General features: G+C 66.1%; 60 protein-coding genes and 1 pseudogene. 33 read left to right on the top strand and 28 right to left on the bottom strand.

From position 1 onward, the window contains the following. Positions 1-153: 153 nt before the first annotated feature. A complete protein-coding gene (locus CG716_RS21770; RefSeq protein ID WP_207760737.1) occupies positions 154-777 on the top strand; it encodes an FKBP-type peptidyl-prolyl cis-trans isomerase in 624 nt (207 codons plus the stop codon). A gap of 4 nt (positions 778-781) precedes the next feature. Here CG716_RS21770 and CG716_RS21765 read toward each other — a convergent pair whose 3' ends face one another. The 7 genes from CG716_RS21765 to CG716_RS21735 form a co-directional block, all read right to left on the bottom strand. Continuing rightward, positions 782-1,273 (bottom strand): hypothetical protein, encoded by a 492-nt coding sequence (locus tag CG716_RS21765; RefSeq protein WP_094483187.1) that lies wholly within the window; start codon positions 1,271-1,273, stop codon positions 782-784. A 139-nt stretch (positions 1,274-1,412) separates the two neighbouring features. Further along, a complete protein-coding gene (locus tag CG716_RS21760) occupies positions 1,413-1,880 on the bottom strand; it encodes a DUF5078 domain-containing protein (protein WP_094483186.1) in 468 nt (155 codons plus the stop codon). Between the two features lie 157 nt (positions 1,881-2,037). Continuing rightward, positions 2,038-2,298, bottom strand: a complete 261-nt coding sequence (locus CG716_RS21755; RefSeq protein ID WP_094483256.1) for a hypothetical protein — start codon at positions 2,296-2,298, stop codon at positions 2,038-2,040. Between the two features lie 116 nt (positions 2,299-2,414). Further along, a complete protein-coding gene (locus tag CG716_RS21750) occupies positions 2,415-3,020 on the bottom strand; it encodes a hypothetical protein (protein ID WP_094483185.1) in 606 nt (201 codons plus the stop codon). Between the two features lie 171 nt (positions 3,021-3,191). Then, a complete protein-coding gene (locus CG716_RS21745) occupies positions 3,192-3,476 on the bottom strand; it encodes a hypothetical protein (RefSeq protein WP_094483184.1) in 285 nt (94 codons plus the stop codon). A gap of 82 nt (positions 3,477-3,558) precedes the next feature. Further along, positions 3,559-3,984 carry a pyridoxamine 5'-phosphate oxidase family protein gene (locus tag CG716_RS21740; protein ID WP_094483183.1) on the bottom strand — a complete coding sequence of 142 codons (426 nt, stop codon included), beginning with the start codon at positions 3,982-3,984 and terminating at the stop codon, positions 3,559-3,561. A 44-nt stretch (positions 3,985-4,028) separates the two neighbouring features. Next, on the bottom strand, positions 4,029-4,634 hold the full coding sequence (locus tag CG716_RS21735; protein WP_094483182.1) for a peroxidase-related enzyme: 606 nt from the start codon (positions 4,632-4,634) through the stop codon (positions 4,029-4,031). 119 nt (positions 4,635-4,753) lie between these two features. Here CG716_RS21735 and CG716_RS21730 point away from each other — a divergent pair, with 119 nt between their 5' ends. From CG716_RS21730 to CG716_RS21695, 8 genes are all read left to right on the top strand, one after another. Next, positions 4,754-7,105 carry a Tex family protein gene (locus tag CG716_RS21730; RefSeq protein ID WP_094483181.1) on the top strand — a complete coding sequence of 784 codons (2,352 nt, stop codon included), beginning with the start codon at positions 4,754-4,756 and terminating at the stop codon, positions 7,103-7,105. Positions 7,106-7,419: 314 nt separating this feature from the next. After that, positions 7,420-8,526 (top strand): type III polyketide synthase, encoded by a 1,107-nt coding sequence (locus CG716_RS21725; RefSeq protein ID WP_094483180.1) that lies wholly within the window; start codon positions 7,420-7,422, stop codon positions 8,524-8,526. A gap of 10 nt (positions 8,527-8,536) precedes the next feature. Further along, positions 8,537-9,040, top strand: a complete 504-nt coding sequence (locus CG716_RS21720) for an isoprenylcysteine carboxyl methyltransferase family protein (RefSeq protein ID WP_207760736.1) — start codon at positions 8,537-8,539, stop codon at positions 9,038-9,040. Between the two features lie 172 nt (positions 9,041-9,212). Then, positions 9,213-10,052, top strand: coding sequence for an SH3-like domain-containing protein (locus tag CG716_RS21715; RefSeq protein WP_094483179.1), 840 nt, complete (start codon positions 9,213-9,215; stop codon positions 10,050-10,052). 26 nt (positions 10,053-10,078) lie between these two features. Further along, positions 10,079-10,801 carry a thiocyanate hydrolase subunit gamma gene (gene scnC, locus CG716_RS21710; protein WP_094483178.1) on the top strand — a complete coding sequence of 241 codons (723 nt, stop codon included), beginning with the start codon at positions 10,079-10,081 and terminating at the stop codon, positions 10,799-10,801. Between the two features lie 64 nt (positions 10,802-10,865). Then, entirely contained in the window at positions 10,866-11,147 is a 282-nt protein-coding gene (locus CG716_RS21705) for a thiocyanate hydrolase (protein ID WP_234817953.1), read from the top strand. Between the two features lie 161 nt (positions 11,148-11,308). After that, complete coding sequence (locus CG716_RS21700) at positions 11,309-12,136, top strand: acyl-CoA thioesterase domain-containing protein (RefSeq protein WP_094483254.1); 828 nt, start codon at positions 11,309-11,311, stop codon at positions 12,134-12,136. Between the two features lie 30 nt (positions 12,137-12,166). Beyond that, positions 12,167-12,940, top strand: a complete 774-nt coding sequence (locus CG716_RS21695; protein WP_094483176.1) for an enoyl-CoA hydratase/isomerase family protein — start codon at positions 12,167-12,169, stop codon at positions 12,938-12,940. Positions 12,941-12,944: 4 nt separating this feature from the next. Here the strand turns inward: CG716_RS21695 and CG716_RS21690 are convergent, their stop codons facing one another. Beyond that, positions 12,945-13,772, bottom strand: coding sequence for a transporter substrate-binding domain-containing protein (locus CG716_RS21690; RefSeq protein WP_207760735.1), 828 nt, complete (start codon positions 13,770-13,772; stop codon positions 12,945-12,947). A 52-nt stretch (positions 13,773-13,824) separates the two neighbouring features. Here CG716_RS21690 and CG716_RS21685 point away from each other — a divergent pair, with 52 nt between their 5' ends. The 3 genes from CG716_RS21685 (at position 13,825) to CG716_RS21675 (ending at position 16,016) form a co-directional block, all read left to right on the top strand. Next, positions 13,825-14,610 carry an acyl-CoA thioesterase gene (locus CG716_RS21685; RefSeq protein ID WP_094483175.1) on the top strand — a complete coding sequence of 262 codons (786 nt, stop codon included), beginning with the start codon at positions 13,825-13,827 and terminating at the stop codon, positions 14,608-14,610. Positions 14,611-14,783: 173 nt separating this feature from the next. Continuing rightward, positions 14,784-15,074 (top strand): DUF4193 domain-containing protein, encoded by a 291-nt coding sequence (locus CG716_RS21680; protein ID WP_094483252.1) that lies wholly within the window; start codon positions 14,784-14,786, stop codon positions 15,072-15,074. 30 nt (positions 15,075-15,104) lie between these two features. After that, positions 15,105-16,016: an alpha/beta hydrolase fold domain-containing protein gene (locus CG716_RS21675; RefSeq protein WP_094483174.1), complete on the top strand. Its 912-nt coding sequence runs from the start codon at positions 15,105-15,107 to the stop codon at positions 16,014-16,016. A 2-nt stretch (positions 16,017-16,018) separates the two neighbouring features. Here CG716_RS21675 and CG716_RS21670 read toward each other — a convergent pair. Continuing rightward, a pseudogene (locus tag CG716_RS21670) lies at positions 16,019-16,513 on the bottom strand (NlpC/P60 family protein); the annotation flags it as partial. Positions 16,514-16,731: 218 nt separating this feature from the next. After that, positions 16,732-17,511, bottom strand: a complete 780-nt coding sequence (locus CG716_RS21665) for a hypothetical protein (RefSeq protein ID WP_094483173.1) — start codon at positions 17,509-17,511, stop codon at positions 16,732-16,734. 83 nt (positions 17,512-17,594) lie between these two features. Between CG716_RS21665 and CG716_RS21660 the strand changes: the two genes are divergently transcribed. Further along, positions 17,595-18,416, top strand: a complete 822-nt coding sequence (locus CG716_RS21660; RefSeq protein WP_094483172.1) for a formate/nitrite transporter family protein — start codon at positions 17,595-17,597, stop codon at positions 18,414-18,416. Between the two features lie 39 nt (positions 18,417-18,455). On the opposite strand, the gene CG716_RS21655 is transcribed toward CG716_RS21660, so the two are convergent. Further along, the gene (locus CG716_RS21655; protein WP_094483171.1) at positions 18,456-20,051 is read right to left on the bottom strand and encodes a PucR family transcriptional regulator; all 1,596 of its coding nucleotides are present in this window, start codon (positions 20,049-20,051) and stop codon (positions 18,456-18,458) included. Between the two features lie 81 nt (positions 20,052-20,132). Here CG716_RS21655 and CG716_RS21650 point away from each other — a divergent pair, with 81 nt between their 5' ends. After that, positions 20,133-21,659 (top strand): CoA-acylating methylmalonate-semialdehyde dehydrogenase, encoded by a 1,527-nt coding sequence (locus CG716_RS21650; protein WP_094483250.1) that lies wholly within the window; start codon positions 20,133-20,135, stop codon positions 21,657-21,659. Positions 21,660-21,676: 17 nt separating this feature from the next. Continuing rightward, positions 21,677-23,062: an aspartate aminotransferase family protein gene (locus CG716_RS21645; protein WP_094483170.1), complete on the top strand. Its 1,386-nt coding sequence runs from the start codon at positions 21,677-21,679 to the stop codon at positions 23,060-23,062. Between the two features lie 6 nt (positions 23,063-23,068). On the opposite strand, the gene CG716_RS21640 is transcribed toward CG716_RS21645, so the two are convergent. Together CG716_RS21640 and CG716_RS21635 are read right to left on the bottom strand one after the other, a co-directional pair. Further along, complete coding sequence (locus tag CG716_RS21640; protein WP_094483169.1) at positions 23,069-23,416, bottom strand: hypothetical protein; 348 nt, start codon at positions 23,414-23,416, stop codon at positions 23,069-23,071. 65 nt (positions 23,417-23,481) lie between these two features. Beyond that, positions 23,482-24,675, bottom strand: coding sequence for an acyl-CoA dehydrogenase family protein (locus tag CG716_RS21635; protein WP_094483168.1), 1,194 nt, complete (start codon positions 24,673-24,675; stop codon positions 23,482-23,484). Positions 24,676-25,076: 401 nt separating this feature from the next. Between CG716_RS21635 and CG716_RS21630 the strand changes: the two genes are divergently transcribed. After that, on the top strand, positions 25,077-27,593 hold the full coding sequence (locus CG716_RS21630; protein ID WP_094483167.1) for a glycogen/starch/alpha-glucan phosphorylase: 2,517 nt from the start codon (positions 25,077-25,079) through the stop codon (positions 27,591-27,593). Between the two features lie 53 nt (positions 27,594-27,646). On the opposite strand, the gene CG716_RS21625 is transcribed toward CG716_RS21630, so the two are convergent. Both CG716_RS21625 and qcrB read right to left on the bottom strand, forming a co-directional pair. Further along, entirely contained in the window at positions 27,647-28,579 is a 933-nt protein-coding gene (locus CG716_RS21625; RefSeq protein WP_207760734.1) for a zinc-dependent alcohol dehydrogenase, read from the bottom strand. A gap of 72 nt (positions 28,580-28,651) precedes the next feature. Continuing rightward, positions 28,652-30,289 carry a cytochrome bc1 complex cytochrome b subunit gene (gene qcrB, locus CG716_RS21620; RefSeq protein ID WP_094483166.1) on the bottom strand — a complete coding sequence of 546 codons (1,638 nt, stop codon included), beginning with the start codon at positions 30,287-30,289 and terminating at the stop codon, positions 28,652-28,654. A 183-nt stretch (positions 30,290-30,472) separates the two neighbouring features. Between qcrB and CG716_RS21615 the strand changes: the two genes are divergently transcribed. Genes CG716_RS21615 through CG716_RS21605 form a run of 3 tightly spaced genes read left to right on the top strand, consistent with a single transcriptional unit; the run spans position 30,473 to position 32,666 of the window. Then, positions 30,473-31,480: a DUF3533 domain-containing protein gene (locus CG716_RS21615; protein WP_234817947.1), complete on the top strand. Its 1,008-nt coding sequence runs from the start codon at positions 30,473-30,475 to the stop codon at positions 31,478-31,480. 17 nt (positions 31,481-31,497) lie between these two features. Further along, positions 31,498-32,478: an MOSC domain-containing protein gene (locus tag CG716_RS21610; RefSeq protein ID WP_094483165.1), complete on the top strand. Its 981-nt coding sequence runs from the start codon at positions 31,498-31,500 to the stop codon at positions 32,476-32,478. Between the two features lie 2 nt (positions 32,479-32,480). Beyond that, positions 32,481-32,666, top strand: coding sequence for a hypothetical protein (locus tag CG716_RS21605; RefSeq protein WP_094483164.1), 186 nt, complete (start codon positions 32,481-32,483; stop codon positions 32,664-32,666). Here the strand turns inward: CG716_RS21605 and CG716_RS30290 are convergent. The 3 genes from CG716_RS30290 to CG716_RS21595 are packed head-to-tail and all read right to left on the bottom strand — an operon-like array spanning position 32,663 to position 34,729. Next, on the bottom strand, positions 32,663-32,806 hold the full coding sequence (locus tag CG716_RS30290) for a hypothetical protein (protein ID WP_165774234.1): 144 nt from the start codon (positions 32,804-32,806) through the stop codon (positions 32,663-32,665). The genes CG716_RS21605 and CG716_RS30290 overlap by 4 nt on opposite strands. Positions 32,807-32,847: 41 nt before the next feature. Beyond that, positions 32,848-33,825 carry an enolase C-terminal domain-like protein gene (locus tag CG716_RS21600; RefSeq protein WP_094483163.1) on the bottom strand — a complete coding sequence of 326 codons (978 nt, stop codon included), beginning with the start codon at positions 33,823-33,825 and terminating at the stop codon, positions 32,848-32,850. Between the two features lie 4 nt (positions 33,826-33,829). Beyond that, a complete protein-coding gene (locus CG716_RS21595) occupies positions 33,830-34,729 on the bottom strand; it encodes a mycobacterial-type methylenetetrahydrofolate reductase (RefSeq protein ID WP_094483162.1) in 900 nt (299 codons plus the stop codon). 204 nt (positions 34,730-34,933) lie between these two features. On the opposite strand from CG716_RS21595, the gene CG716_RS21590 reads away from it, so the two are divergent. The 3 genes from CG716_RS21590 to katG all read left to right on the top strand — a co-directional run bounded on the left by CG716_RS21590 (position 34,934) and on the right by katG (position 37,888). Further along, the gene (locus CG716_RS21590) at positions 34,934-35,176 is read left to right on the top strand and encodes a hypothetical protein (protein WP_110883960.1); all 243 of its coding nucleotides are present in this window, start codon (positions 34,934-34,936) and stop codon (positions 35,174-35,176) included. A gap of 65 nt (positions 35,177-35,241) precedes the next feature. Beyond that, complete coding sequence (locus CG716_RS21585; protein ID WP_094483160.1) at positions 35,242-35,664, top strand: Fur family transcriptional regulator; 423 nt, start codon at positions 35,242-35,244, stop codon at positions 35,662-35,664. Between the two features lie 34 nt (positions 35,665-35,698). After that, positions 35,699-37,888, top strand: coding sequence for a catalase/peroxidase HPI (katG, locus tag CG716_RS21580; RefSeq protein ID WP_094483159.1), 2,190 nt, complete (start codon positions 35,699-35,701; stop codon positions 37,886-37,888). Positions 37,889-37,954: 66 nt separating this feature from the next. On the opposite strand, the gene CG716_RS21575 is transcribed toward katG, so the two are convergent. The 3 genes from CG716_RS21575 to CG716_RS21565 form a co-directional block, all read right to left on the bottom strand. Next, entirely contained in the window at positions 37,955-38,257 is a 303-nt protein-coding gene (locus CG716_RS21575; protein WP_410431221.1) for a hypothetical protein, read from the bottom strand. A gap of 96 nt (positions 38,258-38,353) precedes the next feature. Continuing rightward, a complete protein-coding gene (locus CG716_RS21570) occupies positions 38,354-39,211 on the bottom strand; it encodes a cytochrome c biogenesis CcdA family protein (RefSeq protein WP_094483157.1) in 858 nt (285 codons plus the stop codon). A gap of 4 nt (positions 39,212-39,215) precedes the next feature. Then, on the bottom strand, positions 39,216-39,704 hold the full coding sequence (locus CG716_RS21565; RefSeq protein WP_094483156.1) for a protein disulfide oxidoreductase: 489 nt from the start codon (positions 39,702-39,704) through the stop codon (positions 39,216-39,218). Between the two features lie 112 nt (positions 39,705-39,816). Between CG716_RS21565 and CG716_RS21560 the strand changes: the two genes are divergently transcribed. From CG716_RS21560 to CG716_RS21550, 3 genes are read left to right on the top strand one after another with little or no spacing between them, the layout of a single operon-like run. Continuing rightward, positions 39,817-40,443 carry a TetR/AcrR family transcriptional regulator gene (locus CG716_RS21560; protein ID WP_234817946.1) on the top strand — a complete coding sequence of 209 codons (627 nt, stop codon included), beginning with the start codon at positions 39,817-39,819 and terminating at the stop codon, positions 40,441-40,443. A gap of 1 nt (position 40,444) precedes the next feature. After that, on the top strand, positions 40,445-41,545 hold the full coding sequence (locus CG716_RS21555) for a DUF1214 domain-containing protein (RefSeq protein WP_094483155.1): 1,101 nt from the start codon (positions 40,445-40,447) through the stop codon (positions 41,543-41,545). Then, positions 41,542-42,786, top strand: a complete 1,245-nt coding sequence (locus tag CG716_RS21550) for a sulfotransferase family protein (protein ID WP_094483154.1) — start codon at positions 41,542-41,544, stop codon at positions 42,784-42,786. The genes CG716_RS21555 and CG716_RS21550 overlap by 4 nt, the downstream gene beginning before the upstream one ends. A 99-nt stretch (positions 42,787-42,885) precedes the next feature. On the opposite strand, the gene mug is transcribed toward CG716_RS21550, so the two are convergent. Further along, positions 42,886-43,416 (bottom strand): G/U mismatch-specific DNA glycosylase, encoded by a 531-nt coding sequence (mug, locus tag CG716_RS21545; RefSeq protein WP_094483153.1) that lies wholly within the window; start codon positions 43,414-43,416, stop codon positions 42,886-42,888. 61 nt (positions 43,417-43,477) lie between these two features. Then, a complete protein-coding gene (locus tag CG716_RS21540) occupies positions 43,478-44,053 on the bottom strand; it encodes a restriction endonuclease (protein ID WP_234817945.1) in 576 nt (191 codons plus the stop codon). 111 nt (positions 44,054-44,164) lie between these two features. On the opposite strand from CG716_RS21540, the gene CG716_RS21535 reads away from it, so the two are divergent. The 3 genes from CG716_RS21535 (at position 44,165) to CG716_RS21525 (ending at position 46,366) form a co-directional block, all read left to right on the top strand. Continuing rightward, complete coding sequence (locus CG716_RS21535) at positions 44,165-45,127, top strand: LLM class flavin-dependent oxidoreductase (protein ID WP_094483152.1); 963 nt, start codon at positions 44,165-44,167, stop codon at positions 45,125-45,127. Positions 45,128-45,299: 172 nt separating this feature from the next. Beyond that, on the top strand, positions 45,300-45,731 hold the full coding sequence (locus CG716_RS21530) for an STAS domain-containing protein (RefSeq protein ID WP_094483151.1): 432 nt from the start codon (positions 45,300-45,302) through the stop codon (positions 45,729-45,731). Positions 45,732-45,781: 50 nt separating this feature from the next. Then, positions 45,782-46,366: an Rv1352/Rv1906c domain-containing protein gene (locus tag CG716_RS21525; RefSeq protein ID WP_234817944.1), complete on the top strand. Its 585-nt coding sequence runs from the start codon at positions 45,782-45,784 to the stop codon at positions 46,364-46,366. 54 nt (positions 46,367-46,420) lie between these two features. Here the strand turns inward: CG716_RS21525 and CG716_RS21520 are convergent, their stop codons facing one another. The 3 genes from CG716_RS21520 to CG716_RS21510 form a co-directional block, all read right to left on the bottom strand. Beyond that, positions 46,421-47,539 (bottom strand): YeiH family protein, encoded by a 1,119-nt coding sequence (locus CG716_RS21520; protein WP_094483150.1) that lies wholly within the window; start codon positions 47,537-47,539, stop codon positions 46,421-46,423. Positions 47,540-47,543: 4 nt separating this feature from the next. Further along, positions 47,544-47,696: a hypothetical protein gene (locus CG716_RS30285; protein ID WP_165774232.1), complete on the bottom strand. Its 153-nt coding sequence runs from the start codon at positions 47,694-47,696 to the stop codon at positions 47,544-47,546. Positions 47,697-47,794: 98 nt separating this feature from the next. After that, a complete protein-coding gene (locus CG716_RS21510; protein ID WP_234817943.1) occupies positions 47,795-48,583 on the bottom strand; it encodes a CDP-diacylglycerol diphosphatase in 789 nt (262 codons plus the stop codon). Positions 48,584-48,683: 100 nt separating this feature from the next. Here CG716_RS21510 and CG716_RS21505 point away from each other — a divergent pair, with 100 nt between their 5' ends. From CG716_RS21505 to CG716_RS21495, 3 genes are read left to right on the top strand one after another with little or no spacing between them, the layout of a single operon-like run. Then, positions 48,684-49,082 carry a TOBE domain-containing protein gene (locus CG716_RS21505; RefSeq protein WP_207760739.1) on the top strand — a complete coding sequence of 133 codons (399 nt, stop codon included), beginning with the start codon at positions 48,684-48,686 and terminating at the stop codon, positions 49,080-49,082. Beyond that, positions 49,079-49,849 carry a molybdate ABC transporter substrate-binding protein gene (gene modA, locus CG716_RS21500; protein ID WP_094483148.1) on the top strand — a complete coding sequence of 257 codons (771 nt, stop codon included), beginning with the start codon at positions 49,079-49,081 and terminating at the stop codon, positions 49,847-49,849. The genes CG716_RS21505 and modA overlap by 4 nt, the downstream gene beginning before the upstream one ends. 55 nt (positions 49,850-49,904) lie before the next feature. Continuing rightward, positions 49,905-51,095, top strand: a complete 1,191-nt coding sequence (locus tag CG716_RS21495) for an alkaline phosphatase family protein (protein WP_094483147.1) — start codon at positions 49,905-49,907, stop codon at positions 51,093-51,095. On the opposite strand, the gene CG716_RS21490 is transcribed toward CG716_RS21495, so the two are convergent. Further along, positions 51,086-51,724 (bottom strand): nitroreductase family protein, encoded by a 639-nt coding sequence (locus CG716_RS21490; RefSeq protein WP_094483244.1) that lies wholly within the window; start codon positions 51,722-51,724, stop codon positions 51,086-51,088. The genes CG716_RS21495 and CG716_RS21490 overlap by 10 nt on opposite strands. Positions 51,725-51,753: 29 nt before the next feature. After that, positions 51,754-53,061 carry a diguanylate cyclase domain-containing protein gene (locus tag CG716_RS21485; protein WP_272938282.1) on the bottom strand — a complete coding sequence of 436 codons (1,308 nt, stop codon included), beginning with the start codon at positions 53,059-53,061 and terminating at the stop codon, positions 51,754-51,756. Between the two features lie 60 nt (positions 53,062-53,121). On the opposite strand from CG716_RS21485, the gene yaaA reads away from it, so the two are divergent. Then, a complete protein-coding gene (gene yaaA, locus CG716_RS21480) occupies positions 53,122-53,868 on the top strand; it encodes a peroxide stress protein YaaA (RefSeq protein ID WP_094483145.1) in 747 nt (248 codons plus the stop codon). After that, positions 53,865-54,488, top strand: coding sequence for a class I SAM-dependent DNA methyltransferase (locus CG716_RS21475; RefSeq protein ID WP_234817942.1), 624 nt, complete (start codon positions 53,865-53,867; stop codon positions 54,486-54,488). Before yaaA ends, CG716_RS21475 begins: the two co-directional genes overlap by 4 nt. Positions 54,489-54,629 lie beyond the last annotated feature (141 nt).

The following is a 54,629-nucleotide window of genomic DNA, read 5'->3' as shown; positions in this document are numbered from 1 at the left end:
TTCATCGCGTTCAGTTTCTCTTTCTCGTCACGAGACACGTGTGCGCCGTGTGGCGCCTGAGGAAAGTTTGCCTTTGGCGTCTGAAGCTTTGCTGAGAAACAGTTCGGTGCAACCCAAGACTTTTGCTGGCGCGTTCGCCTGTAGCTTAAGGCGGTGAACTTCTCTCGCGTGTCTTCTGCCGTCGCCGCCGGCGCGTGTGCCACGGCATTCGCCATGACTCTGGCTGCGTGCGGCTCTGATACCGCTGCTCCGACGGCCGGCAAGAACTCCTCTGCCTCGGCCGTCGCGTCCTCGGTGACCCAGGCGGCCGGCCCTGATGCCACTTGCCCGACCGCGCCTCCGGCGAACCCGGGAACTCCCCAGTGGACCTTGCCCGGTGCGACCGGCAGCGTCGCGGTCACCGGATCCACCGATACGGCTGCGCCGGTCGTCACGGTCACCGCGCCGTTCAGCGTCACCGCGACTCAGGTGCACACGCTGCAGGCCGGTACAGGGCCCGTTGTCGCGCCGACGGCCTCGGTTTCGGTCTGCTACATGGGTGTGAACGGTCGCGACGGAACCGTGTTCGACAGCAGCTATCAGCGCGGCGAACCGGCTGACTTCTCGCTCGACGGTGTGGTGCCGGGCTTCCAGAAGGCCATCGCGGGCCAGACGGTGGGCTCGACGGTCGCGGTCGCCATGGTCTCCGCCGACGGCTACCCGCAAGGTCAGCCCCGGGCGGGGATTCTGCCCGGCGACACGCTGGTGTTCGCCATCAAGATCCTCAGCGCGAACTGACCGTCTAGGGCGCGCAGGTGGGCTGAAGGCCGTTCACCAGCGCGTAGATGGCGTCCTTCTTCTGGTCGGCGTAGTCGATGGCGGTCCAGGTCGACGGTTGCGGCCAGGCATTGGACACCGTCGGATAGCCCCCGTACGCGAAGCCGGATCCGTAGCTGGTGGAAACCACGAAGAGCGCCCCGACGGCGTCTCTCATGTCGTCGGTGGCTCGGTGAAGGTCGACCAGAGCCGGGGCCAGACCCGGGATGATGCCGGGCCCATTGACGTCCTCCATGTAATGGACGCCATGACTGATCATCGCGAGCTTCACGTTGGTGTCGCGCTGCTGCGCAGCCCCACTCGCGTAGGGCGAGCTGATGACGATTCGCACACCGCCGATGCCCGCGTTGATGTCGTCGTCGAGGCTTTCGCGAATCTGGCCGAGCACACCGCAGGGCACGCGCACCGTGTCGGCGGCAGCGGACGACGCGAGGCCGAAAGAGGCGCATGTCAGCACCGCTGCGAGGGCGTAACCGAGACGCGCTGAGTTAGCTACTGTCTGTCGAGTTTGCTTCATCGTCCACCTGCATATCCGGCATCTGTATTGATGCCTGTATATAGGTGGAATTGACGGCTGTGTTACTGCCGACCGAAAATTAGCTGGAAACCCAGTTCCACACCGACATGTCGCCGGGCGGGTAGTTCATGCAGACGTCGGTGGCTTTGGCGACGACGCCCTTGTTGTTGAAGAACAGCTTGGCCCAGTTGCCCCAGCGGGTCGCGACGAACTCGTAGTAGACGTTGGTCGCGGTGTCCTCGGAGTACTGACGGCGACCGGCCTCGTCGAGCGAGAAGAACCAATGAATGCGGTCGAAGGCGAGCTGCTGGACGTCTGCGGGCCGGTTGCTGCGGTCGATCATGTAGCGCTCGAAGTACACCGGGCTGGTGTCGCGCGCGGCGGCCATGTACTGCTCGACATCGCACTGGGTGATGATGATCCGGTGCGGGATCGGAAAGTCGTCGCTGGCGTCGGCGCCCGCGGGGCCGGCCGAGATGAGACCAGCGGCCGCCATCGCACTCAGCGCAATTCCAGCCAGCTTCGCGCGGCTCATCAATCCGGTCATCGTTCTCCTACCCCATAAATCGGTCGGGTGCCGCCGAAGAGGCGCGATCCCTAAACCATTAAGCGGACTAACTATATAGCGGTCCGCATCGCAGTATCCACCCTAGGTCGGCGTGCCACAGCTGTTGTGACGGTTGAGACTTTCGTGGCCGAAAGTGTCAGCCGCCATTGGTGACCGGGTTCGACGACAGCGTGATGAACTGATCGTTGATCCAGACCCCCCAGCGGCCACCCCACATATGAGTCCACACCACCGGACGGCCGTCCCACGCCTCGGCCGGCTTGCGCGGGGCCCAGTCGGGTGCGACCTCGCCGACGTTCTGGTCCGGCGGCGGCGGGTCCGCGCTGGCCGGCGCGACGCCGACCGCAAGTCCGATGGCGACCAGCAGCGCGGTCACAGCGGTTTTGATCAGGGGCATGAGCACGACTCCAACGTTCAGACGTCATCCGGATACTTAGCAAATATAACCAGAAGACGGCACGAGCAATCCGTTACCCCCGGCTGCGGCGCGAATCGAGCCTGCCGGCCGGCCGGCTAGGGCGTGGGCGCAGGTGCCGGTGTGGACGGTGCCGCCGGCCCGGATCCATTGAATTCGTAGCCGGGCGGTGGCGGCCCGCTAATCGAGTAGTAGCCGGGCGGCAGGGCGGGAGTCCCCGCCGGCGGCGGTTTACCCGGGCCGGAGTCGCTTGGGGGCGCCTCCGAACCGGGCGCGGTGTACGACTTGAATCCCGGCGGCAGCGCCGGCGCCGGGCCGGCTCCCGGGGGTGGCGCGACCGAGCCGCTGGCCGCTGCGTCGTCCTGGGGGCCGTAATAGGGGTCGCGGGCCTGATGCCAGAGATCTTTGAGACTGCCCAGGACGCCGCCGCCGTTTTGTGAGCCGTAGGTCGGGTTGGCGATCTCGGGGACTGAGGGCGGCGCACCTGGCGGCGGAGGTGCAGGTGCAGGCGCGGCAGCGGGGTCGACGGGCACCGACACCGGCTGGCCAGGTGCGGCTGCTGCCGGATCTCCTACGACCGGGGTGGGCGTTGGCGTCATCGGATCGGCCGTGGCGGTGGCTGCCCCGGCGAGTGCGGCGCCGACGGCCATGCCGGCGAAGAGGATTGCGCGGACGAATGGCGCGGTGCGGTGCCCGTCAGTCATGAATCCGGCAGTCCTTTCTGTTGCCCCGGGGTAGGGGCATCGTCGCACACATCGACGACTGGTGCGCAAGCGGCAAATGCCGCGTACTTCCGTCCTATCGCCCGCGCGCTGCACGGCGTTTCAGCGCTCCCCCGGTGCCCTGCGAAGGCCGCCGGCACCAGGGGACGCAGCTCAGACCTGGTTGGTTTCATTTAAGCCGGTGGCTGATCCCTTGAGGTGGCGGGTGAAAAAGCCGATCGACGTGATTGCGGCCACTACACCGATGACACCCCACAACACGATCGGGAACACCAGCGCGCCGAAAATGAAGTTGTAGGAGACCGCCAAGTACAGCGACCAGATCACGCGGTAGATGGACCAGAACGCCAACAGGCCGGTGCTGATGCCGATGGCCAGGCTGTACTGGCGATCGACGCGATCGATCTGCTGCGCGATGGGAGTCGGCACGATCTTCATTGGTTCTTCCTCTCGTTTCCCGCCGCCTTGGTGGCGCCGCTGCGGGCAAGTGAAGAACCGGGGATCGGCTACCGATCCCAACTCATTCGGAGAAGTCGGCGGTTAACCATCGATCGGGACGGATGGTGAAAAGCACGGTGTCCTGCCCTTCCATGCTCTGCACGAACTGCCGGCCGGCCTCCGCGCCCAGGTACCGCACCGCGATGGCCTCTCGTACCTCCAGCGGAGTGGGTGTCGTGACGTCGACGACGGTCCCCTCCACCACGACGTACTGGTACGGCGGCTCCTCGTGCTGGACGACCAGAGTCACCACCCCGGCCTGCTCAATCAGCCGCGCCTTTCGCCGCGACGCACCCGTGTTGACCCGGATGTTGCCGCCCGGTGCGTAGTCGTACCAGATCGGGACGCTGGCCGGCGGCCGGCCGTCGGTGGACGCGACGGACAGCACCGCGACGTGCTTGGCGCTCAGGAACTCCTGACGCTCGGATTCGGTCAGTTCTTTGGGCATACAGCGCCAAACCTGTCCCTGCGCAGCACTATTCCTGGCGGCGTCTAGTGCTGCGGCACCCCGGTGTATTCGGGGTTCGGTGGCACCGACAGCGCGATGCCGATCCGGTTGGTGGCGCCAATGAACGCCGCGATCGAAATCGCCTCGAGGATCAGATGATCGTCCAGCCCCAGACGGCGTAGCCCGTCAAAATCGTCATCCCGGATGGACTGCGGGTTGTTGTTCACCGCGACGGCGAGATCGGCCAGCGCCCGCTCGCGATCGGTCAGCTCGTGCACCTGGTGGTGGTCGATTGCCACCCGTTGACCGAAGGACCAGTCACCGGCCACCTTGCCCAGCTTGTTGGCGTGATTGGTGTGGCAGTACGCGCACCGGTTTTCCCCCGAGACGACCGTCGCGATCACTTCCCGCTCGCGCGCTGTCAGGCCGCCGCGTCCGTCTGTGCCCAGCAACGGCAGAAGGTACCCGTTGAGCCGGCCGAGATCGTCCTCGTTGAGTGAAAGCGCGCGGAACCAGTTCGAGGTCAGGCCCTCTTCGCGTTGCTGATGGGTGAAGAAGCCCTTCACCGCGGGGTTGCTCAGCGCGTCGACGTCGGGAACGTCGAGCCGGGAGATACGTGCCTGGGTCGCCGTGTCAGGGGTAGTCGTCATGGATCGACTGTGCCGCCGACGCGCGCGTTGCCCAATCCTTTTGCGAAGGCAGACCCGAACTCTTGCGACATCCCTCGGCCGTTGGCCAGATTGTCGGCGAGGTTCGGTAGGGTCTCGGCGTGACTTCGAGCCCAACCGTGAAATCTGTAAATGCCCGTCTTGCTGAAGAACTCGCTGTTGCCGAGATTCAGGTGGCCGCCGCTGTGCGGCTGCTCGACGAGGGTTCGACGGTTCCGTTCATCGCCCGCTACCGCAAGGAAGTCACCGGTAGCCTCGACGACGGACAACTGCGCGACCTCGAGGAGCGGCTGCGCTACCTGCGGGAGCTCGACGAGCGGCGCGATGCGGTGCTGGCCTCCATCGAGGAGCAGGGCAAGCTGACCGACGAGCTGAGAATCGCACTGATCACGGCCGATACCAAATCCCGGGTCGAGGACATCTACCTCCCGTACAAACCCAAGCGGCGCACCAAAGCTCAGATCGCGCGCGAAGCCGGTCTGGAGCCACTCGCCGATCGATTGCTCGCCGACCCTGCAGCCACCCCTGAAGCCGTGGCTGCCGAGTTCGTCGGCGCCGACGTCGCTGACGCCGCGGCGGCACTCGACGGCGCGCGGCATATCCTCATCGAGCGCGCGGCCGAAGATGCCGAGCTCGTCGGTGCCGTCCGGACCAAGTTCTGGGCCGAGGGCTCGCTGCGGACCACGCCACATTCCGAGGAGGCCGCGAAAACTGCGGCGGCACAGAAGTTCCGCGACTACTTCGAGTTCACCGAGCGGCTGGAGGACATGCCGTCGCACCGGGTGCTGGCGGTGATGCGAGGCGAGAAGGAACAGGCGCTCGCGCTGCGATTCGACGGCGGCACCGACGACGCGTACGAAGTGATGGTCGCCAGCGCGCTGGGCATCGACCTGGCGGCCAAGGCGGCGGCGACGCCGTGGCTGGCCACCACCGTCCGGTTGGCGTGGCGCACCAGGCTGATGATCTCCGGTGCGGTCGACGCGCGGATGCGGCTGCGCCAGCGCGCCGAGGACGACGCGGTCGCAGTGTTCGCCAAGAACCTGAAGGACCTTCTGCTGGCGGCTCCGGCCGGCACTCGCACCACCCTCGGGCTGGATCCAGGCTTCCGCACCGGAGTCAAGGTCGCGGTCGTCGATAGCACCGGCAAGGTGCTCGATACCTGCGCGGTGTACCCGCATCAGCCACAGCGCCAATGGGATTCGGCGAAGGCAACTCTGGCGGCCCTGGTCGCGCGGCACGGCGTCGAGCTGATCGCTATCGGCAACGGCACCGCGTCACGGGAGACCGATGCACTGGCAACCGAATTGATCGCAGACATCCGTGCCGCCGGTGCGGCAGCACCAGTGAAGGCCATGGTCAGCGAAGCTGGGGCGTCGGTTTACTCGGCGTCGGCCTATGCCGCCCGCGAGCTGCCGAGCCTGGACGTGACGGTGCGTGGCGCGGTATCGATCGCGCGGCGTCTGCAGGATCCGCTCGCCGAACTGGTGAAGATCGAGCCGAAGTCGATCGGCGTCGGCCAATATCAGCACGATGTCACCCCTGGCACACTCGCCCGCAGTCTCGATGCGGTGGTGGAGGATGCGGTCAACGCTGTCGGTGTCGACCTCAACACCGCCTCTGTCCCGCTGCTGGCCCGGGTGTCCGGTGTCACTGAATCTTTGGCCGAGGCCATCGTCGCCCACCGGGAGAAGACTGGTCCGTTCCGCAGCCGGAGTGCTCTGTTGGACGTCGCGCGTTTGGGTCCCAAGGCTTTTGAGCAATGCGCGGGATTCCTGCGGATCCGTGGCGGCGACGATGCGCTCGATGCCTCTGGCGTGCACCCGGAGGCCTATCCGGTGGTCCGGCGCATCCTGGACCGTTCGGGGATTGCACTGGCCGAGCTCATCGGTAACGAACGGTCGTTGCGAGCGCTGCGGCCCGCCGACTTCGCCGATGACCGGTTCGGTGTGCCGACGGTGACCGATATCCTCGCTGAGCTGGAGAAGCCCGGACGCGATCCTCGGCCGGCTTTTTCCACGGCGACGTTCGCCGCCGGCGTGGAGAAGGTAACCGACCTCAAGGTCGGCATGGTGCTCGAAGGCGTCGTGACCAATGTCGCGGCCTTCGGCGCATTCGTGGATATCGGTGTGCACCAAGACGGTCTCGTGCACGTATCGGCGATGTCGGACCGCTTCGTCTCCGACCCACACGAGGTGGTTCGCTCGGGCCAGGTGGTGCGGGTCAAGGTCCTCGAGGTCGATGTGGATCGCCAGCGGATCGGGTTGAGTCTGCGGCTGGGTGATGCGCCAAAGAACAACCAGGCCAAGCGAACTGAGCGTAGTGGCGGTGGCGGCATCCCCAGCCGAGGCGAGCGCAGGCAACCCGCCCGCGGAAATGAGAACAACCAGCGCGACGACAAGCGGTCCTCCGGTTCGATGGCCCAGGCTCTACGTGACGCCGGATTCGGCCGGTAGCTTGCGCAGGGGTTGAGTTGTCCGGCCAACTCCTGCAACTCTTTTCGTAGTTGGAAACAGTGCACGAAGCATGCGGGTAAACGGTTCACCGGTATGGCCGATTGCCAGCCTGTTGGCAGCCTATAAGCAATTGAATATCAGATTTGCCCACATTCCTGAGAAGTATCAGGCGCCATTTATCTTGTGCAGCTACACTTTTCAGTACTCGGTGGTGCTTATACCGATACGGTAATGACATTTCATGCGTCTGTGTGATATTTCACGTGACGGCAAATACGGAATTCTTTCGGAGCCTCTGTCGTGTTGCAACCCGCATGACAGATACCGCCTTTTTCAACTCCCGGAACATAATTGGCGTGCCTCAGCGGGGCGCCCCGCGCATCGCCGGTACTGCCGTCGCGTTCACGGAGCATCGCTACGACCAGCGCGAGGTGGCGGAGGCGCTCACCGAATTCGCCGAACCAGGCTTTATGCGCTTCGCCAACACCAGCGGAGTCGAGCACCGCAACCTCGCGCTGCCGTTGGATCGCTACCCGACGATGAGCGGCTTCACCGAAGCCAATGCGGCCTACCTGGAGGTGGCTGTCGAACTCGGAGAGCAGGCGGTGCGCCGGGCCCTGGACGCCGCGCACGTGCGGCCAGGCGAAGTCGATGCCATCGTGACCGTGTCCAGCACCGGGGTGGCCGTGCCTACCATCGACGCCCGGATCGCCTCGAAGATCGGGCTGCGTCCCGACGTCAAACGCATCCCGCTGTTCGGCCTGGGATGTGTGGCCGGCGCCGCCGGCCTGGCGCGGATGCACGACTACCTGCGTGGTTTCCCGGACCACGTGGCCGTGCTGCTCTCGGTCGAACTATGTTCGCTGACACTGCAGCGTGACGACACGTCGATACCCGCGCTGATCGGAGTGTGTCTGTTCGGCGACGGAGCGGCGGCCGTGGTCGGCGCCGGCGCCAACCGGATCCCCGCGGGTCTCCCCGTACCTCGTGGCCCCCGGGTGCTGGCCACGCGCAGCACGTTGTTCCCCGACACCGTCGACGTCATGGGCTGGAACGTCAGCTCGAGCGGCTTCCAGCTGGTGATGTCGCGCGACGTGCCGAAGATGGCCGACGACCATCTGGGCGGCGAGGTCCGCTCATTTCTTGCCGATCACGGGTTGACCACCGCTGACATCGCGACGTGGGTGTGTCATCCCGGCGGACCCAAGGTGCTCGACGCGATCACCAACGCGGTCGGCATACCGTCGGACAGGCTGCGGCACAGCTGGGAGTCGATGCGCGACAACGGAAACATCTCGTCGGTATCAGTCCTCGACGTCCTCAACCGGACCGTCGCCGCGACACCGCCGGAGGGCTCACTGGGACTGATGCTGGCGATGGGGCCGGGCTTCAGCTTCGAACTGTTGCTGCTGGGCTGGTGAATGAGATCCGATGATCTACTACTCGTTCATCGGCCTGATCGGCGCCGAGCGCCTGGTTGAGTTGGTGGTCTCGCGCCGCAACGCGGCATGGTCTTTTGCCCACGGCGGCCGGGAATTCGGCCGCGGGCATTACCCGGTGATGGTCGGGATGCACACGCTGCTGTTGGTGTCCTGCATTGTCGAGGTGGCGTCGATGCATCGGCCCTTCCTACCCTGGCTCGGCTGGCCAATGGTGGCGGTGGTGGTGATCAGCACGGCAGTGCGCTGGTGGTGCGTCTCGGTACTTGGCAAGCACTGGAACCCGCGGCTGATCGTGATCAAGGGCGCTCCCTTGGTTCGCCGGGGCCCGTATCGATGGGTGCACCACCCCAACTACACGGCGGTGGCCGCGGAGGTCGCCGCACTGCCGCTGGTGCACTCTGCCTGGGTGACCGCCATCGTGTTCAGCGTCGCCAACGCCTTGGTACTCACGGTGCGCATCCATGCCGAGAACGTCGCGCTGGGATACACCTGAAGAAATACTGAAAATAGCGGGCGGGTAAGAAGCGGTTGATTGCAAGCGCTTTCGGACATATTCGGTGTTAGGTTGGCACCCGTTGGAGTTGTGCACTGTCGCGACAAAGGGGCCATCAACGACAAAGGGGCCATCAACGACAAAGGGGCCATCAACGACAAAGGGGCCATCCATGAGCACTGCTGCCGAACGCGCCGACCAGCTGGCGTTGGTGGCCCGTCTCAAGTCGGCCTATCCGGAGTTGCCGGACGCGCCCACGCCGGATCTGCTTGACCACGCCAAGTTTGTCGCCTATATGAAGCCTGTACACGACGTCGGGGGCGAGCCCGACGTTCCGATGAAGTACGAGAACAAGGACTACGAGTACTGGGAGCACATGACGTATGTCATGTGCGAGGTCCTCGCATGGCGCGGTATCTGGTTGTCCGAGGAACGGCGCCGAATCGGCAACGTTGACGTCCAGCGCGCCGTCTATCTCGGATTCCCGTACTACGGCCGCTGGCTGCTGTCCGTGGCGCGGGTGCTGATCGAGAAGCATCACATCGGCCTGACCGAACTCACCGAGCGGATGGCGGAAGTCAAAGACCGCTACGCCGGCGGACTGGAGGGCAAGACGCTGGCGGCCAAGCCCAAGTTCGAAGGCGACGGATCGCAGGTCAAGCGCAACAGTCACATCGTGCACGCACAGGGCAAGGGCGATCCGCAGGTCTACGCGGGCAAAGCGGGCGAGGCGAAGTTCAAGGTCGGTGACCCCGTCGTCGTCCGGGAACTTCCGGTGCTGTTCTACACACGTACCCCGGAGTACGTCCGCGGCGCACGGGGTGTCATCGACGCGGTGGCCTACGAAAGCCCGGCCGCCGAGGACGAAACGTGGGACATCCCCGACGCCAAGCCCGAATGGTTCTACGTCGTGAAATTCAGCATGTCTGAGCTGTGGAACGACTTCAACGGGCCGGAGGCCGACAGCCTCCGGACCGAGATTCCCGAGCACTGGCTCCAAGCCGCCAACTGAGCCCAACATCTCACGAACGGAAGAACATGTCTGGACACGACCACGATCACGCGCACGACCACGATCACGACCGGACAGTCAAGCCGATGGTCGACGAGATCACAGACTTCGAAGTGCTCGAGATCGCATTGCGCGAATTGTGCATCGAGAAAGGTATTTTCACCGCCGAGGAACACCGTCTGTTCACCGAGTTCGCTGAGCAGATCGGCCCGACCCCGGCCGCGCGGCTGGTCGCCCGCGCGTGGCTGGACCCGGACTTCAAAGCGCTGGCCCTCGCCGAGCCGATGACGGCCAGCAAGGAGGTGGGCGTCGACTGGCTGGAGCCGACCGGCTTCGGCACGCCCAGCGATTTCACCGCTTTCCAGATCCTCGAGGACACCCCGACCGTGCACAACGTGATCGTGTGCGCGCTGTGTTCGTGCTACCCACGACCGATCCTCGGCAACTCGCCCGAGTGGTATCGAACCCCCAATTACCGTCGCCGCCTGGTCCGTTGGCCCCGCCAGGTGCTGTCGGAGTTCGGCCTCTATCTGGGCGACGACATCGAGGTCCGGGTCCAGGATTCCAACCAGAAACACCGGTTCATGGTCATGCCGATGCGGCCCGCGGGGACCGACGGTTGGACCGAGGACCAGTTGACCGAGATCATCACTCGCGACTGCCTGATCGGGGTGGCGTTGCCGAAGCCGGGCGTGACGACCAATGTCATCACCGACACCCGTCCCGCCTTGCATCCGGCCGGGGAATGAGCTCGAGGTGACTGAACCGACCCCTTTGAAGCAGATCGTCGAACGCAACCAGATCTGGTCAGTGATGGCGGCCAAATACGGTGTTGAGAATCCGGTACCGCCGTGGAAGACAAGCCTGGACGGCCTGTGCGATGCCCTCGATCACGCGGCATGCGATGCCGCCGTTCCGACATTCAAGGAGCGGCGCGACGAGGAAGATGCCCTCTCGGCCACCGTCTACTCTGAGGTCCCCTATCCGGAAAGTCAGCTGGTTTCGCTGGCGCATTCGCTGCTGTCCAGAGGGGTTATCACCGAAGAGGAACTGCAGCAACGACTTTCAGTCGTTCGTGCCAGGCTGGAGGCCTGACTCTCAGCCCGATGTCCCCCAATCGGTGGACCCCCCGATTCATCCCGTAGTCCAGCCGATCGGTGGACGTACGAATCGTTGCCGCGCGTCATAGTTGCGTGGTGAGCCGTCAAGCAAGCGGCGGCTCCCCCACACAAAGGATGGCAATGGTGAACAGCAGCATGGATTTGTCAGAGCGCACGGCAGCGGCATCCAGCGCTGTCGGTATCCGCCCGGCGTACTTCGTCCAGCAGAGCAACGGCAGTTTCCGGCCGACGACCTCTGCCGCGGCCTCCTGGAGCGACGGTGTGCTCAGCGGCCAGGCGATCGCCGGCCTAGCGGCCTCGACGCTGGAGCGCAAGTACGGCGCTGTCGGCTACCTGCCTGCCCGGCTCACCCTGGATCTGCTCAAGCCTGCTCGAGCTGTCCCGACCTATACGCAGACCCGGCTGATTCGGCACGGGCATCGGATGCGCACCGCTGAGTGCGACATCATCCAAGATGACTGGATCGTGGCACGGGCGACGCTGTTGCAGTACCGCGAATCTCACGCACCGGCAGACGAGCACTGGGAGTCGGCGATGAGCGTGCTCGCCCCGGACAGCGCCGGGCAACATCAACTGCACGTCCAGAGCGACGGAACCGGCTGGACCCCAATGGGTATGCGCCACCAGGACACTGGACGTAAGCGCGCCTACTACGGCGGTCTGGATGCGGTGGCCGGCCTGGCGGCAACGCCATTCGTCCGCGCAGCGGTCGTGGCCGAGGCAGCTGCCAACCTGGTGACCGACTTGGGCGCCAGCGGAATCGGCTACATCAACGGCGATCTCACGGTGGCGTTGTCGCGGCTGCCTCGCGGGGTGTTCATCGGTGTTCAGGCGGACACCAACTTCTCCGAAAACGGGGTGTCAGTCGGTAGCGCGACCCTGTTCGACGACAGCGGCGCGTTCGGCCGCAGCATGGTCACCGCGATGGCCAATCCCGCAACCCGTATGAATATCGGCGGGTGATCGGCGCTGGGCGCTCATTAGAGTGCAGCAATGAGCCTCGTCACCTATCAGCTGGATGATCACGTTGCCACCATCACCCTCAACCGGCCCGAGGCGCGTAATGCGATCAACGGTCAACTACGGCAGGAGATCAACGCCGCGTGGGACCGATTCCGTGACCAGCAAGAGGCTTGGGTTGGGGTCCTGACCGCCAACGGTGACGTGTTCTGTGCCGGTGGCGACCTCAAGGACGGCGAAGGGTCGGTCGGCACCTTCGGCGGGACCTTTTGGGAGAAACCCACCATCAACAGTTTCGAATCGGGCATGGAGTTGTTCAAGCCCACAATCGCCGCCGTGCACGGACCCTGTGTCGGCTACGGGCTGACCGGAGTCTTGTTCTGCGACTTCGTAATCGCCTCAACCGCAGCCACTTTCAGCTACCCCGAGGTGTCGCTCGGTGTGCCGACCATCGTCGGTGCAATCCGATTGCCACATCGTGTCGGTTGGGCTAACGCAATGGAGCTGCTGCTGACCGGCAAGCCGATCAGCGCGGAGCGCGCCAAAGAAATCGGATTGGTGTGGAAGCTGGTCGAACCCGAGGACCTCCAGTCCGAAGCACAGGCGTGGGCACAGACCCTCGCCGAGGCCGCGCCGTTGGCGCAGCGGGCCACCAAAGAGGTGGCCTGGCGCACGGCTGACATGGGCTGGATCGAGTCTGTGCGCTTCGGTGAAGTGATGCGCAAGGTGGCCGGTGCCACCGAGGATGTCGGCGAAGGCCTGCAAGCGTGGCGAGAGAAGCGCAGGCCGCAGTGGAGGGGCCGCTGAGGCCCTACTGCGGAGCCTCTGGCGCCGGTGCATGCAGCCAGCGCTGGTAGAACCCGGCGAACGTGCCGTCATGAAGTGCGCCCGTCAGCCACGACTCGCTTTGCGCGGCGATCGGGCTCCCTTTGGGCAGCAGGTAGATCTTGACCTCCGAGGTGAACGGTTGCTCGGGGTGCAGCGCCACCAGCCCGGGGTGCAGCGACGACTGGTAGATGGCTTCCACGGCGTCGGTGATCATGACGTCGGCGTTGCCTGACGCGAGTTGGTCGAAGATGGTCGTGTTGTCCCGCCAGATCGCGAGCTGAGCGTCGGGGAGGTTCTTGCGGGCGAATTGTTCGTTGGTGCCGCCGCTGTTTTCGATCACCCGCACGCCGGGCTGGTCGATCTGGTCGAGTGAGGACAGTCGGTCGGCATTGCCGGCGGCGACCAACGGCACCTTTCCGCTGGACAGGTACGGACCGGTGACGTCGGCGACGCGGCGTCGCTCCGGCGTGTCGGTGATGCCGCCCATCGCGATATCGCACTTGCCGGGTGAGGTCAGGTCCGCCATCAGGGTCGGCCACGTGGTGGCGACGAAAACCGGCGCGCGCCCGAGGTGGGCGGCCAGGTCGGTGGCCATGTCGATGTCGACGCCGGTGTACTCCCCGGTCTCGGGCTCACGGTAGGTCAGGGGTGGGTAATCGCCGGTGGTGCAGACCTTCAGTGCCGCCGTACCGCCGCCGGCAACGGCGTTCGGCGCCACGGCGCCGGACAGTGCGACGGCAGCGACCAGACTCAGTGCGCCAAAGCTCAACGGCCGCATGTAGTTAGTACACCCGATGTGGCCGCGATCCATCACGGCAGTTTATGGTGAGGGCGATTTCGACCACTACAACCGCGGGGAGAGCATGCCGAGCTGGATCGCCGAGCTGGTCCAACTCGACCGCAGCGGGCAGACCTTTCACACCTCGGCGACGTCCGGAGTGGGTCCCCGGTTGTTCGGTGGGTTGATCGCCGCCCAGGCGTTGGCCGCGGCGGCGGCCACCGTCGATGCCGCGCGAATCCCGCAGTCGCTGCACGCTTATTTCATCAAGGGCGGGCAGATCGGCGTCGACATCGAATTCAGCGTCGAGATCACCCGCGACGGACGTTCGTTCAATACCCGCCGCGTCACCGCGGTGCAGGACGGGGCGGCGATCTTCGAGATGATGGCGTCGTTCCATCAACCGGAGATCACCACGGATTGGCAACGCCCTGAGCCCCTCGCGGTGGAATTGTCCGACGCGACAATCGTCACAATGCTTCCGGTGAAGTGGGCCGATCACTTCGAGGTCCGGGTTGCTCCCGGGCAACATGGTCACGACGACTGGCCGGTTCAACCGTTCTGGTTCCGGACCCGCGAACCTGTCGAAGACGACCCGGTGCTGCGGGCCTGCGCGTTGACATTCATCTCTGACCTGGGCCTGGTGTCCTCGGCCCGACCGCCGGGAGGGGGCCGCCCCGGCCCCGGCGGCGCGGCCAGCCTCGACCACGCCCTGTGGCTACACCGCCCCACCGACCCGCACCTCTGGCACCTCTACGACGCCATCGCAGTAAGTCACAGCGACGCGCGCGGCTTGGCGCGGGGGTCGATTCACCGAGGTGACGGTACCCTGGTCGCCAGTGTCGCCCAGGAATCACTTTGGCGAACCTGAGCGCCCACTTTTGCGTTCCTAGTACATAGGAACTCGACGGTGGCGACCGGGTTGGGACAACCGCACGGCCGGCTGGGAACAAAGGTGTTTAGCCGAGTCCGACAATGGGAACAAACCCGCATTCGACCGCGTTGACGCGACGTCGGGTGCGGAACGAACGAAAGGCACGGACCATGACGGTTGACTACGACGCTCCCCGCCGTACCCAAGCCGAGCCTGAGGAAGAGTCCCTGGAGGATTTGGCGGGCCGGCGCAAGGACACGGCCACGGCCGTGATCGATGTGGACGAGGCTGAAGCCGCTGACTCCTTCGAACTTCCCGGCGCGGATCTGTCCGATGAGGAACTGACTGTCCGGGTAATCCCCAAGCAGGCTGACGAGTTCACCTGCACCAGCTGCTTTCTGGTGCACCACCGCAGCCGGTTGGCTGACGCCGCGAGCATGACCTGCTCCGACTGCGCCTAACTTCTCCCCTGTTCCGGCCACAATGGTCGGATGGCGAGTCTAGGAAGCCGACTGGTCCCGGTGATCCTGCGCGCCACCGGCCGGGGAAGGCCACTCTCTGATCCAGCTGCTGCCCGTCAGCGCATCGCCGAACGGGCGTTGCGGCCCCGCCTTTTTGGGCCGCCCCGTCGGCTTCGTGACGACGTCGATGTGACGGTGGTCCACGACAGCTGGCCGGTCTACACGGTGTCCCCCGCGGGTCACCGCGCCCGTCATCGGGCCGTTTATGTGCACGGTGGCGGTTGGGTCAACGAGATCGAGCCCGCACACTGGCGCTTCGTCGCGGGGCTGGTCGCCGAGACGCAGACCTCGGTGCGGGTTCCGATCTACCCCTTGGTGCCGTGGGGCACGGCCGCCGACGTCGTTCCGAGAGTCGCGGATCTGATCACCGCTGACATCGCCGAGGCTGGAGCAGGCAACACCTTCGTACTCGGTGATTCAGCTGGCGCTCAGATCGCCTTGTCGTCGCTGATCTGCTTGCGCGACAACAGCTCTGAGCAACCTCGCCGGGCGTTTCTCATCGCGCCCGTGCTGGACGCCACCATGACCAACCCCGCGATCGCCGCGGTGGAGCCCACGGATCCGTGGTTGTCCCCCGCCGGTGTGCATGTCTACGCGCAGCATTGGCGCGGACAACTGGAACTGGACGACCCGATGGTCAGCCCGCTGGCCGCGACGCTGGAAGGGCTGACGGCGCTGACGATCTTCAGCGGTACGCGCGACATTCTCAACCCCGACGCCCGTCTGCTGGCCGGTAAGGCCGGGGCCGCCGGCGTCGATGTCGACTACGTGCAGGGCGAGGGCATGGTGCACGTCTATCCGCTGCTGCCCATCCCGGAGGGGCGTGCCGCTCGCCGACTCATCGCCGACACGATCAACGGCACACCCCAGGGGCTGGCTTAGGCGATGACGCGGACCAGGTAGGGCGCCATGTCCTTGGCACGTACCGCGGACACTGCGACAACCGTGTCGGTGACCTCGAGCATCTGGTTGTTGCCGAGGAACATCGCGACGCTCTGGGTGCCGTCAGGTCCGTAGAAGATCAGGTCACCCGGCAGGGCTTGGTCGGGCGTGACGCGCTGGCCCACCTTGTACATGTCGCCCGAGGAGCGTGGCAGCTTGGCGCCGACGCCGGCGAAGATGTATTGGATGAGGCCCGACGAGTCGAATCCGACCACGGCGGCGCTTGGCCCCTTGCCCAGAGTGGGTCCATTGATGTCGCCGCCGGCCCAGGCGTAGGGCACGCCTCGTTGGGCGAGTCCGCGCTGGATCACCAGCTGGACGTACTGATCGCGGCTCACCGGTCCGGCCGGTGCGGCTGTTGCCGCAGGGGCCAGCAGGCCGGGCAGACCCAGCAGCATGACCAAGCCGAGCGCGAGTGCGTATAGGCGCTTTCTCATCATCGTTTCCACCTCTCCTTACACCTCTGAGCAAAACCCCATTCTGTTAACAGAGGTCACTTCTGTAACTTCTACAGCAAATGGCTGACAAGCGTTGACCAGGCTTCAAGCGCGAGCAGGGCATTTAGTCAAACCGTGATGTAACAGTGTCCGAAGTGGTGTGCATCCTTGCCCGATTGGTTGTGATCGGGCGAGTGCGCCAGCAACCCATGACGGCGTTAGCGCCGTCGGTCGCGTACCCGGTAGGTGGACGGCCACGACTTGCGGGATTCGTCACCGGTGAGGGCTATGCCCATTCCCCCGACCTTTACGTCGTAGGCCTCCTTGCCCGCGCCCACCTCGCGGTTGGCGTGCTCCTGCGCCAAGTAGTACAGCTCGTCGATCGCGGCCTCGGTATAGGCGACGAACGACGTCTCGCGCACTACGTCGTCACTGATGGTCATTTTGTCGGGCACGATGCGTGAGGCAAGGGCGGCCAGGCCCATCAAGGTGAACGGGATGACCCAGTAGCAGAGGAACGACAGCGGGGTCTTCGTGTCAAGAATCGTCGAATCGCCCTGCACGGTCGGCGGGATCGCCGAGGACACCGTCATCCCTGCGAACGCCGCGACCCAGATCCAGGTCAGCAGCGAGGTGATCCGTTTGAACAGATCACTCTTGATCACCTCGTCGGAACGGCCAGCCGCGGCGAACTCCCGCACGAACGGCTTTCCGGTCAATGCACCCGCCAGTGCCACCAGGAAGATCCCGGCATTGCTCAGCGGCTGCATCCATTGCTCCATGAACGCCTGGTCGAGGACGAACGTCAGGACAGCCAGCACCGAGAACGTTGCAACAGCGCCGATCTCGAAGGTCAACCCGGGTGCCTTCTTGATGCGGCCGATGACCAGTCCGATGATGGCGATGCCGAGCGCGACCAGCACGGCCGCCTTGAAGGGCGCGTTGCCGACGAGTACCCAATAGACGATCCACGGCGCAAAGCCAACGAGAATGCCCACGGTGGGCCAGTCTATGGCGGCGCGTTGAGCAACTGCTCAGCGGCTTGGCGCTTCGGCCATGGCGGCGATGGGTACCCCCAATCGTGAGTTCGACAAGCCAGCGCCAACTCGGCGAATCCGATAGTCCTATCGAGGACGAGCTCGAATCGGCCTTCAATCGGATGGTCGACGAGGGTACCCAGCGACTGCATCGCACCTGGCGCGAAGTCCTGGTCACCGGCTTCTTTGGCGGTACCGAGGTGGCAATGGGAGTCCTCGCGTATCTGTCCGTACTAAACGAAACCCACAATCAGCTGCTGGCCGGCGTAGCGTTCGCGATCGGATTTCTGGCGCTCCTGCTGGGCCGCAGTGAGTTGTTCACCGAGGGCTTTCTGGTGCCGGTCACGACGGTCGTCGCCAAACGCGCCAGTGTCGGTCAGCTGGCCAAACTGTGGAGCGGCACGCTGGTCGCCAACCTCATCGGTGGCTGGTTGATCATGGCACTGATAGTGGTCGCGTTCCCGAAGCTGAGGGCGCAAACGATCGAGTCCGCAGCGCATTACGTCACCGCACCACTGTCGTTGCAGAGCCTGGCGTTGGCGGTGCTGGGCGGGATGGCGATCACGTTGATGACGCGCATGCAGCACGGTACCGACTCGGTCCCCGGCAAGATCGCCGCTGCGGTGGCAGGGGCTTTTCTGCTCGCCGGGCTTCAGTTGTTCCACTCGATCCTGGATTCGCTGCTGATCTTTGGGGCGCTGGCTACGGGCCAGGCGCCGTTCGGTTATCTCGACTGGCTGGGCTGGTTCTGGTACACGCTGGTCGGCAATATGGCCGGCGGATTGGTTTTGGTGACGCTGCTGCGGCTGCTGCGCAGTAAGGAGCGTCTGAAAGACGAGCGGGAAAGCGCGGAAGCTGAAGCCTGACAAGGATTGTCGCTCGAAGGCGGGCAACAGATGTGAGTACTAGTCCCCCGCCGGGTTGAGGATCAGCATCGCCACGTGCAGCGACGTCCTGGACTCCGCGTCGTCGAGGTCAAGGCCGACGATGCGTTCGAGCGCGTCCAGGCGCGAATACAACGTCGGCCGCGACATATGTAGCGTTCTGGCCAACTCCGCTTTATTGCCGCCGGCCTGCAGGAAGTGCCGCAGCAATTCGAACATCTCGTCTCCATGTTTGGCGCGGTGCGCCAGCAGTCCGGCCAATTCCGTCTCGGCGAAGGCCTGGACACGCGGTTCAGTCCGGATCAACGAGAGCAACCCGCGCAACCGAACGTCCGGGGCTCGATGAAAGGGCAAGGCGCGCAACGGCATCGACATAGCCACCTCGGCGACATGTCCGGCCTCGCGCAGGCCGCCCACCGCGTCGACCAGACGGCTCGACTCCGGCCCCACCCCGATGGTGCAATCGCTCACCCCGTCCAGGCGGCTCACCGCCCTGCGGATCGCCGAACATACGTCAACGAGCATGGCATCAAGCGAGTATGCGCCGCTGCTGATCCGCTGCGGAGCAAGCACCAGGTCGATCTGGCCGTCGTCGCGCGTGGCGGCCAGGCCCGTATGAGCGGTAGCGCGCACCGTATGCATGATCGCGTCGAGCGTGCGGACCCGTCGCTGCGCGACCGCGACCTGATCGGCTCCGGCGCTCTCGCGCAGCCGGATCGCCATGGGCACATAGGTCAGGGCCGGCCGCAGGCCCAGTGCGTGTGCGCGGGCGGTTGCCTCGGCCTCATCGGTGACGCGGCCGCGCCGCAGATCGTCGACCAGACCGCTTTGGGCGCGAAGCTCCAGCGAGCTGCGGTTCTGCTCGACCATCCGGTGCAGGGCCAGCGCCTGGGCTGCGCGTTCCAATGTCATCAACGCGCGCCCGTCCGCCGCGGCGATCCGAGGCGCTATCAACCGGCCCCACTCTTCCCGGTACGGGCCGACCGGGCACGCCGTCCACGCGTCCGCGGCGGTCAGCCTTGAGCGCCGTTCCCAGTCCGCCAGCAGCACTGCCGCGGCGATACCCCATCCGTCGAACGCGAGTACCTGGCGGTTGAGGTCTTCCAATACCACTGGTGTATCGAGCATTTCGGCCGTGGCACTGACGATCTGATCGACCGAGGCCCGGCGCATGCTCAGCGCGGTGAACTCTTCGTGCACCCGCTGCCCGTAGGCCACCTCGGCATACTGGTCAGCGACGATCCTGCGGTGCACCTCCTCGGTGACGTCGATGAAGCGCACCGGCCGGTGCAGGACGATTACCGGTAGCGACAGCGCGGCGCCGATCTTGCGAACCGATTCCGGAAGCGCGTCGATGTGCAGCCCGAGTTCGATCACCACACCGGTGGCGCCGGCGTCGGCCAAACCCGGCAGATAGGCGTCGCGGCGAGCCGGATCGGCCAGCGCCTGGCCCGTTGTCAGGACCAGTTCCCCGCCGGTCAGCAGGCCCGACAGGTCGGCCAGGTCGCTGACGTGAACCCAGCGCACGGGTTGATCCATCGGCCCGGGACACACCACCTCGGGCTCCCCGCGGCTCATGGACGGCAGCTCGAGGATGTCGGAGAGCGTCAGCTGCATTGACACAGTGTAAAGGCAAAGCGATTAATTGTTACGACTCGTCGGACAGATCAGGTGCCTGCGGCGGGCAAGATCGCGGGTATGACTCTCACCGCTCCGAATACCCGCGTCCGCTCCATCGCCCACTGGGCCGGCGGCAAGAGCTTCGCCGGTGACAGTGACCGCACCGCCCCCGTGACCAACCCGGCCACCGGACAGATCACCGGTCAGGTCGCACTGGCCGACGTCACCGACGCGCGCACGGTCATCGATGCCGCGGTCGCGGCGTTCCCGGCCTGGCGTGACACCTCCCTGGCCAAGCGGACCACGGTGCTGTTCCAGTTCAGGGAGCTGCTCAACGCACGCAAGGAAGAGCTAGCGGCGATCATCACCGCCGAGCATGGCAAGGTGCTCTCCGATGCCCTCGGCGAGGTCAGCCGCGGTCAGGAGGTCGTCGAATTCGCCTGCGGGATAGCGCATCTACTCAAAGGTGGCATGACCGAGAACGCCTCGACCAACGTCGACGTCGCCTCGATCCGCCAGCCACTGGGCCCGGTAGCCGTCATCAGCCCGTTCAACTTCCCCGCGATGGTGCCGATGTGGTTCTTCCCCATCGCCATCGCCGCTGGAAACACCGTGGTGCTCAAGCCTTCTGAGAAGGACCCGTCGGCGGCTTTGTGGATCGCCAACCTATGGGCGGAGGCCGGCCTGCCGGCCGGCGTCTTCAACGTATTGCAGGGTGACAAGGTCGCTGTCGACGAGCTGCTGACCAACAAGGCCATCAAGGCTGTCTCGTTCGTCGGCTCCACACCGATCGCCCAGTACGTCTACTCCACCGGCACGCTGCACGGCAAGCGGGTGCAGGCCCTCGGCGGCGCCAAGAACCACGCAGTGATCCTGCCCGACGCCGACCTCGACCTGGCTGCTGATGCGATGGTGAACGCGGGCTTCGGGTCGGCCGGTGAGCGCTGCATGGCCATCAGTGCGGCGGTGGCCGTCGGTCCGATCGCCGACGAACTGGTCGCCAAGATCGCCGAGCGCACAACCTCTTTGAAGGTCGGAGACGGCACCCGCAACACCGATATGGGTCCGCTGGTCACCAAGGCCCATCGCGACAAGGTGGCCTCCTACATCGACGCCGGCGAAGCCGCGGGCGCCACCATCGTCGTCGACGGCCGCAAGACCGAAGTTGACGGCGAAGGCCTCAATTCCCGGGGTTTCTGGCTGGGCCCCACGCTCATCGACAACGTCACCCCCGAAATGAGCGTCTACACCGACGAGATCTTCGGCCCGGTGCTCTCGGTGGTGCGAGTCGATTCCTATGACGAGGCGTTGGAACTGATCAACTCCAACCCGTACGGCAACGGCACCGCGATCTTCACCAACGACGGGGGCGCCGCCCGGCGTTTCCAGAATGAAGTCGAGGTCGGCATGGTCGGCATCAACGTGCCGATTCCGGTTCCGACCGCCTACTACAGCTTCGGCGGCTGGAAGAGCTCGCTGTTCGGCGACACCCACGCGCACGGAACCGAGGGCGTGCACTTCTTCACCCGTGGCAAAGTGGTCACCACGCGGTGGCTCGACCCCTCCCACGGCGGCATCAACCTCGGCTTCCCGCAGAACGACTGAGCTCGAAAGAGGAACGCATGACGACAACTGCTCCGCACCTGCTGCCCAACGGCCAAGATCTCGACACCGCCCGGGTCGAAGCGGCCCGCGCCTACGAGCTGGACCGCGCGCACGTCTTCCACTCGTGGTCGGCGCAGGCGCAGATCAAGCCGATGACGATCGTCGCGGCGGAAGGCTCCTACGTCTGGGACGGCGACGGCAACAAGCTGCTCGACTTCTCCTCCCAGCTGGTGTTCACCAACATCGGCCATCAGCATCCCAAGGTCGTCGCCGCCATCGCCGAGCAGGCGGCGAAGCTGTGCACGATCGCGCCGCAGCACGCCAACGCCGCTCGGTCCGAGGCCGCCCGGCTGATCGCCGAGCGCACCCCCGGTGACCTCAACCACGTGTTCTTCACCAACGGCGGTGCCGACGCCGTCGAGCACGCGGTCCGGATGGCCCGTCTGCACACCGGGCGCTACAAGGTGCTCTCCCGCTACCGCTCGTACCACGGTGGCACCGATACCGCGATCAATCTGACCGGTGACCCGCGCCGCTACCCCAACGACTACGCCAGCGCGGGCGTCGTCCACTTCAACGGCCCGTTCCTGTACCGCTCCTCGTTCTTCGCCGAGAATGAAGAGCAGGAATCCGACCGTGCCCTCGACTACCTCGAGCGCCTGATCCACCATGAGGGCCCGGCGTCTATCGCCGCAATCATCCTGGAATCCGTGCCGGGCACCGCGGGCATCATGGTTCCACCGCCGGGGTATATGGCCGGGGTGCGGGAGATCTGCGATCGCCACGGCATCGTGTTCATCGCCGATGAGGTGATGGCTGGCTTCGGCCGGACCGGAAAGTGGTTCGCCATCGACAATTTCGACGTCCTACCCGACCTCATGACCTTCGCCAAGGGCGTGACATCGGGGTACGTACCGCTCGGCGGCGTGGCCATCAACGACGCGATCTACTCAACCTTCGCCGACCGCGCTTACCCGGGCGGACTGACCTATTCAGGGCACCCGCTGGCCTGCGGTGCGGCGGTGGCGACAATCAACGCAATGGAAGACGAGGGCATGGTGGCCAACGCCGCCCGGATCGGTGACCAGGTTCTGGGCCCCGGCCTGCGGGAGCTGGCCGCGCGGCACCCGTCGGTCGGTGAGGTCCGCGGCCTTGGCGTGTTCTGGGCGATCGAGTTGGTAGCCAACCCGCAGACCCGCGAACCGCTGGCACCCTATGGGGGTTCCAGCCCGGCGATGAATGAGGTGCTGGCCGCCTGTAAGTCAGGGGGCCTGTTGCCGTTCGCCAACTTCAACCGGATCCACGCGGTGCCGGCCTGCAACGTCACCGATGCCGAGGTGGCCGAGGGTCTGGCGATCCTGGACACGGCGCTCGACGTCGCCGACGGATACGTGACCGCTTAACACGGCTTAATACGGCGATGTGTGCTGGGTCAGGACGAACAGCGCCAGTCCCAGACACAGCAGGACGTTGATCGCGATCAGAATCGCGACCCCGACGATGACGCCGTGGACACAACGTCGTTGTGCGCGGCTGACTTTGGACCGCCGTTTCTCGCTGATCAGCGCAGTTGCGGCAATCGCGAACGTGACGTCGACCAGTTCGTCTTCGGTGGCCTGCTCGCCCATGGCTATCTGTTGCAGACGCTCCGGCGGGATGCCGACGCCGACACCGGCGAAGGTGCGGCTCAACCGCTTGAGCTGTCGGGGATTGGTCGACTGACTGCTCGGAAGCACCGGATCGGGCCAGGCCGTCATAACCTTCGGACTCTAATCCCGCCCGGCCCGGATCGCGCGCGAAATGCCGACGCGCCGCGCACCGCTCACAGACCGGGCTGGTCCTCGATGATGCCCAGCCAGATCTGGGCGACATCCATGGCCACCTTCTCGCTGATGAAGGCGTGCTGGGTTCCGGTGTAGATGTCGCGGAAGCCGCGCTCCAGGCGGCTGCCCTCCCGGATCGAGGTGGTGCCCGCGGCCAGGTGCGCCCACTCGGCGGCCTGGCGGGACACGTCGGTCGCATACACGGCGGCCACCCGCATGTCTGCGCGCAGCGCCGGGGTGAGGTCATCTCCGCCGGCCACTGCCGCCTCAGCGGTAGTGAAGGCGTCCAGCACCAACAGTCGCGCCGCCCGCCACGCCGCGACGTGATGGGCCAGATCCTTCTGGAAGGTCGGCCGGCTGGCCAGCGACGCCATATCGCTCATCCGGAACTTGGTGGCTGCCAGCTCCTCGACGTCGTCGAGCATGCTCTTGGCAATCCCGAGCGCCCAGGACGCGTGACCGGCCGCCGTCACCGGCATCAGCCCCATCCGGGTGGCCGGTGAGCTGCCCCGGTACGGGACACGGGAGAACAGTGGGAAGGTCCGGCTGGCGGGCACGAAGACGTCGTCGACGCCGTAGTCGTAGGAGCCGGTTCCCTTCAGCCCCTGGACGTGCCAGCCGTCCTTGAAGGCGATCTCGGCCCGGGGTATCACCGCGACCAACATCTCGGGAATGCCCTCGGGGCCTTCCAGCGCCCAGCGCATCTCGCCGTTGTCCATCGGGAAGAACCCGGCACAGACGTACTCGGCATGCCCGGTGCCCGACCCGAAACTCCAGGAGCCGCTCACCCGGTAGCCACCGTCGACCGCGGTGCCCTGCCCGTTGGGGAAGAACTGTCCGCCCATCGTGACCCGGTTGTCGTTAGCGGTGAACACCTCGGCGAAACCGTCGTCGGGCAGATAGGCCGCCGCGGCGAACGACGACGGCAGGTTCGCGATCCCGATCCACCCGAACGAGCCGTCCTGCCAGGCCATCTCGATCCAGGCCTCGATCATCTGCTCGAAGGACGGCTCGACGCCGCCCGCGGCGACCGGATTGAACGACTGCATCAGCCCGCTGGCCCACATCTCGTCGACGACGGCCGGCGCGATGGTGCGCAGCCGCTCTGATTCACCGGCCTGCGCCACCACCAGATCGCGCATCCCCCGCGCCAGCCCGACGACCTGGTCCCCCGATTGAACTGTCGACGTCATTGTCTTTTCCCGGTCCTGTTCTCGCGGCAATCCACGGCCGTGAACAAATTTGCGCAGTGAACACTTTCGGAAAATTGTATAGCGCCGAGTCGGCGAGCGAGGCGATTACCGGGCAACCTCATCGGCTGCTGATATCGACGCCCTGCGCCGCAGCGCCGACTGCTGGCCCCGATACGGATTGATGTGGGGCGATAACCTGCTCCGGCGGCGGCGCACCCATGATCGGGACCGCAGAACCGGCGTCGGACAGGGGCATTTGCTCGGCGCGCGGTGCACACGTTGATGCGCGATAGTTCACGGGAGAGACTCGTTCACCTCGCTTCACCGAAATACAACGGTGCGAGACTTCGGGTCCCCGCAGGTGATCGAGAAGCGGTCTGGTCTGGGAGCAGGAGAAGACAATGACGGATGTGGTGAGTAACGCCTCGGGGGATGTAGCCGGCGAGGCAGCTGCACGACCGCACGAGCACAGCCGCACCGGACTGTCGGCGGACGCGCTGCGCCGCGCGATCGCCGACCATCTGGTGTACTCCATCGCCCGGCCGCCGAGCGTGCTGACCACCGAGCACTACTACCGGGCGCTGGCGCTGGCGGTGCGCGACCGCATGCAGCAGCGCTGGATGGCCACCACCCAGGATCTGTTGCACGGCCCCGCCAAAGTGACGTGTTACTTGTCCGCCGAATTCCTGATGGGCCCACAGCTCGGCAACAACCTGCTCAACTTGCGCATCGAGGAGCAGGCCCGCGAAGCGCTGGCCGCACTCGGCCAGGACCTCGACGTGATCCTCGCGTGTGAGGAGGAGCCCGGCCTGGGCAACGGCGGCCTGGGCCGCCTGGCTGCCTGCTATCTGGACTCGCTGGCCACCCTGCAGCGGCCGTCCATCGGCTACGGAATCCGTTATGAGTTCGGCATTTTCGACCAGGAGATCCAAGACGGCTGGCAGGTCGAGAAGACCGACAACTGGCTCGTCGCCGGTAATCCGTGGGAGATCGACAAGCCCGACGCCAGCTACCTGGTGAACTGGGGCGGCTACACCGAACAGTACGAGGATGTTGCCGGCAACCACCGAGTGCGCTGGATTCCCCGCCGGGTGATCAAGGGCGTGTCCTACGACACCCCGATCCAGGGTTACGGCGTGAACACCTGCAACACGCTGACCCTGTGGAGTGCCCGGTCGATGTCGTCGTTCGCGCTGGACGCCTTCAACACCGGCGACTTCTACAAGGCCGTCGAGGACGAGGTTCTCTCGGAGAAGATCTCAAAGGTCCTCTACCCCAACGACGAACCCGAGGCGGGCAAGCGGCTGCGGCTGCAGCAGCAGTACTTCTTCGTCAGCTCATCGCTGCAGGACATCCTGCGGATCCACGTCGAGCGGGCCCGACTGCCGCTGACGGCATTGCCGGACAAATGGGCCATCCAGCTCAACGACACCCACCCGTCGATCGCGGTGGCCGAACTGATGCGGCTGCTCATCGACGAGCACCACATGGCCTGGGACGAAGCCTGGGAGATCACCGTCGGGACCTTCGCCTACACCAACCACACCCTGTTGCCCGAGGCGCTCGAGACCTGGCCGCTGGGCATCTTCGGTGAATCGTTGCCCCGGCACCTGGAGATCATCTACGAGATCAACGAGCGCTTCCTCGACGAGGTGAAGGCCAAATTCCCCGGTGATGAGGACCGGGCGCGGCGGATGTCGCTGATCGGTGAGGACGGCGGCAAGAGCGTGCGCATGGCCCACCTGGCCACAGTCGGCAGCCACGCCGTCAACGGTGTCGCCGCACTGCACTCCGAGCTGCTGAAAGCCAGTGTGCTGAAAGACTTTTACGAAATGTGGCCGGAGCGGTTCGGCAACGTCACCAACGGAGTCACGCCACGACGTTTCCTGGCGTTGTCCAATCCGGGATTGCGCAGCCTGCTCGACGACACCGTCGGCGACGGCTGGCTGACCGACCTGGAACAGCTGCGCAGCCTCGAGTCCTACGTGGACGACCCGGCCTTCCGGGAGCGTTGGCGAAACATGAAGCGTGCCAACAAGAGTCGTCTTGCCGAGTACGTGCACTCCGCGACCGGCATCGAGCTTGACCCGACGTGGATGTTCGACGTCCAGGTCAAGCGGATCCACGAATACAAGCGTCAGCACCTCAACGTGCTGCACATCATCACCCTGTACAACCGGCTCAAGCGCAACCCCGGATTGGGGATCGCGCCGCGTGCGTTCATCTTCGGCGGCAAGGCTGCGCCCGGCTACTTCATCGCCAAGCGGATTATCAGGTTGATCACCGCTGTTGGCGCCACCATCAACAACGATCCGGATGTCAACCGGTACATGCGGGTGGTGTTCCTGCCGAACTTCAACGTCAAGAACGCCCACCTGATCTACCCGGCGGCCAACCTGTCCGAGCAGATCTCCACCGCGGGTAAGGAAGCTTCCGGCACCGGGAACATGAAGTTCATGATCAACGGCGCTCTGACCATCGGGACGCTCGACGGCGCCAACGTCGAGATCCTTGAAGAGGCCGGCCCGGAGAACTTCTTCCTGTTCGGACTGACCGTCGATGAGGTGGAGGAGCTCAAGGCGCAGGGCTACCGGCCGACGAGCTTCGTGGAGCGCGATCCAGAGCTGGCCGAGGTGCTCGAACTGATCGCGCAGGGTGCTTTCACCCACGGTGATACCGAGGTGCTGCGGCCCCTGGTCGACAACCTGCTGCAGCATGATCCGTTCCTGGTGCTGGCCGACTACCGCTCCTACATCGACTGCCAGGCCAGAGTCAGTGCTGCCTGGCACGATTCGGACGCCTGGTCGCGGATGTCCATCCTGAACGCGGCGCGCAGCGGCAAGTTCTCGTCTGACCGCGCGATTGCCGAGTACTGCGACGAGATCTGGCATGTCGGCGCGATGCCGGTGAAGCTGTAGGTCGCTCGAGCACTCGGACTCGTCCCATATTGTGCCGGGAACCCCGGCGGTAGCTAGGGCTCCAGCACGACCTTGATGGCTCCGCTTCGCCGGTCGCCCGCAACCCGGAACGCCTCTGCCGCGTCGGACAGCGGGAAGCGGTGAGTGACGACGGTGGCCGCAATTTCCGGATCTGCGGCCAATGCCGCTGCCGCATCGATGAATTCGCGGTCATCACGCCCGCGGTCGTAGCACATCGAGGCGGTCAGCGTCAGTTCCTTGAGCATCCACGGAATGCCGGGAACCGCTCGGTCGCCGTGCGACACACCGACGACCGCGATTTGGCCGCCCGGAGCGGCACGCCGCACGCAGTCGGCCAGCGCCTCGTCGGAGCCCACCGCCTCGATGACGACGTCATACTCCCCTTCCGGGGTTCCGGCGCCGAGTCGCTCGGCCGCTTCGATCTGATGCGGGTGGCGGGCTTGCAGGTCGACGTCGAGACCCATGGCGCGGGCCGCGGCGACGGCCAGCAACCCGACGCTTCCGCCACCGACGACCAGGACGCGGTCGGTTGCCTCGGCGCCGACCTTGCGCAACGCATGCCAGGAGACGGCAAGGGGTTCCACCAGGCAGGCGTCGGTTACGGGCAGGCTGTCCGGCAGCGGGACAAGGCACTGGGCGGGCACCCGGACCCGGTCGGCGAGCCCGCCGTCGAAAGCGACCCCGAGCAGTCCGTGCGGCGCGCTTCCCCGGCACCGCTGAGGTGACCCGCCGCGGCATTGATCGCACTGGCCGCAGCCCACGGTCGGTTCGACACAGTACGTGCGCCCGTCCACCGTGCCGGCGATCTCGTGACCAATCGTCACCGGCAGGCCAAACGACAGCATGCCGAGGTCACTGCCGCAGATGCTGGCCGATCCAACCTCGAGGATCGGCCAGTCACCAGGGGGCTCGTCGACCTCGACGACGGTGGCTGACCCCTGGATCGAGCGGACAGCGCGCATCATCCGTCGATTGTCCCGATCCGGCGATCGCCCGCAGTCAGCGCCCCGTCGAAGTGGGCTTGACCGGCTGCGTCGTCACCGGCCGCGCGAGGACCCATCGAGGGCCTGACGCTCCGTGAGCGCGGTGCGTGCCCGCTTATCGGCGGCGTGCGCCGCCTCGGTGAGCGCGGCGTCCTCGTCGGGAGGGTCGGCGGTGAGGAAGCTGCCGCGGCCGGGTGCACCGCCAGAACCGAGCTTGTTCATCCGCTTGGGTACCGATGCGCCCTGGTATTCCAGCGCGATCGGGTGGCCGTCGGCGTCGACCGGACCCAACGGTTGATGCAGCTCGACGTATGCGCCGTGCGGCAGCCGCTTGAGGATGCCGGTCTCAACGCCGTGCTCGAGCACCTCGCGGTCGCTGCGCTGCAGCGCGATCGCCCAGCGGTAGGTGATGAAGTAGACCAGCGGCGGCAGCACCACCATCCCGATGCGGCCGATCCAGGTCGTCGCGTTCAGCGAAATGTGGAAGGTGTAGGCGATGATGTCGTTCATGGCGCTGTAGGTCAGCACGATGTAGAAGGCGATCGCCATCGCGCCGATGCCTGTTCGCACGGGAGCGTCCCGTGGCCGCTGCAGCAGGTTGTGGTGCGCCCCTGGCCTTTCCGAGTCGCCGGTGAACCGCTTCTCGATCCATGGGTAGGCGATGAGCGCCACGAAGATCACGCCCATCAGCACGGCGACCGCCACCGCCGCCGGGATGGTGTGGTGGCCGAGATAGATCTCCCACGCCGGCCACAACCGGATCAGCCCGTCGGTCCACATGAGGTAGAAGTCGGGCTGGCTTCCCGCCGACACCTGCGCGGGCTTGTACGGGCCGATCTGCCAGATTGGGTTGATCTGCAACAGGCCCCCCATCACCCCCAGGATGGCGACCGTCATTGCGAAGAACGCACCCGACTTCACCGCGAACACCGGCATGACCCGCACGCCGACGACGTTCTTCTCGGTGCGGCCGGGACCGGGGAACTGGGTGTGCTTCTGGAACCACACCAGCGCCAGATGAAGACCGATGAGCGCCAACATGATTCCGGGAAAGATCAGGATGTGGATGGCGTAAAGCCGTGGGATCAGGACGTCGCCCGGGAAATCGCCGCCGAACAGCGCCCAGTGCAGCCAAGTGCCGACCACCGGAATCCCGAGTGTGATCGAGGACAGCGCAGCCCGGATCCCCGTACCCGATAGCAGATCGTCGGGCAGCGAGTAGCCGAAGAACCCTTCGAACATGGCCAGGATCAACAGCAGCGAACCGATCACCCAGTTGGCCTCGCGGGGGCGGCGGAAGGCCCCGGTGAAGAAGATCCGCGCAAGGTGCACCATGATCGCTGCAGCGAAAAGCAGCGCCGCCCAGTGGTGAATCTGGCGGACGAACAAGCCGCCGCGCACTTCGAAGGTGATGTCCAGAGTGGAGGCGTACGCCCGGGACATCTCGATGCCACGCAGAGGCTGATACACGCCGTGGTAGGTGATCTCCGTCATCGAGGGGTCGAAGAACAACGTCAGATACACGCCCGTGAGCAGCAGGACGATGAAGCTGTACAGCGCGATCTCGCCCAGCAGGAACGACCAATGGGTCGGAAAAACCTTGTTCAATTGCCGCCGGACTGCGCCGGACGGGTGGTAGCGGGAATCGATCGCATCGCCTAGGGATGCGGCCAGCATGGCGGGTGATTTCATTGTGAGGATCCTCCGAAGCTGCGCCCGGGCTGCATTGAGCAGGCATCAGTGATTCGGAGCCGCGCCCGTCACGGATGGCCGCCGCGGGCACTTGGTCTTTTGTACGTCAGACGTCTACGGCGCCGGCGCAGGCCGAGTCGAAACCGAGGTACGTTGATCTGCGATCAGATGACGAGGAGTGCTGTGGCTGCAGTGACCGACGAATCGCCGGACGCTCCCCCTCGCGGGTTTCGGCGCATCCCGCCGGAGATCCGCAAGGCCGCAACCGTCATCGCGATCGCGATCGTCTTGGCCTCAAGCTTCGCCGCCGCCTACACCGTCGCGCTCGGACGCCCCGCTCCCCGCAACCTGCCAGTCGGTGTCGTCGGGTCGACGGCTGCAGTCGCGCCGTTCGTGAATGCGTTGCACAGCAACAAAAACGAGTTCGACGTCCATCAGTACTCGACTCGCGACGACGCGGTCGCAGCGATCAACCAGCAGCGCATCACCGCCGCTATCGACGCCACCGCAACACCGCCCCTGCTGTTGTTGTCCAGCGCCAGCGACCCCTCGGGCACGCGCGCATTGATCCAGCTGGACCAGACTCAGCCCGGACAGTTCATCCTGCCGATCGTCGACCTGCATCCGCTGCCGCCGTCCGATCCAGCCGGGCTGGCCACGTTCTATCTGGTCATCGCCGCCACGATCCTGGGTTTCATCACGATGTTTCAGCTGCGGGCCAACGTCAAGACGCTCAGTCTGGGGCGCTGGCTGGTCTGCCTGGTGGTGCTCGCCGTGGTCGGCGGGGCGGCGTTGGCAAGCGTCACCGGCCCGGTCCTGGGCGCGCTCAGCACGCCGTTCCCGCAACTGTGGCTGCTGACCTCGGTGCAGATCGCAGTCGCCGCATTGTTCAACTCGGCCATGCTGGTGCTGATCCACCGGTGGGCCATCATCCCAACCTGGCTGGTGTTCATCCTGCTCGGCAACACGTCGTCGGGCGGGGCGGTGTCCGCGACGCTATTGCCGCAACCGTTCGCGTTCTTCAACCACGCGCTGCCCAGCGGCGCGACGGTCTCGGCGATCCACGCGGCGACGTACTTCCCGCAAAACCAGCGGACACTGCCGTTCATCGTGCTCGGGGTGTGGCTGGTGGCCGGACTGGCCGCGCTGATCGTCGCGTCACGCACGCTGCATCGCTCGCCGGCGCAGTGAAGTCCTAGTCTGGGGAGATGATCCCAGCCGGCCGCATCACGTCGATCTGGCGCTATCCGGTCAAGTCGATGCTGGGCGAGCAGCTCAGGCAGGCCGAGATCGGCGAGCTTGGCCTGCACGCCGATCGCACCTGGGCCGTGCGTGACGTCGAACTCGATGTGACCACCAGCGCCAAGCGGCTGCCCGGGCTGCTCTGGCTGACGGCGCGCTACACACAGGCCCCACCGCCAGAAGCCGGGCCGGGGCACGCGCCCGAAGTCGCCATCGCGTTCCCTGACGGCACCGAGGTGACGAGCTCTGACCCTGTTGTGCACCAAGCGCTTTCGCGCTATCTCGACCACGAGGTGGAACTTCGGCCGCTGCCGCCGATGGCTCGGCGCGACCAGTACCGCGGACCGATGGCCACCAAAACCGACCTGCGCACGATCTTCGGCCTCGAGGACGGCGAACCGCTGCCCGACCTGTCGATGTTCCCGGTCCGCAAGCTCGCCGAGATCAGCCGCTACGCCACGCCGGTCGGCAGCTATGTCGACGCCTATCCTGTCCACATCATCACCGAGCAGAGCCTGGCCACCATGACCACGCTGGCGCCGGATTCCGATTTCGACGCCCGGCGGTTCCGCCCGACGATCGTCGTGGACTCCCCCGGCGCGTCGGCTCAGCCTGAGTGGGACTGGTGCGGCGGCAGACTGCGCGCCCCGAACGCCGAGCTGCAGCCGCTGATACCGACCATCCGCTGCGTCATGCCGTCTCACGAGCAACCCGAGCTCAAGCGGGACAAGGAGATCACCCGCACCATCGCCGCGCACTCACGGCGCTGCCTCGGTGTCTACGGCAACATCACCCGGGCGGGACACATCACGGAAGGCGATGTGCTGCAACTGGATCCACCCAACCGCGCGGCGTTTGGAGCCACCACAGGATCGGGTGCGACGAAGGTAAAGCGCGCCGTCATGAGGGCGGTGTCAGCGGCGATGCCCGCCGGGAAGAGGAGTTGACCATGCGTCATGTCGTCGGTGTGCTGGGTGTCCTGGCCGCACTGTTCGGATCGTTGTTCACGCTGCAGGGCTTTGGTGTGGTTCAGGGCAGCCCGATGAGCAACACCACCACGTGGTCGGTGCTCGGTCCGATCATCGCCCTGGTGGGGCTTGGTCTGGCCGTCTGGGCCTGGCGCCCGCGCCGCTAGGCGGCGTACACCCAGTACAGAACCAGGATGATCGCGGCAACGACATAGGTCGCCCACAGCACGACGATCGTGGTTCGCCTCGACTCGAACGGGGACATCGACTGCGGTGCTACGGGCTGCTCGGCCGGCTCAGAACTCATCGGCCGCTCTGTACCCATCAGCCCGATCTTCAAACCGCTTCCTAGAGAAGTTCGCGCACGGCTCGTAGTCGCCCGCGCCACCAGGCGACGCGTTCGGCGTCGTCGAGGGAAAACTCGGCGACACGGTCAGGATCGGGGCCGGGGGCCATCGGAGATACGGGCAGATACCCCTCGACCGGGAGCAACGCGCGTCCTGCAGAGACCACGTCGCCGGCCAACAGCGTCGCAGTGCCCAGCCCGCAGGCGAATGGAACATCCGGCAGCACACCGGCCAATGCCAGTCCCCCGGCCAGTCCGATGCTGGACTCGGCCGCTCCCGGCGCTGCCGACACAATGCACGGCAGACCTTCGTGTTCGGCGAACCGCAACGCCCGCCGCACGCCGCCGAGCGGGCCGACTGCCAGCACGGCGATGTCGGCGACCTGCGAGGCTGGCGGCCTGTCCGGCCCGAGGCTCGCCACCTCGACAGCCACCCGCACGTCGATGCGACGCCGTAGCGCCGCCAACTCGGCGGCCGTCGCACACGGCTGCTGCACAAACTCCAGTCCGCCTGCTGCGGAGTTCATAACCGGGATCACGCCGGCCGCGGTATCGACATCCCACAACCGCTCGACCGAGCAGCGGATCGATCCGGCCGGCCCGAGCGCCGCGCGCACCGCTTCGAGGCGGGCGAGATCCTCGGCGAGGGCATCGGCACCCCCAGTCACGCGCACGTCGGCCGCGCGACACCCGCTGCGGCCGACCATGGTGCCGGCGTCGTCCGGGCTCACCGCTGGTACCGGTACCGAGACGGCCACCCGGCCGCGCACCGGGTCTGGCCAGCCCACTGTGCCGCCCTCGATGGCCGATGTCAGCCAGCGCGCCGCCACCAGATCGCTGCTCGCGGGCGGGGGGCAGAACTCGCCCCAGCCTTGGGGGCCTTCGATCAGCATTCCCTCGCAGGCGTTGACGCCGCGGTACCCGTCGCGGGCCGGGATGGCAAAGACCGGCGCGCCGTCGAAGTCGATCAGTGCCTTCACGGGACTACGAGACGGACCCCGCCGGCGACCAGTAGGCCAGCATCTCGGCGAAGGTCTCGAAGGCCGGCCGGGCCATGCCGTAGGTGGCTTCGAAATGGATGCTCAACGGGAAACCGAGATCGGCAACGCCGTCGATGACCCGCTTGTACAGATCGACGAGCAGCCGCCGCTTGATGTCCGGATCGCTACCCGCCAGCGTGGCCACGAATTCCTGCTCAGGAACGACCGCGGGATTGCCCGGGTCCTGGATCAGCCAGTTGATCAGCCCGACGCGGCTCTCTACCTTCGGCACGAAGCCGAACGACAGCAAGATCTCCGGGCGGAAATCGGTGGTGGCCGCGAATTCGGTGAGGAACCCGACGATGGCGTCGGAATAGAGCAGCTGGGTCATGCCGTAGGTGGCGCCCTGGCCGCACTTGAATCCGAATCGGCCGGCTTCGCCGGCCCGCGTCGGGATCAGGATCGCTCCCCGATTGGGGACGAGGTCGCGGTAGATCGTCAGCGCATCGGTGGGCGCCACGCCGGCACCCTCGCCGTCGTTCATGGTGCGCGGAACACCGACGAAGACAATGCCTTCCATTCCGGCGTCGAGCAGCTGGGTCAGCCGCCCACCCAGCGTCTGCTCGTTCATGAACGCCGTCACCTGGGTGCACAGGCCGCGCACGCCGGGCAATTCCGGAGAGATCCGCGACCAATAGTCCAGCACGTCGAGTTTGGGCTTCATCTCGACCGGACGGTCGTCGTCCTCTTCGATCATCCCCGGGATCATCACGTGCCCGATCCGGCCCGCCAGCCCGGTCTCCGCGGAGAACTGCACCACCTTGCGCGCCTCCTCCAGAACCTCTTCCGGAGTGCGATCGGTATTGGGCGGCACGAGTTCGAGCGCGACGGTGTTGAGGGGCACGAAACTGCTCCTGACAAGACGACTGGGTCCCTGGGGGTGCGAGCCGGGATGGCCGCCGGACGCGATCCGCCGATCACCATACAGATAGTGCGGTCGTGGCCTTCCGTCGCTCCGAGGTGTGCGGTGTAAAGCGTGTTGCGCGCATCGATGAGAAGGTAGCTTCGAGTGCCACCGCAAGGGTGGCGAGTCAGATCCGAGGGGTCAGTGATCAGGAGTCCTAGTCGAATTCGCGCGGCGGGTCTGGTGGTGTTGGCCGGCGTCGGGGTCGTCGCATTCACAGCGTGCGGAGCCAAGAGCAACGAGCCGGCGCCGACCACCGGCTCGAGTCCGTCGCTACAGCCCACCAGCAAGGCCACGTTCCCAGGTCCGAACAACTTCAGCCCGGCGCCGATCGCGCCGCTGAACCCGACCGTCAACCCGACGAACGCACAGACGACACACCCCTGAACGGTGTCTTCAGGTCAACTCTTGACTCATTCCAGAAAAGGGACGACTATTTCACCGTGACCCCTATGTCGGATATTGCCGACCAGCTGCGTTCCGTGCAGCTGCGGGTCACCCGCCCCCGCGTAGCGGTTCTCGAGGCGGTGCACGCCCACCCGCACGCCGACACCGACACAATCTTCGGAGCCGTCCGCAGCGGCCTCCCCGAGGTGTCGCGCCAAGCCGTCTACGACGTCCTGCACGCGCTGACCGCTGCCGGTCTGGTGCGGCGTATCCAGCCGTCCGGTTCAGTGGCTCGGTATGAGTCCCGTGTCGGCGACAACCATCACCACGTCGTCTGCCGCTCGTGTGGCGTTATCGGTGACGTCGACTGCGCCGTCGGCGACGCGCCATGTTTGACGCCGTCTGATTACAACGGTTTCGTCCTCGACGAAGCAGAGGTCGTCTATTGGGGCCTGTGCCCCGATTGCAGTTCGCAAGAACGTCCCTGATCACACAAGTGATCACAGCCCAATCACCCGATTGATGTATGGAATGGAAAGGGAAAAAGTGTCCGAGAGTGAAAATCCGGTCATTGACGCGCCGCAGCCGAAGAGCCACGGGCCGCGGACCAACCAGGACTGGTGGCCGGATCAGGTCGACGTCTCCAAGTTGCATCCGCACTCGCCGTACTCCAACCCGCTCGGCGACGATTTCGACTACGCCAAGGAGTTCGCCAAGCTCGATCCCGAGGCGGTCAAGGCCGACGTCCTGTCGGTAATCACGACCTCGCAGGACTGGTGGCCCGCCGACTACGGCAGCTACGCCGGCCTGTTCATCCGGCTGAGCTGGCATGCCGCCGGCACGTACCGCATCTTCGACGGCCGCGGCGGCGCCGGGCAGGGCCTGCAGCGCTTTGCTCCACTCAACAGCTGGCCGGACAACGCCAACCTGGACAAGGCGCGTCGCCTGCTGTGGCCCGTCAAGAAGAAATACGGCAACAAGCTCTCCTGGGCCGACCTGCTGGTATTGGCCGGAAACGTCGCTCTGGAGTCGGCCGGATTCAAGACCTTCGGCTTCGCCTTCGGCCGCCCCGATGTGTGGGAGCCCGAAGAGGTCCTGTTCGGCGAAGAAGACGAATGGATGGGCACCAACAAGCGCTACTCCGGTGAGCGCGAGTTGGCCGAGCCGTACGGCGCCACCACAATGGGCCTGATCTACGTCAATCCCGAAGGGCCCGAAGCCAATCCGGATCCGCTGTTGGCGGCCATCGATATCAAGGAAACGTTCGGCCGGATGGCGATGAACGTCGAGGAGACCGCTGCCCTGATCGTCGGCGGCCACACCCTGGGCAAGACCCACGGCGCCGGTGACGTCGCTGACCTGGTGGGCCCGGAGCCCGAGGGTGCCGCGATCGAGGCGCAAGGCCTCGGCTGGCAGTGCCCGTTCGCGGGCGGCAAGACCGGGAACACCGTCACGAGCGGTCTCGAGGTGGTGTGGACACCAACGCCGACCAAGTGGAGCAACTCCTTCCTGGAGATCCTCTACGGCTATGAGTGGGAGCTGGTCAAGAGCCCGGCCGACGCATGGCAGTTCCAGGCCAAGGACGCCGAGGCGATCATCCCTGATCCGTTCGGCGGCCCGAACCGCAAACCGACGATGCTGGTCACCGACGTCTCGATGCGGGTGGATCCGGAATTCGGGGCGATCACCCGCCGCTGGCTGGATCACCCCGAGGAGCTCAACGAGGCGTTCGCCAAGGCGTGGTACAAGCTGCTGCACCGTGACCTCGGTCCGATCAGCCGCTACCTGGGGCCGTGGGTCGCTGAGCCGCAGCTGTGGCAGGACCCGGTGCCCGCGGGCCAAGTGATCGACGACGCCGATGCCGCAAAGATCAAGAGCGCGGTGCTGGATTCGGGTCTGTCGGTGCCGCAGTTGGTGAAGACAGCGTGGGCGTCGGCGTCCAGCTACCGCGCCACAGATAAGCGCGGTGGCGCCAACGGTGCGCGGGTTCGCCTTGAGCCGCAGAAGAATTGGGAGGCCAACGAGCCGTCCGAACTGGCCAAGGTGCTGCCGGTGCTGGAGAAGATCCAGTCCGACTTCAACGCCGCGGGTGGCAAGCAGGTCTCGCTGGCCGACGTCATCGTGCTCGCGGGCAACGCCGCGATCGAGAAGGCGGCCAAGGACGGCGGTGTCGACGTCACCGTGCCGTTCACCCCGGGCCGCGGTGATGCCTCGCAGGAGGACACCGATGTGGAGTCGTTCGCGGTTCTCGAGCCGCGCGCCGACGGATTCCGCAACTACGCGCGGGCCGGCGAGAAGGCTCCGTTGGAGCAGCTTCTGATCGAGAAGGCCTACCTCAACGCTGTCACCGCTCCGGAGCTGACAGTGCTCATCGGTGGCCTGCGGGTGCTGGGTGCCAACCACGGTGGCAGCAAGCACGGCGTATTCACCGACAAGGTGGGCGTGCTCTCGACCGACTTCTTCAACAATCTGCTCGACATGAGCACGGTGTGGAAGCCGTCGGAGACCTCTGAGAACGTCTACGAGGGCACCGACCGGGTGACCGGTGCGGCCAAGTGGACGGCGACCGCCGCCGACTTGGTGTTCGGATCGAACTCGGTGCTGCGTGCGTTGGTTGAGGTCTACGCCCAGGACGACAACAAGGAGCGGTTCGTCAAGGACTTCGTCGCTGCCTGGGCCAAGGTGATGGACGCCGACCGGTTCGACGTCTGATCTTCGGCAGTAAGCGAAACCCCGCGGGCATTGCCCGCGGGGTTTCCTTTTTGCTCTGCTTGCGGGCTAGCGGCAGCCGCCCGCGCTGACCCAGCGGCCGTTGTAGCCGATGCAGCCGCTCACTGGCGGCGGCGGTGGCGGTGGTGGGGGCGGTGGATAGTCCTCGGGCAGCGGAGCGTAGTACGCCGGCGGCGGCACATAGGGTGCCATCACGTCGGAGAGGTCGGCGCAGCCACTGACCGTGACTCGCCGGCCGGCGCTGGCGCACACATCGGCGTGGGCCTGTCCGCTGGGCTGGATGGTCACAAAGGCCGCGGGCGCGCCGCTCAGGGCCAGCACTACCGCCCCGGCGATCCCCCAGGTTCGCACCGGATGTCGTTTCATCGGCTTTCACTCCCCTGCATCGGATCCTGCCTCGGACGTGCAGCGGACTATACCGACGCTTGCTATGCGGCAGCCCCGAAACTAGGGCCGGTCGCGGCGGGTGCGTCGCAGCCTGACCACCGCGGCAGCCGCAATCAGCACCGCCAGCACCACGACCCACGGCCAGGCACTGCTGCGGTACACCCATCCGGCGACCGCGCCCTGCAGTCGGCCGGCCGCCGCGATGACCGGATCGGCGGGATTTCCGCCAGCACTGAACAACCGGATCTCGTAGAGGCCGTAGTAGCCGACATAGAGCCCGACCGCGATCAGCACCGCGCCGCTGATCCGGTTGACGTAGGGCAACAGCGAGCGCATCCGGTCGACGAGCGCGGTGCTGGTCAAGGCGATGCCGACGGCGAGCACGCCCACCACCAACGCCAGGCCTGCGGCATAGGCCGCATAGACCAGAACGCCGGCGGCCAACGAGCCGGTGCGCAGCGTACTGCCGGTGACCGCCAGGAACGGCCCGATGGTGCACGACAACGACGCCATGGCATAGCCCACCCCGTAGCCGAACATCGAGCCCAGTCGCGCCGTCGGAGCCCACCGCCCACCGAGGCCCGCCGGATTCCAATTCAGTTCACGACCGGCAATCAGCCACATGCCCAGTGCGACAAGGCTGATACCGATGACGACGGTTGCGTACGGCAGATAGCGCTGCACGACGCCGGCGACCGGCACCGTCAACAGCCCGAACAAACCGAACACCGCGAGGAAGCCCAAGGCCATGGCTGCGGTCGCCGCCAGCGCGCGTCCTACCGCCGCGGTGCGGCCCGGATCTGCACCCTCGCCGCGGACGACAAGCGTCAGGTAGGCCGGCAGCATGGCGAAGCCGCACGGGTTGAAGGCTGCGACCATCCCCGCGGCTAGCGCCAGTCCGGTCAGGTTTGCATCCACCGGCTCAGGACACCAACGCGCGCACCCGGTCGCTGAGCTCCTGCTCCGACATCGCCGAGGTCGGGTTGTTGACGAACGTCGACGTCCCGTCGGGACGGAGGAACACATACGCGGGCTGCCACGGCACGTTGAACCGCGCCCAAATGGATCCGTCGGCATCGTTGAGGTTGGTGAAATTCAGGTTGTACCGCGACACGAAGCCCTGCATCTGGCCGACATCGGAGCGTGCGGCCACGCCGACGAAGGTGACTTTCGGATTCGCCGCCGCGACCTGACTGACGTTCGGGGCCTCCTGATTGCAGAACGGGCACCATGGGGTCCAAAACCACAGCACCGCCGGTTTGCCCTGCAGGCTGGCGCCGTTGAAGGGGGCACCACTCAGCGTGGTGCCGGTGAACGCCAACTGATCGTCGGCGAGGGCCGCCGGTGACGCGGCAACTCCAACGGTGAGCGTGGCCATCACCACGGCCAATGTTCGGATCCAGCGTTTCATGGCATGACCTCCTGGCCGTCAGAGCGGACCGCTCTAGGTATCACGGTTACCCGAGGCCTCCTGGTTCAATCGGGCGTTGACAGTTTACGTGACGTAACGGAACATAATTCGGGTGACAGCACCGGATCGCCGCCTGACGGCGGTACGCCCGGAGCCGGTCCGCGGCCGGCCCAGGAACCCGCGCACCGACTCCGACATCATGGCGGCCACCCGTCGGTTGCTCACCGACGTCGGATACGACCAGGTGTCGATGGAATCGATCGCACGCGCCGCCGGCGTCAGCCGCCCCACCATTTACCGGCGCTGGCCATCCAAGGCTCATGTGGTCTTCGAAGCGGCGTTCGGAACCGACAGTGGCACAACCGGATTGCCACGGTCAGGAGACTTTGAGACAGACCTGCGGGAGTTCGTCCGCGGCGCGGTGGCCTTCTGGCGCGAGCCGGTGGTCGAGGCCGCAACGATGGGCATCCTCGCCGAACGCCGCCGTGACTCCGAATTGCACATCCGCACACAGCAGTTGCTCGACGACAGGATCCGCGCCGAGCTGGGCGCGCTGATCCGCGACGGTGCCGAGCAGGGCGTGGTGCGGCCCGACATCGACACCGACACGCTGTTCAACGTGTTGGTCGGGACGACCTTCTACGGCGCACTCGTCGACGGTCGCGATGACACCGACCGTCTGGTCGACACACTCTGCTCCCTGGTCATGCAGGGCGCGCAGGCACGAGAAAAGGAATGACATGTCCCACGACGAAAAGACGGCGGCCCAAGACGAATTGTCGACGGCCTTTCACGAACTGCTCGACGAGCTTGGTGCGCTAGAGCGCAAGTTCCTCACGGCCGAGCCCCCACTCGAGGAGGCCGACATCCTCGACGGATACCGGCTGACGTTCAGCCTGCTGCGGGTGGCGGTCGACACCTACGTCTGGGGCGACAAGGACAACCCGCGGTTTGTCGACGTCATCGGTCCCTATCAGCGATGGGGCGGCGACAACTCCGACGCCTTCTACCAACTGGCGCCGATCGACCCCGCTCGAACCTACCGGGTGACCGGGAACCGGGGCGATTCGGTTTATCTGTCGATCACCGTGTACGGCGGTCCGGACGACGGCCACTACAGCAACCGCATCGTCGCCACGATGAACGACCGCTCCCTGGACTTCGACGACGACGGCAACTTCGAATTCACCATCAGCCCGGACCCGCAGCCGGGCGCCTGGCTCAAACTCGAGCCGGATGCCGTCGTCGCACTGACCCGCGACTATCTGGAGAACCCCGAAACCGACCGGCGCGTCCAGTGGAAGATCGAGGCCGTCGACCCGCCGGCCCGAAACCTTGGCGACCGTGCCGACCTCATCCGCCGTCTGCGTTCGGCCAAGACCTGGCTCAACGACCAGTACTCGTTCATCCCGACCCGTGTCGAGCCGCCCAACGAGATCGCCGAGCCCTACCCGGTGCCCCAGCAGACCTTCGGGTGGGCCGCCGGTGACGCCGCCTATGCGATGGGTGCCTACGAACTGCAGCCCGGCCAGGCGTTGATCATCGAGGGCACTTCGCCGCCGTGCGTGTTCTGGAACCTGTGCCTGTGGAACCCGTTCCTGCACACCTACGACTACACCTACGAGCGGGTGACCATCAACAGCGCGCATGTCGCCTACGAGCCCGACGGGTCGTGGCGAATCGTGGTGAGCGACACCGATCCCGGCCACCCCAACTGGGTGTCGACGGCGGGCCGCACCAAGGGCCTGATCTGGCTGCGCTGGTTCCTGCCCGAGGAGACTCCGAAGCGGCCGGTCTGCCGGGTGGTGGACGTGGCTCAAGTAGTTGGGGGCCTGGCATGACCCTTGGTGTACAGCGACCCAAACCCATCAGGCTCACAGACCTGGCCAACCCGGTGTTCCCCGAGGCTGCGCAGCCGATGCGCGAGGCGCTCGCGGGCTACGGGTCTATCCTGCAACTGAATTCAGAGGCGTTGCTGGCTGCGGCAGCTGAGCGCACCGGGCTCGACGGCTGGGGGGACGACGGATTCCGCGACCGTCTCGACGTGCTGACCGGCTCGTTGCGCGAGGAGACCGGGCTGTCCGACGTGGGCGTGGCGGTGGTCTTCGAACAACTGGTCGGCAACCTGGTCAACCGGCTTCGGTTCGAGGCGCTCATCGCCGAGCATCCCGAGATCGAGGACGTCGAAATCAAGCGGCCGATCATCATCTGCGGCCTGCCCCGCACCGGTACGACCCACCTGCACAACCTGATCGCCGCCGACCCCAACCTGCGCTACCTGCCGTACTGGGAAAGCCTGGAGCCCTTCCCCGGCCCCGGCGAAGATGAGTCCACGCGCCGCGATCGATGTTCGACCGGCCTGGATTTGGTCGATACGTCGATGCCCGAATTCAAGCGTATGCACGACATGACCGTGGACCATGCGCACGAAGAAATCCAGCTGCTGGCCAACGATATCTCGGGCATGCTCTTCGAAACCACCTACCACATACCGACATTCGCCGCGCACTACAAAGCACACGACCAGGGGCCGTCGTATGCCCACCTCAAGCGGCAATTGCAGGCCATGCAATGGCTGCGTGGCGGAACTCGCTGGGTGCTGAAATCCCCGCAGCACCTCGAGCAGTTCCCCACCCTGTACGCTACCTTCCCTGACGCGACATTCGTTGTGACGCACCGTGATCCGGTCGAGGTGACGCGCTCGATGCTCACCATGATCGTCTACGCGTCCCGAATGGCCTGCGCGCAGCCCGACCCCGCCAAGATCGCGCGAATCTGGTTCGACCGAGCCAACGACCTGTTCAGCGGATGTCTGCGTGACCGCGACGTGCTTCCGGTCGGTCAGTCGATCGATGTTCGCTTCACCGATTTCATGGCCGACGAGCAGGGCACCCTGTCGGCGATCTATGACCTGGCCGATCAGCCCTACGGTGACGACGTGCGGGTTGCGATGGCCGCGTTCACCGCCGCCCACCCCCGTGGACGCTACGGCGAGGTGATCTACGACCTCGCCGATGTGGGACTCGACCCGGCGGAGGTGGCCGAGCGGCTGAGCGCTTACCGGGACCGGTTCATCGGCTGACACCAGCTGCCGCGGGACGCTGGGCGGCGCCGCCGAATCCGTCGGCGCACCGGCGCACCCGTGCTCAATTTTCTGACAGCGCTTGCGCGCCGTGCCCGGTTAGCGTCGCGGAAGTGCCACGAAAGCATGCAGTTCGGCATACGCCGTGACCAGCGCCGCGGTGGAGAACCGCCGATTCCGCCCGCTGGGGTTGGGTAGTACCCACGCCGTGGCCCCGGCCACCGTCTGGTCCTGCAGACCCCAGCCCACCGCACCCGTGCCGAGTACCACCGACACCGCGGGCTTGCCCAGGAAGGCCAGCACCCGAGGGCCGAACGTCCGCATCTTCGCCTCGAACGACGACAGGGCTTGCCGAATCTCGAGCGCCGATACTTCGCGGGCTTCCGATGTCGGCCGCGTCACGACCGCAGTGATGCCGCACCCGTATGTCAGCAGCGTGCGTTCCTCGGCAGGCGCCAACTGCCGGTCGGTGAACCCAGCGAGATGGATCGCCGACCAGAACCGGTTGGTGGGGCTGGAGAAGTTGTATCCGTCGGCGGCCGCCGTCAGCGCCGGGTTGATGCCGCAGAAGACGACATCCAGACCCCTGGCCAGGATGTCTGGCTGATATCGATCACCACGATCACGCATCAAGAAGGAAGTGAAGCATGAGTCAGAAGGACAAGGAGGTCGTGCCCGAAAACGAGCTAGCTCAGCGTCCGACCCGCGACAGTCGGGCCAACCGCGTGCGATCGACCAGGACGCAGCCGTGCACGTCGGCCAGTTGTTCGGCGGCCTTGGTGTAGCGGTGGTTGGACACCACCATGGTCCTGGCGCAGTCGTGCACGGCCGCACCGGCCACCACCTGCTGGACCGCCGAACCGTTGACCACTCGGCTCTGCCGCTTGCACTGCACTGCGGTGCGGATGCCATCGCGGGTTGCGATCAAATCGACGCCGAAATCACCTGTTGCTCTTGTCATTTCGATGGCGTAACCGGCACCCCGCAAGACGGCCGCGACATAGTGTTCGAATTCCACACCCGTCATCTCATCGACGGCGGCCAGTCCGGTGGCGCGATAAAGCGCATCACGCCTGGTGTTTCGGCGATGATCGAGCCAGGCCAGCAGCGCCCGCCACGCGCACACCACCATGGCGACCGCACTGAGCGCGGCCAGCGCCCACACCACCTTGTTCAGCAGGCCGACGACCACCAATAGCACTGCGGTGACAACCCACAACCCCAGCCACTGCAGTGCCGTCCTCAGTGCGGCCGCGTCCTCGCGCACGGCGCCACCGTAGCGGCGGCGACCGACACGACGGTGGCCGACGAGGCACAGCGGCCAAATCGTGACCCGTTCGCATCAGGTTTGGCGCAACGGCGGCAATACAGTTCTCGGATGCTCGCGATTCTGCGCTTCAATTTCGCCTCCCCCGGGGGTACACCCGGTGTTCAGGGCGAATTGCTCTCCGCGGCATTGGAGTTGGCGCAGTTCGGGGACCGGCACGGAATTGCCGCGATCAGCGTCGACGAGCACCACGCCACCGGGCACGGCTGGAGCTGCAATCCGGTCATGATCGCGGGGATGTTTCTGGCCCGCACTGCCAACATCTTCGCCAGCATCGACTGCGCACTCGGGCCGCTGTGGAACCCGGTTCGGATGGCCGAGGACATCGCGCTGATCGACGCCATGAGCCGCGGCCGACTGCACACCACCGTCGGCCTGGGCTACCGGGAAGTGGAGTACCGAACCCTCGGTGTGGACTTCGCCCGCCGCGGCGAACTGATGGACCAGCTACTGGAAACCATGCTGGCGTCGTGGACCGCAGGCTCGACGGTGGTGTCGGGCACCTGGAGCAAGCCGCATCCACCGCTCTATGTGGGCGGCGGCGTGCGGGCCACCGTTCGCCGGGCGGTTCGCTTTGGGCTGCCCCTGAGCCTGCCCGACCATCGTCCCGACCTGGCGGAGTACTACGCCGAGCTGTGCCGGGAGGCCGGCCTGCGGCCATTCGTACTGATGCCGCCGGCAGTCAACCGTGGGATGGTCTACCTGCACGAAGACCCGGAGCGAGCCTGGGCCGAGCTCGGCGGGCACATTCTGTGGGAAGCGGTCACCTATGGTGCGTGGTCCGACAACCCATCGCGCTCATTGATGCATCTGCCCGGCGTTCAGAACCTGGACGAAGTACGGGCCTCCGGGAGGTACCGATTCCTCACGCCCGACCAGCTGATCGACGAGGTGCGCGCGTCGGCAAACTACGGCCCGATCGTCATGCATCCGCTGGTCGGAGGCATGCCGGTGGAGGAGGCGTGGAAGTCGGTAACTCTGCTTACGGACGAGGTGCTGCCCGCCCTGCGTTAGCCGATCCGGCGGTCGACGTTGCCCGATCCCGCGGATCGGGCCGAAAACTGCGTTCTTAACAGAGTTTTAGCCGCTGCTCCCGGTCACCTTAGATTTGCCGCATAGCTTAAAGGTCAGGTTGAGGCAGCCGTCAGGCCGCCACACACGCACCAAGACCGAATTGAGGCAGCCCATGACGAGCTTCACGTCGCGATACGGCAACCCCGCCACCGACTACAAGGGCGCCCATATCCGAGCACACTCCCGCCACGTCGCGACCGTCGTCGCGGTAAGCGGGCGCATCGATTCGGCCAACGTCGACCACATCGCCGAGTGCGCGAAGAGACTGGTTCTGGCCGACAAGCCCTTCGTCCTCGACCTCGCCGGTGTCAGCTCGTTCACCCCGCAGTCCATCCGGTTGCTGTGCGACATCGACGACGCCTGCTCCTCGGTAGGTGCAGAGTGGGCCGTGGTCGCCAGCGACGCGGTCAATCGGCGTCTTCGTCGCGACAGCGACGTGGTGTTCCCCGTCGTCGGCTCGGTCGCCGAGGCTGAGCACGAGTTCGACGACGCGATCCTGAGCCGTCGCCGCATGCTGCTGCCCCTGCTCAGCAAGACTGCGTAGTCGACTTAACTATTTGGGCGCCGCTTCGGTGCCGGGTTACCCTTGCTGACGTGGGCCAGTTAACGAATGTGATCGCCGCCGCCGCGCTGGCCGTGGCGGGCTGCGCGGCAAGCTCGGGTATCGCCATCGGCGACCCGTCCACTACCCCGTCCACTACCCCTGGGCCCACACCCGCATCGACATCGGCACCCGACGCACCGACGGGACCCGCCCCCGGGCCGACATCGTCGCCGACATCCCCCGCGCCCTCGACTCCCGCGGGTGCGGCGCCGGCCGGCGGGCCCAAGACCTCGATGGACCAGGACGGCACCTACAAGGTCGGCGTCGACATCGTGCCGGGCAACTACTCGACAGCCGGACCCACCGAAGGCAATGCCTGCTACTGGAAGCGGACCGGCGGACCCGACGGTCAGACCAGCCTGGACAACGGGCTGACCAAGAAACCGCAGATCATCCAGATCGATCCCGGCGACGCCACCTTCAAGACCGACGGCTGCCAGCCGTGGACGCTGACCGATGCCCCGGTGCCTGCCGCGGCCGGCCCGTTGATGTCACAGCTTCAACTGCGGCACTACCTTGACCAGCTCAACGGGTTGTCCGGGCAATCCGGCAACGGTCAGCTGCCCCCGTACTGAGCTCGATTGTCTCGCTCCTCCTCCGCCTCGTTCCTCGGCAGCATCGGCGGCCCGCTAGGTGGCGCCGACTCCCCAGTGCAGCACCCGTGAGGTGAACAGCACCAGGCCCAGCGACACCGCCGCCACCACGACCAGGCCGATGACGGCCACGACCAGCGGTCGCCAGCCGGCCTTGCCGAGCTCGCGGAAGTTGGTGTTGAGCCCGACCCCGGCGAACGTCAGCAGGAATGCCCACTTCGACACGTTGCCCAAGTTGGCGACCTGCCCCTTGGACAGCCAGCCGGCCGTGGCGATCGCCGACACCGCCAGGAAACCCAGCACGAACTTGGGGAACTTGTCCCAGACGAACCTGGCCTTGGCCCCGAACCCGGGCGCGATCTGATCAGCCTCGCCCCGCGAGGCCCAGTACAGCGCGAAGCCAAGCACGACGAATCCGATCAGTGCGTTGCGGACCGACTTCACCAGCACGGCAAGCTTGCCGGCCTGTTCGGAGTACAGGTAACCGGTCGCTGTTGTTTCGGCGGTGTTGTCGACGGCCAAGCCCGCCCACAGGCCGAACTCGTGATCGGTGAGCCCCAGTGCGTGACCCAGGATAGGCAGCGTGAACAGGGCGACTGCACCCAACGCCAGGATCGCCGCGATCGCGTAGCCGACGTCGGAGTTGCGGGCCCGGATGGCACCCTTGGACGCGACGATCGCGGAGACGCCGCAGATCGAGGTGCCGATGGCCAGTAGTGAACCCAGCTTGCCGGACAGTCCGAACAGCTTCGCGGCGAACAGGATGATGGCGCCGGCAACGACCATATCGACGAGAATCTGGACCAGCGAGATGCCGCCGAGCTTGATCATGTCGCCCAGCAAGAACCGGGCGCCGAGAGCGACGATGCCGATCTTCAACCAGAACTCATAAGTCTGCACGCCCGGCTTGAAGATCCGGTGCACACCGATGGTGTTGGTGATCAGCAGACCGATCAGGATGGCCCACAACACGAACTCAATATCGGGAACCGTCCAGTGTTCCTTCTTGGCGATCGCCAGCCACCAGATCTCGGAGTACTTCCCCAGCAGGCCGATCGCGATCAGCAGCAGCACACCGGGGACGTATTCCAGCAGGTTGCGGCTGGTGAAGATCGGCTCTTCCTCGGTGGTCCGGGCGAGGTCAGTCGTCGTCATCTGGTCACCACGGAATCTTGGGAAGGATGTTGGCTACGGCAAGGACCACGAAGACGCCGGCCACGATGGTTGCCCACCAGTCGACGCCGATGTTGAAACGATTCCGGCTGGCTTGTCGGTCGTCAAAGCCTCCGCCGGGCTGAGTGGATTCGGCCACGGTTACCTCTCGCTAGCGTTGTGCCTACGTCGCAGATGTTGGCGATCGTGCGGCCGGCTGACCAGCAATGCGCTCGCGATGATTTTCAGATGTGCTGCCTACTTGGCAGTGCCCGGCGTCGGCGGTACCGGCGGCGGGCAGGCTTCGTGGTCCTGCAGCTCCTCGCCGCCGGCGCCGTTGTCGACGTCGGCGCGGTCGGCCAGGATCACGAAACCGGGCCGGCCGGCGGGACCGGTCGTGCCGACCACCACCAGCGTGTACAACCCCATGTCGGCGCGCGCTCCAGGCAGGCCGTCGGCCAGCAGGGTGAACGGGTTGGCGTCCAGATCGGTGCCGTCGACGGCCATCGCCCAGTAGGTGTGGCCGACCAGCGGGACCGGAAGAGGTTGCCACGCCGGGCCGATGGCGGCGGCCGCCTCACGCAGTGCGTCGTGCACATCGGCACGCACACAGTCGATGTGGATGTGCAGCTGGTTCTGGCTGCGGGACACCGCGGAATTGATCGCCAGGCTCATCCACTCCCGCGCGATCGTCCCCCCGGCTCGCTGCTCCACGAAGGCCCGGGCCCGCCAGGCCTCGCCGAAGTAGTTCGTCGCGCCCGGCTCCAGCAGTTCGGGGCTTTCTATTCCGGTGAGACGGGCCGTGGGGAGAAGCAGGTACTGTCGCTCTCCCACGATGTCTTTTAACACCACGAAGCCGGCGTCTTCGCCGCGGCTGAGATCGACGCGCGAGCACGGTGCCGGGTCGTGGTGCTGCTGCTCGTCGACGACGCACTGGTCATGGACGATCGTCCACAAGGCGTTCGGGTCGGCCTCGGCGGTCGCGGATCCGAACAGTCCGATGGCCAATGCCGCCGCCAGCGGCGCGCAGCCGCGCAGATGTCGCACGGCCACACATTAGCCGGACCACCCGAAACCGCATCTGCGGATTCAAAGCGGGGACTCGGCCGCAGATGCGGACGTCATCGGCTACCATTCGGCCGTGGCGATGCTGCGGATCCGGGAAGCCGCCGAGTTGCTTGGCGTCAGCGACGACACGATCCGCCGATGGATCGACGACGGCGAACTGCCCACGGGCAGCGATCTGTCCGGCCGCAAGACCGTCGACGGTGCCGCGCTCGCCGCCTACTCCGGTGAGCACACCGCCGCGGCCCCGAAAGATCCGTTGTCCATTGCCAGCTCAGCCCGCAACCGGTTCGCCGGGCTGGTCACCAGGGTGGTCACCGACACCGTGATGTCGCAGGTGGAAATGCGGTGCGGTCCCTTCACCATCGTCTCGCTCATGAGCACCGAGGCGGTGCGTGAATTGCATCTCGAACCGGGGAGCGTTGCGGTGGCCGTCGTCAAGGCCACCACGGTCATCGTCGAGACGTCAGGAGAATCATGATCAAACGGTTGGTGCCGGTACTGGCCGCGGGTCTGCTCATCGCAGCCAGCGCAGGATGTAGCTCGTCGTCGCAGTCCCCTGCACCGGCGGGGCAGCAGAAGATCATGGTGTTCGCCGCTGCGTCGCTGAAGCAGACCTTCACCAAGATCGGCGATCAATTCAGCAAGGACAATCCCGGTGCCTCCGTGGAGTTTTCGTTCGCGGGTTCCTCTGACCTGGTGACTCAGCTGACCCAGGGCGCCCACGCCGACGTCTTCGCGTCCGCCGACACCAAGAACATGGACAAGGCAGCCCAGGCGGGCCTGCTGGCGGGCTCCCCCGTCAACTTCGCGTCCAACACGCTGACCATCGCCGTCGCGCCCGGAAACCCCAAGAGCATCAACGCCTTTCAGGATCTGACCAAACCGGGCCTGAATGTGGTGGTGTGCGCCCCGCAGGTGCCGTGCGGATCGGCCACCCAGACCGTCGAAACCAAGACCGGGATCAAGCTCACCCCGGTCAGCGAGGAGTCCTCGGTCACCGACGTCTTGAACAAGGTGACCAGCGGTCAGGCCGACGCAGGCGTGGTCTATGTGACCGACGCTGCGGGCGCCGGTGACAAGGTCGCCGCGGTGTCCTTCCCCGAGGCGGCCGGCGCGGTCAATACGTATCCGATCGCCACTCTCAAGGGGTCCGGGAATTCCTCTCTGGCGCAGAAATTCGTTGATACGGTGACCGGCCCGGCTGGTCAGCAGATCCTGACGCAAGCCGGATTCGGCAAACCCTGACGCGGGGCCGGAGCCGCTGGGCCGGCGACACTGAAACTCGTGGCAGGCTCGACACGTGAACCTGCCGCGCCCCGATGTCGACACCCCGCACCTGGCCGACGTGGTGCCGTCGGTCCTGGCGGCGATGGGGGTCGGCGGATTCGAGCCGCGCATTGATTTAGCCGACTCCTCAGCGGCCCGCTTCGCTGCGCCGCATCGTCATTTGGCGGATCTTGCCGAACCGGTAGCCGGGGCGTGTGTTCTGTTGATCGACGGTCTTGGCGCAGAGCTCCTCGACGCTCATGCCGAGGATGCTCCAGTACTGGCGGGGCTGCCCGGACGCACACTGCACGTGGGTTTTCCGTCCACCACCGCGGCCGGGCTGGCCGCGGTGGGCACCGGCCGGCCTTCGGGCGGTCACGGCATGGTCGGCTACACGTTTCGCCTGCCCGATGTCGGCCTGATCAATGCGTTGCGCTGGCGGCCGCACCCATGGGGTGAAGACCTGCGAGAGGTGTCGGTACCCGAGCGAGTTCAGCCGCTGGCAACCAATTTCGAGCGGGCGGAATCGGCCGGCGTCGCGGTCAACGTGGTGTCCGGCGCCGAGTTCATCGGCTCGGGCTTGACCCGCGCGGTGCTGCGCGGCGGGCGCTATATCGGCGTGCACGGCCTCGGCGACCTCGCCTCAGAGGTCCGTGTCGCGGTGGCCGGCCGCGGATTCTGCTACGGCTATCACGGTGATCTCGACCTGCTCGGCCACGTGTACGGCCCGGGCTCGTTGGCCTGGCGGATGGAACTGCGACAGGTGGACCGGCTGGTGGAATCCATCGTCGAGGGCCTGCCGCCGGGTGGTCTGCTCGCGGTGGTCGCCGATCACGGCATGGTGGCGGTGGACCCCGTCGGCACCGTCGACCTCGATGCTGCCGCAGCACTGCTCGAGGGCGTGGTCGACATCGGCGGCGAGGTCCGCGCCCGGCACGTCTACGTGCGCGAGGGTGCGGCCGACGATGTGTTGGCGGCGTGGCGCGAGAACTTGGCCGATCAGGCTTGGGTGGTCTCCCGCGACGAGGCGATCGCCGCCGGCTGGTTCGGTGGCGCCGTCGACGACCGGGTTCGGTCGCGGATCGGTGACGTGGTGGCCGCCGCGAAAGGCCGGGCGGCGCTGGTGCGACGGACGGTCGAACCGATGGAGTCCGCGTTGCTCGGTCAGCATGGGTCGCTGACCAGCGCCGAGCAGCGGGTGCCGCTGCTGCTGGCCTACGGCTGAGCCGTGTCGTCGGTGAGCGCGTTGAGCAGGCCGTCGGCGGGCGCGTCCCAGCGGTCGAGGTTGACAGCCGCCGACAGTGGGCGTCGCCGCAGCGGTCCGTGTCTCCCCCTCGGCCAGCCGACCACGACGTGACCGGCGATCAGCCACCCGTCGGGCACGCCGACGGCGTGGCGCAGGAGGTCGGCTCCGCCATAGGAAGCCCATCCGGTTGGGCACGCGCCGAGGCCCTGCGCGCGGGCGGCCAGCAGGAAATTCTCCATCGCCGGGAAGATCGAGCCGCCGAGAAGCAGCTCGGAGGCGGTCGGATAGTGTTGCTGCGCGAACAGCACTGAGGTGAATTCGCCTGCGCGGTCGTGTAATTCATAGGTGGCGCGGTTGTTGCGCGCCTGCCTGCTGGTGTCGTCGGGTGCGGGGCGGCTCATGCCGTACACCGGCTCGATGACTTCCAGCGCCCGCGCGGCCGCTTCGGCCACGATCGCCCGTTGCTCGGGCGAGCGCAGCACGACGAATCGCCAGCCCTGCGCGTTCGCGCCCGAGGGGGCCCACGTCGCGGCCTGCAGACAGCGACCCAGGGTCGCGTTGTCGACCGGTTCGGAGGTGAACCGCCTGATGGTTCTTGCGGTCGACATCACGTCCCAGATATCGCTGCTGGTGGCTCTCACCACGCAGACTCGCGAAGCCGGGCCTTGTGCCGATACATGTCGACGTCGGCCTTGCCGATCAGTTCCTCGGCGTCGTCGGCCGGTCCATGCGTCCATCCGACCGAAGCCGTGAGATGGAAATCGTCGGCGGCGCCGGGATACCGTCCGGTCATCGCCGCGCAGACGGTCGTGGCCAGGTCGGCGACCACCGCGTCCCGCGACGCGCCGGGGACTAGGACGACGAACTCGTCACCGCCGAGCCGGTACACCGAATTCGGTTCGGAAACAGCATCTTTCAACCGTCGCGCAACCTCGACCAGTACCATGTCGCCGGCCGCGTGCCCATGCATGTCGTTGACCTGTTTGAAGCCGTCGAGGTCGATGAAGATCAGGCCGACAGGACCGCACTGGTGTTCCTCGATCCGGCCTACCAGAGCGTGCCGGTTGTAGAGGCCGGTGAGCCGGTCGGTCCCCACTAGTAGGGCCAGTTCGCCTTCTGCGACCCGGCGGGCTGTCACGTCCTGGAACTGGGCGATGATCACGTCCTCGACGCCGTACTCGTGCCCTGGCGCCAGAACGGCATTGCGCTGCACCCAGATCGTCGTACCGTCGGGGCGAAGGTAGCGGTGTTCCGCGGAGATCTGGGCGACCTCACCGGCGACCAGCCGGCGGTGTTGCTCCATCGCGGCCGCCAACTCGTCGGGGTGGACGAAGTCGCGGTAGGTCGAGCCGGCCAGATCTTCGGAGGTGCAGCCGACGAGCTGGCACAGCGCGGGATTCACCATCAGGGCGTGACCGGTGGTTGTCAGGACCGCCTCGCCGAAGGGTGCATTGGCCATCCTGAGCTGAAAGAGCCGCAGGGCCTCGTCACGGGCCTCCTCGGCCTCGACCCGCGCCGTCACGTCAATGGCCTGGACGATGAAGCCACGGACCTCGCCATCGATGACATCGGGAATATAGGACGTCTGGAAGTGCCGCTGCGTCCGGTGGGTGTCCACCATGGCGGACTGGAAGATCTGCGGCTCGCCCGCGAGGGCGGCGTCCACATACGGCTGGATCTGCTCGAACACCGTCGCACCCGTGATCTCGACCATGGGCTTGCCGTGCATCTGGTCGGGTGTCAGCCCGACATAGTCGAAGTAGGAGTGGTTGGCGAAAACGTTGCGTAGCTGGCGGTCCCAATATCCGATCATCGCCGGCAAGCTATCGAAGAGCAGACGCAGGCGGCGGAGTTCTTCGGCAGGGTCTGATGGATCAGCGGGCGCCAATGCGTCCCCCCAGGGTTGCGGCGGCGGGTTGTTAGAGTGCCTGGACAGATCAAACACTGGTCACCCAACTTACATGCCGCTTGGTGACCGAGCTGAGCGCGTGCTGGAATCTGCGTCGTGATTGTTCTGCTCCCGCCGTCGGAGACCAAACGCAGTGGCGGCGACGGACCCCCGCTGCAGTTGGGCGAGCTCGGCAGCCCGGCGCTGGGCCCGCTGCGGCGGGAGTTGGTCGGCGAACTCGTCGCGCTGGCGTCCGATCCCACTACGTGCCGCCGGGCGTTGGGTATCTCACCGGCGCAGGACGCCGAGATCGAACGCAATGCCACTCTGCTGAGCTCCCCGACCATGCCGGCCATCGACCGCTACACCGGGGTTCTGTACGACGCACTGGATGTCGAGTCGCTTCGAGGTGCTGCCGCCGCGCGCGCCCGCGCCCGGCTGGCCATCGGCTCGGCTCTGTTCGGACTTCTTCGGGCCGACGACCAGATCCCCGCCTACCGGCTGTCAGCGTCGTCCAAACTCCCCGGCAGCCCGACGCTGGCCGCCCGATGGCGTCCCGTACTCGAGCCAGTGCTTGCCGAGCTGGCCGCCGCCGAACTGGTGGTAGACCTGCGGTCGGGGTCCTACGCGGGGCTGGGCAAGCTGGCCGACCCGGTACGCGTCGACGTCCTCGCCGAACACGCCGACGGCCGTCGGACCGTCGTGACGCATTTCAACAAGGCGCACAAGGGCCGCTTGGCCCGGGCGCTGGCGACCACCCGATCCGATCCCGGTGATGCCGCCGCCGTCGCCGCCGTGGCTCGGCGGGCCGGTATGCACGTGGAACGAGCGGGCAACGAGCTCACCGTCATCGTTGCGGCATGACCGGTGTCAGGATGGTGGGCGTGAGCACCCGCTGGCAGAAGTCGACGGCACCGCGCGGCGAGGACTACGACGCCCGGTGGAAGTCGCTGGCCGACGCCGGCCACAACATCCACGGCGAGGCGGATCTCGTCGAAGGCCTGCTGCGGGAATCCGGCGGCGGCTCGGTGCTGGACGCGGGATGTGGCACGGGCCGGGTGGCTATCGAACTGGCCAACCGCGGGATATCAGTGGTCGGCGTCGACGCCGACGCCGGGATGCTGGCGGCCGCGCGGGCGAAGGCACCGCAGCTGAGCTGGATCGAGGCTGATCTCGTCGACCTGAGCGCAGCGCGACTCGACCCCGTCGACGTCGTCGTGCTGGCCGGCAACGTGATGATCTTCCTGGAACCGGGTTCGGAGGGATCAGTCCTCGCGCAACTGGCGGCCCGGTTGAGGCCGGGTGGGCTGCTGGTTGCCGGGTTCTCGGTGCGCCCGGACCGGCTTTCTCTACAGCGGTACGACCACGCGGCCGCCGAAGCCGGCCTGATACCCGTGGCGCGGTGGGCTACGTGGGATCGCAAGCCGTTCGACGGCGGCGATTACGCCGTCTCGGTACATCGGTTTCACGGTTCGCCAGCCTGACGGAACTGTCGGCGGTGACAAATCTGAGAAAACCGGGGGTGGCCAGTGCAGAAAGCGTTCGCTAGGCTCGTTATCCGGCACCGCTAGGCCAACATTGAGATCGTTGCTGGCGAGCGTGCGGTATCGGGGCGGGCAAGGAGG

This window comes from Mycolicibacterium sphagni (assembly GCF_002250655.1).
GTDB classification, from domain to species: Bacteria; Actinomycetota; Actinomycetes; order Mycobacteriales; family Mycobacteriaceae; genus Mycobacterium; species Mycobacterium sphagni.
The sequence above is the reverse complement of the archived record's forward strand: the minus strand, read 5'-3'. Positions and strand labels throughout refer to the sequence as shown.

What these genes read in the sequence shown, in the direction of transcription:
- CG716_RS21640 (WP_094483169.1), bottom strand. Translation starts at nt 23,416, where the DNA reads ATGACGGCCTGGCCCGATCCGGTGCTTCCGAGCAGTCAGTCGACCAAT.
- modA (WP_094483148.1), top strand. Translation starts at nt 49,079, where the DNA reads ATGATCAAACGGTTGGTGCCGGTACTGGCCGCGGGTCTGCTCATCGCA.
- CG716_RS21705 (WP_234817953.1), top strand. Translation starts at nt 10,866, where the DNA reads ATGGCGGCCAAATACGGTGTTGAGAATCCGGTACCGCCGTGGAAGACA.
- CG716_RS21585 (WP_094483160.1), top strand. Translation starts at nt 35,242, where the DNA reads ATGTCGGATATTGCCGACCAGCTGCGTTCCGTGCAGCTGCGGGTCACC.
- CG716_RS21605 (WP_094483164.1), top strand. Translation starts at nt 32,481, where the DNA reads ATGCGTCATGTCGTCGGTGTGCTGGGTGTCCTGGCCGCACTGTTCGGA.
- scnC (WP_094483178.1), top strand. Translation starts at nt 10,079, where the DNA reads ATGTCTGGACACGACCACGATCACGCGCACGACCACGATCACGACCGG.
- CG716_RS21690 (WP_207760735.1), bottom strand. Translation starts at nt 13,772, where the DNA reads ATGGATCGCGGCCACATCGGGTGTACTAACTACATGCGGCCGTTGAGC.
- CG716_RS21650 (WP_094483250.1), top strand. Translation starts at nt 20,133, where the DNA reads ATGACTCTCACCGCTCCGAATACCCGCGTCCGCTCCATCGCCCACTGG.
- CG716_RS21550 (WP_094483154.1), top strand. Translation starts at nt 41,542, where the DNA reads ATGACCCTTGGTGTACAGCGACCCAAACCCATCAGGCTCACAGACCTG.
- CG716_RS21610 (WP_094483165.1), top strand. Translation starts at nt 31,498, where the DNA reads ATGATCCCAGCCGGCCGCATCACGTCGATCTGGCGCTATCCGGTCAAG.
- CG716_RS21740 (WP_094483183.1), bottom strand. Translation starts at nt 3,984, where the DNA reads ATGCCCAAAGAACTGACCGAATCCGAGCGTCAGGAGTTCCTGAGCGCC.
- CG716_RS21645 (WP_094483170.1), top strand. Translation starts at nt 21,677, where the DNA reads ATGACGACAACTGCTCCGCACCTGCTGCCCAACGGCCAAGATCTCGAC.
- CG716_RS21635 (WP_094483168.1), bottom strand. Translation starts at nt 24,675, where the DNA reads ATGACGTCGACAGTTCAATCGGGGGACCAGGTCGTCGGGCTGGCGCGG.
- mug (WP_094483153.1), bottom strand. Translation starts at nt 43,416, where the DNA reads ATGCGTGATCGTGGTGATCGATATCAGCCAGACATCCTGGCCAGGGGT.
- CG716_RS21715 (WP_094483179.1), top strand. Translation starts at nt 9,213, where the DNA reads ATGAGCACTGCTGCCGAACGCGCCGACCAGCTGGCGTTGGTGGCCCGT.
- CG716_RS21475 (WP_234817942.1), top strand. Translation starts at nt 53,865, where the DNA reads ATGACCGGTGTCAGGATGGTGGGCGTGAGCACCCGCTGGCAGAAGTCG.
- CG716_RS21745 (WP_094483184.1), bottom strand. Translation starts at nt 3,476, where the DNA reads ATGAAGATCGTGCCGACTCCCATCGCGCAGCAGATCGATCGCGTCGAT.
- katG (WP_094483159.1), top strand. Translation starts at nt 35,699, where the DNA reads ATGTATGGAATGGAAAGGGAAAAAGTGTCCGAGAGTGAAAATCCGGTC.
- CG716_RS21750 (WP_094483185.1), bottom strand. Translation starts at nt 3,020, where the DNA reads ATGACTGACGGGCACCGCACCGCGCCATTCGTCCGCGCAATCCTCTTC.
- CG716_RS21565 (WP_094483156.1), bottom strand. Translation starts at nt 39,704, where the DNA reads ATGAAACGCTGGATCCGAACATTGGCCGTGGTGATGGCCACGCTCACC.
- CG716_RS21720 (WP_207760736.1), top strand. Translation starts at nt 8,537, where the DNA reads ATGATCTACTACTCGTTCATCGGCCTGATCGGCGCCGAGCGCCTGGTT.
- CG716_RS30290 (WP_165774234.1), bottom strand. Translation starts at nt 32,806, where the DNA reads ATGAGTTCTGAGCCGGCCGAGCAGCCCGTAGCACCGCAGTCGATGTCC.
- qcrB (WP_094483166.1), bottom strand. Translation starts at nt 30,289, where the DNA reads ATGAAATCACCCGCCATGCTGGCCGCATCCCTAGGCGATGCGATCGAT.
- CG716_RS21680 (WP_094483252.1), top strand. Translation starts at nt 14,784, where the DNA reads ATGACGGTTGACTACGACGCTCCCCGCCGTACCCAAGCCGAGCCTGAG.
- CG716_RS21520 (WP_094483150.1), bottom strand. Translation starts at nt 47,539, where the DNA reads ATGACGACGACTGACCTCGCCCGGACCACCGAGGAAGAGCCGATCTTC.
- CG716_RS21700 (WP_094483254.1), top strand. Translation starts at nt 11,309, where the DNA reads ATGGATTTGTCAGAGCGCACGGCAGCGGCATCCAGCGCTGTCGGTATC.
- CG716_RS21530 (WP_094483151.1), top strand. Translation starts at nt 45,300, where the DNA reads ATGACGAGCTTCACGTCGCGATACGGCAACCCCGCCACCGACTACAAG.
- CG716_RS21490 (WP_094483244.1), bottom strand. Translation starts at nt 51,724, where the DNA reads ATGTCGACCGCAAGAACCATCAGGCGGTTCACCTCCGAACCGGTCGAC.
- CG716_RS21675 (WP_094483174.1), top strand. Translation starts at nt 15,105, where the DNA reads ATGGCGAGTCTAGGAAGCCGACTGGTCCCGGTGATCCTGCGCGCCACC.
- CG716_RS21630 (WP_094483167.1), top strand. Translation starts at nt 25,077, where the DNA reads ATGACGGATGTGGTGAGTAACGCCTCGGGGGATGTAGCCGGCGAGGCA.
- CG716_RS21505 (WP_207760739.1), top strand. Translation starts at nt 48,684, where the DNA reads ATGCTGCGGATCCGGGAAGCCGCCGAGTTGCTTGGCGTCAGCGACGAC.
- CG716_RS21625 (WP_207760734.1), bottom strand. Translation starts at nt 28,579, where the DNA reads ATGATGCGCGCTGTCCGCTCGATCCAGGGGTCAGCCACCGTCGTCGAG.
- CG716_RS21655 (WP_094483171.1), bottom strand. Translation starts at nt 20,051, where the DNA reads ATGCAGCTGACGCTCTCCGACATCCTCGAGCTGCCGTCCATGAGCCGC.
- CG716_RS21695 (WP_094483176.1), top strand. Translation starts at nt 12,167, where the DNA reads ATGAGCCTCGTCACCTATCAGCTGGATGATCACGTTGCCACCATCACC.
- CG716_RS21685 (WP_094483175.1), top strand. Translation starts at nt 13,825, where the DNA reads ATGCCGAGCTGGATCGCCGAGCTGGTCCAACTCGACCGCAGCGGGCAG.
- CG716_RS21555 (WP_094483155.1), top strand. Translation starts at nt 40,445, where the DNA reads ATGTCCCACGACGAAAAGACGGCGGCCCAAGACGAATTGTCGACGGCC.
- CG716_RS21760 (WP_094483186.1), bottom strand. Translation starts at nt 1,880, where the DNA reads ATGACCGGATTGATGAGCCGCGCGAAGCTGGCTGGAATTGCGCTGAGT.
- CG716_RS21735 (WP_094483182.1), bottom strand. Translation starts at nt 4,634, where the DNA reads ATGACGACTACCCCTGACACGGCGACCCAGGCACGTATCTCCCGGCTC.
- CG716_RS21725 (WP_094483180.1), top strand. Translation starts at nt 7,420, where the DNA reads ATGACAGATACCGCCTTTTTCAACTCCCGGAACATAATTGGCGTGCCT.
- CG716_RS21755 (WP_094483256.1), bottom strand. Translation starts at nt 2,298, where the DNA reads ATGCCCCTGATCAAAACCGCTGTGACCGCGCTGCTGGTCGCCATCGGA.
- CG716_RS21535 (WP_094483152.1), top strand. Translation starts at nt 44,165, where the DNA reads ATGCTCGCGATTCTGCGCTTCAATTTCGCCTCCCCCGGGGGTACACCC.